56 protein-coding genes and 1 tRNA gene (2 of these 57 only partly in view) are annotated in these 57,671 nt (G+C 48.6%); 31 read left to right on the top strand and 26 right to left on the bottom strand.

Annotated elements, in window-relative coordinates; all coding sequences use genetic code 11:
• The 4 genes in view from OGV98_RS04860 to prmB are tightly spaced (at most 39 nt apart) and all read right to left on the bottom strand, a layout consistent with a single transcriptional unit that may run on beyond the window.
• A protein-coding gene (locus OGV98_RS04860) for a sulfite exporter TauE/SafE family protein (RefSeq protein ID WP_003028167.1) crosses the window boundary here: on the bottom strand, positions 1-679 show its 5' portion. It extends 131 nt beyond the left edge of the window; the window shows 679 of its 810 coding nt (coding positions 1-679); its start codon is at positions 677-679; its stop codon lies off the left edge, out of view.
• Complete coding sequence (gene mepA, locus OGV98_RS04855) at positions 679-1,503, bottom strand: penicillin-insensitive murein endopeptidase (RefSeq protein WP_048232455.1); 825 nt, start codon at positions 1,501-1,503, stop codon at positions 679-681. The genes OGV98_RS04860 and mepA overlap by 1 nt, the downstream gene beginning before the upstream one ends.
• 3 nt (positions 1,504-1,506) lie before the next feature.
• Complete coding sequence (gene aroC / locus OGV98_RS04850; protein ID WP_003028170.1) at positions 1,507-2,592, bottom strand: chorismate synthase; 1,086 nt, start codon at positions 2,590-2,592, stop codon at positions 1,507-1,509.
• Between the two features lie 39 nt (positions 2,593-2,631).
• Entirely contained in the window at positions 2,632-3,564 is a 933-nt protein-coding gene (gene prmB, locus OGV98_RS04845) for a 50S ribosomal protein L3 N(5)-glutamine methyltransferase (RefSeq protein ID WP_003028173.1), read from the bottom strand.
• Between the two features lie 166 nt (positions 3,565-3,730).
• Here prmB and smrB point away from each other — a divergent pair, with 166 nt between their 5' ends.
• Positions 3,731-4,282: an endonuclease SmrB gene (gene smrB, locus OGV98_RS04840; RefSeq protein WP_003839296.1), complete on the top strand. Its 552-nt coding sequence runs from the start codon at positions 3,731-3,733 to the stop codon at positions 4,280-4,282.
• An 80-nt stretch (positions 4,283-4,362) separates the two neighbouring features.
• Here smrB and sixA read toward each other — a convergent pair whose 3' ends face one another.
• The 4 genes from sixA to OGV98_RS04820 form a co-directional block, all read right to left on the bottom strand.
• Entirely contained in the window at positions 4,363-4,848 is a 486-nt protein-coding gene (gene sixA / locus OGV98_RS04835) for a phosphohistidine phosphatase SixA (RefSeq protein WP_003028179.1), read from the bottom strand.
• Between the two features lie 208 nt (positions 4,849-5,056).
• Positions 5,057-7,204, bottom strand: coding sequence for a fatty acid oxidation complex subunit alpha FadJ (fadJ, locus tag OGV98_RS04830; RefSeq protein WP_087878871.1), 2,148 nt, complete (start codon positions 7,202-7,204; stop codon positions 5,057-5,059).
• Positions 7,204-8,514 (bottom strand): acetyl-CoA C-acyltransferase FadI, encoded by a 1,311-nt coding sequence (gene fadI, locus OGV98_RS04825; RefSeq protein WP_016150715.1) that lies wholly within the window; start codon positions 8,512-8,514, stop codon positions 7,204-7,206. The genes fadJ and fadI overlap by 1 nt, the downstream gene beginning before the upstream one ends.
• A 177-nt stretch (positions 8,515-8,691) precedes the next feature.
• Positions 8,692-8,976: a YfcZ/YiiS family protein gene (locus OGV98_RS04820; protein ID WP_003834838.1), complete on the bottom strand. Its 285-nt coding sequence runs from the start codon at positions 8,974-8,976 to the stop codon at positions 8,692-8,694.
• A 371-nt stretch (positions 8,977-9,347) separates the two neighbouring features.
• Here OGV98_RS04820 and fadL point away from each other — a divergent pair, with 371 nt between their 5' ends.
• The gene (gene fadL, locus OGV98_RS04815) at positions 9,348-10,679 is read left to right on the top strand and encodes a long-chain fatty acid transporter FadL (protein ID WP_032941151.1); all 1,332 of its coding nucleotides are present in this window, start codon (positions 9,348-9,350) and stop codon (positions 10,677-10,679) included.
• Between the two features lie 59 nt (positions 10,680-10,738).
• Here the strand turns inward: fadL and mlaA are convergent, their stop codons facing one another.
• Entirely contained in the window at positions 10,739-11,494 is a 756-nt protein-coding gene (gene mlaA / locus OGV98_RS04810) for a phospholipid-binding lipoprotein MlaA (RefSeq protein ID WP_003028190.1), read from the bottom strand.
• 288 nt (positions 11,495-11,782) lie between these two features.
• Between mlaA and OGV98_RS04805 the strand changes: the two genes are divergently transcribed.
• Positions 11,783-12,724: a formate/nitrite transporter family protein gene (locus OGV98_RS04805; RefSeq protein ID WP_003839292.1), complete on the top strand. Its 942-nt coding sequence runs from the start codon at positions 11,783-11,785 to the stop codon at positions 12,722-12,724.
• Between the two features lie 75 nt (positions 12,725-12,799).
• Positions 12,800-12,874: transfer RNA gene (locus OGV98_RS04800), tRNA-Arg, on the top strand.
• Positions 12,875-12,897: 23 nt separating this feature from the next.
• Here OGV98_RS04800 and OGV98_RS04795 read toward each other — a convergent pair.
• Together OGV98_RS04795 and OGV98_RS04790 are read right to left on the bottom strand one after the other, a co-directional pair.
• Positions 12,898-13,527, bottom strand: coding sequence for an ECs1377 family protein (locus tag OGV98_RS04795; protein WP_003839291.1), 630 nt, complete (start codon positions 13,525-13,527; stop codon positions 12,898-12,900).
• Between the two features lie 174 nt (positions 13,528-13,701).
• Positions 13,702-15,600 carry a methyl-accepting chemotaxis protein gene (locus OGV98_RS04790; RefSeq protein ID WP_202581135.1) on the bottom strand — a complete coding sequence of 633 codons (1,899 nt, stop codon included), beginning with the start codon at positions 15,598-15,600 and terminating at the stop codon, positions 13,702-13,704.
• Positions 15,601-16,119: 519 nt separating this feature from the next.
• On the opposite strand from OGV98_RS04790, the gene OGV98_RS04785 reads away from it, so the two are divergent.
• From OGV98_RS04785 to OGV98_RS04760, 6 genes are all read left to right on the top strand, one after another.
• The gene (locus tag OGV98_RS04785; protein WP_003845055.1) at positions 16,120-16,374 is read left to right on the top strand and encodes a YdgH/BhsA/McbA family protein; all 255 of its coding nucleotides are present in this window, start codon (positions 16,120-16,122) and stop codon (positions 16,372-16,374) included.
• A 123-nt stretch (positions 16,375-16,497) separates the two neighbouring features.
• Positions 16,498-17,091 carry a Slp family lipoprotein gene (locus OGV98_RS04780; protein ID WP_202581134.1) on the top strand — a complete coding sequence of 198 codons (594 nt, stop codon included), beginning with the start codon at positions 16,498-16,500 and terminating at the stop codon, positions 17,089-17,091.
• A 530-nt stretch (positions 17,092-17,621) separates the two neighbouring features.
• Complete coding sequence (locus OGV98_RS04775; protein ID WP_003845053.1) at positions 17,622-18,152, top strand: helix-turn-helix transcriptional regulator; 531 nt, start codon at positions 17,622-17,624, stop codon at positions 18,150-18,152.
• 47 nt (positions 18,153-18,199) lie between these two features.
• Positions 18,200-18,589: a fluoride efflux transporter CrcB gene (gene crcB / locus OGV98_RS04770; protein ID WP_044714079.1), complete on the top strand. Its 390-nt coding sequence runs from the start codon at positions 18,200-18,202 to the stop codon at positions 18,587-18,589.
• Between the two features lie 36 nt (positions 18,590-18,625).
• On the top strand, positions 18,626-19,780 hold the full coding sequence (locus OGV98_RS04765) for an efflux RND transporter periplasmic adaptor subunit (protein WP_080975634.1): 1,155 nt from the start codon (positions 18,626-18,628) through the stop codon (positions 19,778-19,780).
• A 24-nt stretch (positions 19,781-19,804) separates the two neighbouring features.
• Positions 19,805-22,924 carry an efflux RND transporter permease subunit gene (locus OGV98_RS04760; protein ID WP_202581132.1) on the top strand — a complete coding sequence of 1,040 codons (3,120 nt, stop codon included), beginning with the start codon at positions 19,805-19,807 and terminating at the stop codon, positions 22,922-22,924.
• A gap of 216 nt (positions 22,925-23,140) precedes the next feature.
• On the opposite strand, the gene OGV98_RS04755 is transcribed toward OGV98_RS04760, so the two are convergent.
• Complete coding sequence (locus OGV98_RS04755) at positions 23,141-23,710, bottom strand: HdeD family acid-resistance protein (RefSeq protein ID WP_003845049.1); 570 nt, start codon at positions 23,708-23,710, stop codon at positions 23,141-23,143.
• 262 nt (positions 23,711-23,972) lie between these two features.
• Here OGV98_RS04755 and hdeA point away from each other — a divergent pair, with 262 nt between their 5' ends.
• From hdeA to OGV98_RS04695, 12 genes are all read left to right on the top strand, one after another.
• Positions 23,973-24,287, top strand: coding sequence for an acid-activated periplasmic chaperone HdeA (gene hdeA, locus OGV98_RS04750; RefSeq protein ID WP_057102354.1), 315 nt, complete (start codon positions 23,973-23,975; stop codon positions 24,285-24,287).
• A 109-nt stretch (positions 24,288-24,396) separates the two neighbouring features.
• Positions 24,397-24,687: an acid-activated periplasmic chaperone HdeB gene (hdeB, locus tag OGV98_RS04745; protein ID WP_003845047.1), complete on the top strand. Its 291-nt coding sequence runs from the start codon at positions 24,397-24,399 to the stop codon at positions 24,685-24,687.
• A 95-nt stretch (positions 24,688-24,782) separates the two neighbouring features.
• Positions 24,783-26,042 (top strand): ammonium transporter, encoded by a 1,260-nt coding sequence (locus OGV98_RS04740; RefSeq protein ID WP_202581131.1) that lies wholly within the window; start codon positions 24,783-24,785, stop codon positions 26,040-26,042.
• A gap of 3 nt (positions 26,043-26,045) precedes the next feature.
• Positions 26,046-26,348 carry an urease subunit gamma gene (locus tag OGV98_RS04735; protein ID WP_003845045.1) on the top strand — a complete coding sequence of 101 codons (303 nt, stop codon included), beginning with the start codon at positions 26,046-26,048 and terminating at the stop codon, positions 26,346-26,348.
• An 18-nt stretch (positions 26,349-26,366) separates the two neighbouring features.
• Positions 26,367-26,795: an urease subunit beta gene (locus tag OGV98_RS04730; RefSeq protein WP_202581130.1), complete on the top strand. Its 429-nt coding sequence runs from the start codon at positions 26,367-26,369 to the stop codon at positions 26,793-26,795.
• A gap of 9 nt (positions 26,796-26,804) precedes the next feature.
• Positions 26,805-28,523 (top strand): urease subunit alpha, encoded by a 1,719-nt coding sequence (locus tag OGV98_RS04725; RefSeq protein ID WP_003845042.1) that lies wholly within the window; start codon positions 26,805-26,807, stop codon positions 28,521-28,523.
• 13 nt (positions 28,524-28,536) lie between these two features.
• Positions 28,537-29,100: an urease accessory protein UreE gene (locus OGV98_RS04720; RefSeq protein ID WP_003845040.1), complete on the top strand. Its 564-nt coding sequence runs from the start codon at positions 28,537-28,539 to the stop codon at positions 29,098-29,100.
• A gap of 19 nt (positions 29,101-29,119) precedes the next feature.
• Positions 29,120-29,821 carry an urease accessory protein UreF gene (locus OGV98_RS04715; protein ID WP_032939218.1) on the top strand — a complete coding sequence of 234 codons (702 nt, stop codon included), beginning with the start codon at positions 29,120-29,122 and terminating at the stop codon, positions 29,819-29,821.
• Between the two features lie 12 nt (positions 29,822-29,833).
• On the top strand, positions 29,834-30,493 hold the full coding sequence (gene ureG / locus OGV98_RS04710) for an urease accessory protein UreG (protein WP_003845037.1): 660 nt from the start codon (positions 29,834-29,836) through the stop codon (positions 30,491-30,493).
• Positions 30,468-31,418 carry an urease accessory protein UreD gene (locus OGV98_RS04705; protein ID WP_049002840.1) on the top strand — a complete coding sequence of 317 codons (951 nt, stop codon included), beginning with the start codon at positions 30,468-30,470 and terminating at the stop codon, positions 31,416-31,418. Before ureG ends, OGV98_RS04705 begins: the two co-directional genes overlap by 26 nt.
• A gap of 32 nt (positions 31,419-31,450) precedes the next feature.
• A complete protein-coding gene (gene yut / locus OGV98_RS04700; RefSeq protein WP_080975650.1) occupies positions 31,451-32,443 on the top strand; it encodes an urea transporter in 993 nt (330 codons plus the stop codon).
• An 18-nt stretch (positions 32,444-32,461) separates the two neighbouring features.
• Positions 32,462-33,112, top strand: a complete 651-nt coding sequence (locus OGV98_RS04695) for an MgtC/SapB family protein (protein ID WP_003845032.1) — start codon at positions 32,462-32,464, stop codon at positions 33,110-33,112.
• Positions 33,113-33,303: 191 nt separating this feature from the next.
• Here OGV98_RS04695 and OGV98_RS23525 read toward each other — a convergent pair whose 3' ends face one another.
• A complete protein-coding gene (locus tag OGV98_RS23525; protein WP_044714095.1) occupies positions 33,304-33,834 on the bottom strand; it encodes a helix-turn-helix domain-containing protein in 531 nt (176 codons plus the stop codon).
• A 49-nt stretch (positions 33,835-33,883) separates the two neighbouring features.
• Here OGV98_RS23525 and OGV98_RS04690 point away from each other — a divergent pair, with 49 nt between their 5' ends.
• Both OGV98_RS04690 and OGV98_RS04685 read left to right on the top strand, forming a co-directional pair.
• A complete protein-coding gene (locus OGV98_RS04690; RefSeq protein ID WP_202581129.1) occupies positions 33,884-34,837 on the top strand; it encodes an AraC family transcriptional regulator in 954 nt (317 codons plus the stop codon).
• 112 nt (positions 34,838-34,949) lie between these two features.
• Positions 34,950-35,489: a DUF2058 domain-containing protein gene (locus OGV98_RS04685; protein ID WP_003839289.1), complete on the top strand. Its 540-nt coding sequence runs from the start codon at positions 34,950-34,952 to the stop codon at positions 35,487-35,489.
• 105 nt (positions 35,490-35,594) lie between these two features.
• On the opposite strand, the gene pgtA is transcribed toward OGV98_RS04685, so the two are convergent.
• The 3 genes from pgtA to pgtC are packed head-to-tail and all read right to left on the bottom strand — an operon-like array spanning position 35,595 to position 40,037.
• Entirely contained in the window at positions 35,595-36,842 is a 1,248-nt protein-coding gene (gene pgtA / locus OGV98_RS04680) for a two-component system response regulator PgtA (protein ID WP_003839279.1), read from the bottom strand.
• Positions 36,832-38,826 (bottom strand): two-component system sensor histidine kinase PgtB, encoded by a 1,995-nt coding sequence (gene pgtB, locus OGV98_RS04675; protein ID WP_170926233.1) that lies wholly within the window; start codon positions 38,824-38,826, stop codon positions 36,832-36,834. Before pgtB ends, pgtA begins: the two co-directional genes overlap by 11 nt.
• Positions 38,827-38,837: 11 nt before the next feature.
• Positions 38,838-40,037 carry a phosphoglycerate transport regulator PgtC gene (gene pgtC, locus OGV98_RS04670; protein WP_103790837.1) on the bottom strand — a complete coding sequence of 400 codons (1,200 nt, stop codon included), beginning with the start codon at positions 40,035-40,037 and terminating at the stop codon, positions 38,838-38,840.
• Between the two features lie 415 nt (positions 40,038-40,452).
• Between pgtC and pgtP the strand changes: the two genes are divergently transcribed.
• A complete protein-coding gene (pgtP, locus tag OGV98_RS04665) occupies positions 40,453-41,844 on the top strand; it encodes a phosphoglycerate transporter PgtP (protein ID WP_003839270.1) in 1,392 nt (463 codons plus the stop codon).
• A 106-nt stretch (positions 41,845-41,950) separates the two neighbouring features.
• On the opposite strand, the gene OGV98_RS04660 is transcribed toward pgtP, so the two are convergent.
• Positions 41,951-42,193, bottom strand: coding sequence for a YfdY family protein (locus OGV98_RS04660; RefSeq protein ID WP_003028231.1), 243 nt, complete (start codon positions 42,191-42,193; stop codon positions 41,951-41,953).
• Between the two features lie 440 nt (positions 42,194-42,633).
• Between OGV98_RS04660 and lpxP the strand changes: the two genes are divergently transcribed.
• Complete coding sequence (lpxP, locus tag OGV98_RS04655; protein ID WP_003845019.1) at positions 42,634-43,554, top strand: kdo(2)-lipid IV(A) palmitoleoyltransferase; 921 nt, start codon at positions 42,634-42,636, stop codon at positions 43,552-43,554.
• Positions 43,555-43,595: 41 nt separating this feature from the next.
• Here lpxP and OGV98_RS04650 read toward each other — a convergent pair whose 3' ends face one another.
• On the bottom strand, positions 43,596-44,213 hold the full coding sequence (locus OGV98_RS04650) for a lysozyme inhibitor LprI family protein (RefSeq protein ID WP_003839265.1): 618 nt from the start codon (positions 44,211-44,213) through the stop codon (positions 43,596-43,598).
• A gap of 343 nt (positions 44,214-44,556) precedes the next feature.
• Between OGV98_RS04650 and ypdK the strand changes: the two genes are divergently transcribed.
• Entirely contained in the window at positions 44,557-44,628 is a 72-nt protein-coding gene (ypdK, locus tag OGV98_RS04645) for a membrane protein YpdK (RefSeq protein WP_010723117.1), read from the top strand.
• 65 nt (positions 44,629-44,693) lie between these two features.
• Here ypdK and alaC read toward each other — a convergent pair whose 3' ends face one another.
• Positions 44,694-45,932 carry an alanine transaminase gene (alaC, locus tag OGV98_RS04640; RefSeq protein ID WP_008785386.1) on the bottom strand — a complete coding sequence of 413 codons (1,239 nt, stop codon included), beginning with the start codon at positions 45,930-45,932 and terminating at the stop codon, positions 44,694-44,696.
• A 387-nt stretch (positions 45,933-46,319) separates the two neighbouring features.
• Between alaC and OGV98_RS04635 the strand changes: the two genes are divergently transcribed.
• The 3 genes from OGV98_RS04635 to OGV98_RS04625 are packed head-to-tail and all read left to right on the top strand — an operon-like array spanning position 46,320 to position 49,645.
• Positions 46,320-48,017, top strand: a complete 1,698-nt coding sequence (locus OGV98_RS04635; protein ID WP_003028239.1) for a sensor histidine kinase — start codon at positions 46,320-46,322, stop codon at positions 48,015-48,017.
• Between the two features lie 14 nt (positions 48,018-48,031).
• Positions 48,032-48,766 (top strand): two-component system response regulator YpdB, encoded by a 735-nt coding sequence (gene ypdB, locus OGV98_RS04630; protein WP_032936528.1) that lies wholly within the window; start codon positions 48,032-48,034, stop codon positions 48,764-48,766.
• A gap of 15 nt (positions 48,767-48,781) precedes the next feature.
• Entirely contained in the window at positions 48,782-49,645 is an 864-nt protein-coding gene (locus tag OGV98_RS04625) for an AraC family transcriptional regulator (RefSeq protein ID WP_202581128.1), read from the top strand.
• Positions 49,646-49,682: 37 nt separating this feature from the next.
• Here the strand turns inward: OGV98_RS04625 and OGV98_RS04620 are convergent, their stop codons facing one another.
• Positions 49,683-50,051, bottom strand: coding sequence for a cupin domain-containing protein (locus tag OGV98_RS04620; RefSeq protein WP_258177860.1), 369 nt, complete (start codon positions 50,049-50,051; stop codon positions 49,683-49,685).
• Between the two features lie 169 nt (positions 50,052-50,220).
• On the opposite strand from OGV98_RS04620, the gene OGV98_RS04615 reads away from it, so the two are divergent.
• Positions 50,221-50,400, top strand: coding sequence for a hypothetical protein (locus tag OGV98_RS04615; protein ID WP_071524306.1), 180 nt, complete (start codon positions 50,221-50,223; stop codon positions 50,398-50,400).
• Between the two features lie 43 nt (positions 50,401-50,443).
• Here OGV98_RS04615 and ptsP read toward each other — a convergent pair whose 3' ends face one another.
• The 6 genes from ptsP to glk form a co-directional block, all read right to left on the bottom strand.
• The gene (ptsP, locus tag OGV98_RS04610; protein ID WP_202581127.1) at positions 50,444-52,939 is read right to left on the bottom strand and encodes a phosphoenolpyruvate--protein phosphotransferase; all 2,496 of its coding nucleotides are present in this window, start codon (positions 52,937-52,939) and stop codon (positions 50,444-50,446) included.
• 23 nt (positions 52,940-52,962) lie between these two features.
• On the bottom strand, positions 52,963-54,003 hold the full coding sequence (gene ypdE, locus OGV98_RS04605) for an aminopeptidase (protein WP_279279180.1): 1,041 nt from the start codon (positions 54,001-54,003) through the stop codon (positions 52,963-52,965).
• Positions 54,003-55,088, bottom strand: coding sequence for an aminopeptidase (ypdF, locus tag OGV98_RS04600; protein WP_044714117.1), 1,086 nt, complete (start codon positions 55,086-55,088; stop codon positions 54,003-54,005). The genes ypdE and ypdF overlap by 1 nt, the downstream gene beginning before the upstream one ends.
• A 17-nt stretch (positions 55,089-55,105) precedes the next feature.
• A complete protein-coding gene (locus OGV98_RS04595; RefSeq protein WP_003028252.1) occupies positions 55,106-56,353 on the bottom strand; it encodes a PTS fructose transporter subunit IIC in 1,248 nt (415 codons plus the stop codon).
• A gap of 20 nt (positions 56,354-56,373) precedes the next feature.
• On the bottom strand, positions 56,374-56,700 hold the full coding sequence (locus tag OGV98_RS04590; protein WP_003028254.1) for a PTS fructose transporter subunit IIB: 327 nt from the start codon (positions 56,698-56,700) through the stop codon (positions 56,374-56,376).
• Positions 56,701-56,890: 190 nt separating this feature from the next.
• A protein-coding gene (glk, locus tag OGV98_RS04585) for a glucokinase (protein ID WP_138828762.1) crosses the window boundary here: on the bottom strand, positions 56,891-57,671 show its 3' portion. The gene runs 185 nt beyond the window's last position; the window shows 781 of its 966 coding nt (coding positions 186-966); its start codon lies beyond the right edge, outside the window; it ends in the stop codon at positions 56,891-56,893.

Genomic DNA, 57,671 nt, shown 5'->3' with positions numbered 1-57,671 from the left:
AGCCCATCCGTGCGCCAATAAACTGGCCAATGAGCATCACAAAACCTGTCGCCCAAATCACTTTGCCGCCGAGGGCAAACAACAACAACCCACCGATATTCGATGTGGCATTTAATACTTTGGCGTGGGCCGTCGATTTCGCCAGGTTGTATCCGCACAGCATGACAAAGGCCAGCGCGTAGAACGACCCTGCCGCCGGACCAAAAAAGCCATCGTAAAAACCGACGCAGCCTCCCGCCACCAGCGCGAAAGGTAAACCGTGCAATCGACGCTGTCGGTCCTCTTCCCCCACTTTCGGCATCAACAGAAAGTAAAGGCCAATACAGATAACCAGAACCGGCAGGATCTGGCGCAGAACATCTGACTGCACGTGCTGAACCAATAGCGCCCCGCTCATTGATCCGACAAACGTCATGAAGATATTGAGCTTCTGATCCGCCAGATTAACCACGCCACGACGAATAAAATAGAGGGAGGAAGAGATAGATCCCCCGCAGGCTTGCAACTTATTGGTCGCCAGCGCTTGCGCTGGTGGCATCCCGGCCGCCATCAATGCCGGGATGGTGAGTAGACCACCGCCTCCGGCCAGAGAATCAATAAAACCTGCCAGCATCGCCACAAAAAACAGCACACCTAGCAGCAGTGGCGACACCATAAACAGAGAGGCAAAATGATCCATTAGAGTACATGCTCGTCCAGTAGCGCCTGGCAGGAAGGCGGCAACGGCGGCGGTGTCTTCTTCTCAGGCTTGGTGGTTCCAGGTTTTGGAGGTTCGAACCAGCTTTGCAGCTCTGCGCCACAGCCGTCACCCGGTGGCGGTAACGGTTGATCTTCGCACTCAAGGCTGTCGGCAGGGCAACGTAACCGCACGTGCATATGCGCACGATGCTGGAACCATGGCCGCACTTTACGCAACCAGTCCCTGTCGGTCCCTGCATCCAGACAAAGTTGTTGCTTAATCGCCGGATTCACGAAAATACGCGTTACTTCATTATCTTTTGCAGCCAGCCTTACCAGGCTAAAAATCTCCGGTTTCCACAGTGATGGCACAACACGTTTGCCGTCCTGTGAGACCAGATCTAACGCCTGCGGCCGCAGCAGTTGCGACTGGGTCCAGCGCGTTTTCGGCAGTTGCAGGAAAATATCCACATCCAGTCCCGTCTGGTGGCTGGCGTGACCGCCATTGAATCGCCCACCGGCCGGCATACCCATATCGCCGATTAACACCGTGCCTAGCCCCTGACTATTAGCCTGATTACTCAGACGCTGGATAAACCTCACCAGATCCGGATGGCCAAAGTAACGACGCTGATCGGTGCGCATCACCTGATAATGTTCTGACTGTACAGGCAGCGTATCTGCGCCAACAATACAGCCATTGGAAAACGCGCCGATAGACTGCGCGCTGCCCGCAACCGGATGGGTAATTTTCTGCCAGGGCGTCGCCGCCAGACAGGCGGTACTGGCAAACAGAGCCAGCGCCGCAAGTGCCGTTTTGTTCATCTCTTACCAGCGTGGAATATCGGTTTTCACGTCCGCATTTTGCGCCCGCTGACGCAGCAGGTGATCCATCAATACGATCGCCAGCATCGCCTCGGCGATCGGTACGGCGCGGATCCCAACGCACGGATCGTGACGACCTTTAGTGATCATTTCGACTTCTTCACCAAAGCGGTTAATGGTGCGCCCTGGAACGGTAATACTAGACGTCGGTTTCAGCGCCATATGAGCAATGATTTGTTGCCCGCTGCTGATCCCACCCAGAATGCCGCCCGCATGGTTACTCTGGAAACCTTCTTTGGTGATTTCATCTCGGTTCTGGCTACCACGCAGCGCAACAACGTCAAATCCGTCGCCAATCTCAACGCCCTTAACGGCGTTAATGCTCATCAGCGCATGGGCGATGTCGGCATCCAGGCGGTCGAATACAGGTTCGCCAAGACCCGCAGGCACACCGCTTGCAACAACGGTCACCTTCGCCCCGATGGAATCGCCCTCTTTCTTCAGCCCGCGCATCAGTTCGTCCAGCGCTTCGAGTTTATCCGGGTCCGGACAAAAGAACGGGTTAAGTTCCACCTGGGACCAGTCTTTGATCTCCAAAGGAATATCACCCATCTGCGTCAGGCAACCGCGAATCTCAACGCCGAACTTTTCCGCCAGATATTTTTTGGCAATCGCTCCGGCCGCCACGCGCATCGCTGTTTCACGTGCGGACGAACGCCCGCCACCACGGTAGTCGCGCAGGCCATATTTCTGCTCATAGGTATAGTCGGCGTGTCCTGGACGAAAAACGTCCTTAATCGCGCCGTAATCCTGTGAACGCTGATCGGTATTTTCGATCAGCAGGCCAATGCTGGTGCCAGTGGTAACGCCCTCGAACACCCCGGAGAGGATTTTCACCTGATCCGGCTCACGACGCTGCGTAGTGTAGCGCGATGTGCCTGGACGCCGTCTGTCGAGATCGTGCTGCAGGTCAGCTTCTGTCAGAGAAATGCCCGGCGGAACACCATCGACAATACAACCGAGCGCCAGCCCGTGTGATTCGCCGAAAGTGGTTACGCGAAAGAGTTGCCCAATTGTGTTTCCTGCCATCACGGCTCCGTTATGAGTGTTGTGTATGTGCGCGTGTAATTAGTCTTTATAAATGCTGAAGTGCTCACGAGCAGCAACTAACTGCTCTTTGGTCAGCATGAATACGCCGTCACCGCCGTTGTCGAACTCCAGCCAGGTGAACGGTACATCCGGATATTGCTCTATCAGATGTACCATGCTGTTTCCGACTTCACAAATCAGAATACCGTTATCTGACAGGTAGTCTGGGGCGTTCCCCAGAATGCGGCGGGTAAGTTTCAGCCCATCACTGCCGGACGCCAGACCCAGCTCAGGTTCGTGACGATATTCGTTTGGCAGATCGGACATATCTTCCGCATCGACATACGGCGGGTTGGTCACAATCAGGTCATACTGGACTTTCAGCAGATCGCGGAACAGATCGGAACGGATCGGCGTGACGTGATGGATCAGGCCGTGTTCTTCAATATTGTGTTCGGTCACCGCCAGCGCGTCAGTGGAGATATCCACCGCATCAACTTCGGCTTCCGGGAAGGCATACGCGCAGGCAATGGCAATACAACCGCTGCCGGTACACATATCGAGGATATGCTGCGGCTGCTCATTAATAAGGCCCGCAAAGCGGTTATTGATAAGCTCGCCAATCGGTGAACGCGGAACCAGCACGCGTTCATCAACATAAAACTCATGCCCGCAAAACCAGGCTTTGTTGGTCAGATAAGCAACCGGAATGCGCTCGTTGACGCGGCGAATCACGCGTTCAACAATACGATGACGCTCACTCGAGGTCAGACGCGCGGTACGCATGTCTTCCGGAATATCCAACGGCAAATAAAGTGACGGCAGCACCAGTTGTACGGCCTCGTCCCATGGGTTATCCGTGCCATGGCCATACCAGATGTTCGCCGCGCTAAAACGGCTGACCGCCCAACGCAACATGTCCTGAATGGTATGCAGTTCACTCACTGCTTCATCGACGAAAATTTTATCCACGTATTCCTCCAGGGCATGCTCGTATTAATTTCGGCGGCTAGTTTGCCACGAAGACGGCGATAAATCAGCATTCACACAGGGCCTGAGCGCGAAAATTGCGTTTTAAGCGATCGGATGCCCGCCGAGTCGGGTTAAACTAATGGAAAATAAAAGTTGAGACTCTCGAATGAAAAAGAAAACATCGCTCAGCGAGGAGGATCAGACGCTGTTTCGCCAGCTGATGACCGGCACGCGTAAAATTAAACAGGACACCATTGTTCACCGACCTCCACGTAAAAAAATTGCCGAGGTTCCGGTTAAAAGACTGCTACAGGAGCAGGCTGATGCCAGCCACTATTTCTCGGATGAGTTTCAGCCGCTGCTGAATACGGACGGCCCGGTAAGATACTTGCGTGCCGACGTCAGCCATTTCGAACTGAAGAAAATGCGCCGTGGCGATTACTCTCCGGAGCTGTTTCTCGATCTGCATGGGCTGACCCAGCAGCAGGCCAAACAAGAGTTAGGCGCGCTGATTGCCGCCTGTCGTCGTGAGCATGTATTTTGCGCCTGCGTGATGCATGGCCACGGAAAACATATTTTGAAACAGCAAACGCCGCTTTGGCTGGCCCAGCATCCGCACGTGATGGCTTTTCATCAGGCACCGAAAGAGTACGGTGGCGACGCCGCGCTGCTGGTGCTAATTGAAGTAGAAGAGTGGCTACCGCCCGAACTTCCGTGATGCAGAAAAACAGAAAGAGCCGCGTTTGCGGCTCTTTGCATTTTCGGATGACGGCTGCGCCTTATCCGATACCAACCTTTTTAAATCGCTTTTGCCATTTTCAGGTTACACGGGCTCATCTGCCAGTTAAAAGTTCCCTTCCCGCTCTCATCAAGCGTTACGCTGGCAATCGCTGATGTGGTAAACATCGGCGGTGTTTCACCTGGGCAAAGCTCAGACACCAGATACCCCACTAAAGGCAAGTGAGAGATAACCAGTGCCGTGGCGATACCTTCATTGGCCAGAGCCTGTAAATAGGCACTGACCAGACCGACATCGCCGCAAGGAGTCAACTCCGGCAAAACATCCACACCGGTTGGCAGGTTCATACACTCCCCCACCACATCCAGCGTTTGTTCGGCTCGCAGGAACGGGCTCACCAGAACACGTTCGATATCCACTTTTTGACCTTTCAGCCAGTTCGCCATCAGGCGAGATTCGTCACAACCACAGGAGGTTAAGGGACGAACCGAATCACTGGCGGCATCGAGGGCCGCGTCGCCGTGACGCATGATAAAAACTTGCATATTGCACCGCTTTTGTTAACCAGAATCACCAATACCTTTATTCACAGCCCCTATTGGCTGTGATAACGATATGGTGGCCGGCATTGTGCCTTATCCATTCACCGAATGAAACGCTGTTTTTTACCTCAACGGCGTAAGTATAGTCAATCTCTGTTTACATTTTGAGCGCGAGCCATACATTCAGTGCGGATTCATCCTACGTTTGACCTCATGAATTCAGGTCAGTTTCCCCAATATTCCAGAATTTTTCACTGTGTGCCGCCATCTGCAATAACTGTTCACACGGCGCAAACCGCGAGCCGTATTGCGTGGTCAGCCGTTGCAGAGTCGCAACCACATCTCCCGCGCCGAGTGAATCCATATACCGGAACGGGCCGCCGAGGAATGGCGGAAAACCAATACCAAATACAGCGCCGATGTCGCCATCACGTGCGCTACGGACTATCTTCTCGTCGAAACAACGAGCAGCTTCATTGAGCATTAACATGACGCACCGCTCTGCTACCTGCGCAGCGGTAAGTCGGCCCTGACCCTGAACGCCAATAAGCGTATAAATTGCAGGGTCGACCTGTTTTTTGCTTTTACGCCCTTTCACACCATAAAGATAGAAACCCCGACCATTTTTTCTACCTTTGCGATCGTCATTCAAAATTGAAGCAACAACATTTGCAGGCGCGCTAAAACGTTCTCCATATGCAGCCTCAAGCACTGGTATAATTTTAGTGCCCGTATCAATTCCGACCTCATCCAAAAGTTGGATTGGCCCAACTGGAAAACCAAACTTAACCAGCGCGGCGTCTATGGTTTCGACCCGCTCGCCCTCGGTCAACATACGAATCGCTTCGTTAATATAAGGCGCTAAAATGCGGTTAACGTAAAAGCCGGCCTTATCTCTGACCACTATCGGCGTTTTGCCCTGTTTTTTCGCTAACTTAACGGTAGTTGCAATCGTCTGCTCGGAGGTCGTGGCATGTGGGATCACTTCGACCAACGGCATTTTTTCCACCGGACTAAAAAAGTGTAAACCAATCACTTGTTCAGGCCTGGTAGCATTCGCAGCAATATCGCCAATGGGCAAAGATGAGGTATTAGAAGCAAAAACGGTATGAGGTGCGCAATTTTGCTCAACTTCTGCCACCATCCGTTGTTTTAGCGACAGATCTTCAAACACGGCTTCAATAATCAAATCGCGATGCGCAAAGCCACGGTAGTCGATCGATCCCGAAATCAGCGCCAGTTGTTTATCGCGTTCGCTGGCTTTGATATGACGGCGGCGAACCTTCGTTTCAAGCTGATCCCAGCTATACTTCAGCGCATGATTGATTCCCTTAGCATTTATATCTTTGATGCGCACAGGCAAGCCGCCTTTACAGGCCGTCACATAAGCAATACCGCCCCCCATCAGACCGCCGCCCAAAATGCCAACGCTGTCCAGCGGACCGGGCTTCGCATCGCTTCCCGGATCCTTTTTCACGTCGGTGTTGGCAAAAAAGATGTGCCGTAGCGCCTGAGACTGGGATGTCATCGCCAGCTCACCAAACGCGCGGGCCTCTGCGTCGTAACCACTACTGCTGCCTTGCGCTAGCCCGGTTTCGATGACCTCAAGTATACGTTCTGTTGCAGGGTAGTTACCTTGCGTTTTTTGCGCCGTCTTTTTACTGGCCATACGGAACAACAGTGCCCGCCCCAGCGGCCCCGCCAACACTCGCTCTCTTACGGGCAGTGTTCGTTGCGCAGAACTGTCCTTTTTAGCCAGTTCAACGGCCGCTTCCAGCAAAATGGAATGCGGTACAACTTCATCCACTAAACCAACTTTCAGCGCCTGTTTTGCGCGTAATTGTTTTCCGGTGAGGATCATATCCAGTGCGGTACTGACGCCAATCAGGCGCGGCAGCCGCTGCGTACCACCGGAGCCGGGCAACAAGCCAAGTTGTACTTCCGGTAAACCCAGTACGGTTTTAGCATCATCGGTACAAATACGGTTGTGGCACGCCAGCGCCATCTCCAGGCCACCGCCGAGGCATGCACCATGAATCGCGGCGATAACCGGGATCGGTAAAGCATTAATTTCCGCCATCATCTGCTGCCCCTGACGGGCCAGCGTTTCGGCTTCCTGCGCGCTGCGACAGCTACCAATCATGTTGATATCCGCCCCGGCAATGAAGTTATCGGGTTTAGCCGAAATAAACACCACACCACGCAATGCTTTGTTATCGCGGATTTGTTTCAGAATGGCCCGCACCTGAGAAGCAAACTCTGCTTTCAGGGTGTTCATTTTCTCTCCGGGCACATCAATGGTGACAACAGCAACGTTATCCAGACGTACGTTTAGTGTAAAAGCCGATGTCATTTCCATTATTCCGCCTCCAGAACCATTGCCGCACCCAGACCACCAGCTGCACAGGCTGTCACTAAACCAAAACCGCCGCCACGACGACGCAGCTCATGGAGGGTTTGAGTGATCATGCGCGCACCGGTGGCAGCAAAGGGGTGTCCATAGGCAATCGATCCGCCCAGCACGTTAAATTTACTGTCATCAACCTCGCCAGTGGCATGCCTCCTGCCCAGCACGTCGCGGGCAAAACGTTCGCTACCCAACAGCTGAAGATTCGCCAGCGTTTGCGCGGCAAAGGCTTCATGCATATCGATCAGGGTTAAATCTGCCATCGTCAGACCGGCTCTCTCCAGGGCAAGCGGTGTTGACCACGCCGGTCCCAGCAGCATGTCCTGCCAGACATCGATGGCGGTAAAAGCAAAACTACGCAAGTACCCCAGCGGCACCAGCCCCAACTCTTTCGCACGCGACTCCGTCATCATGATCACGGCGGCTGCGCCGTCCGTTAGCGGGGTACTGTTTGCCGCGGTGACGGTGCCGTGCTTGCGGTCAAACGCCGGACGTAGTTTGGCGTAATCGGCCAGCGTAGAGTTACCGCGAATGTTGTTATCTTCTGAAAAAGGATCTTTAAATGGTGGCGCGTAGGTAGTCATTACCTCATCAGCCAGCTTTCCTTCAGCCCATGCCTGAGCGGCACGCTGATGAGAGCGGTGCGCCAGAGCATCCTGCTGCTCTCGGGTAATACCATAGGTTTTGGCCATTTGCTCAGCCGTATCCCCCATACGCAAACCGGTGGAATACTCGGCGACGGCCGGCGGCACAGGCATCAGGTCACGTAAGCGCAATCGGGAAAAGAGTTTAAGGCGTTGACCGGTTGTCCGGGCCTTATTGACATCCACCAGCACCCGCGCCAGCTTTTTACTAACGCCAATAGGCAAGACTGACGAGGAGTCCGCACCACCCGCAATTCCAGCACGAATAGACCCCGCCATCAGGCTTTCCGCGACATTCGCCACCGCCTGGAAACTGGTCGCGCAGGCCCTGCTCACGCTGTATGCATCGGTATGTACATTCATACCGGTTCCCAGCACAATTTCACGAGCAATATTTGGTGCTTCAGGCATTTGCACCACCTGGCCAAAAACCAGTTGCTCGATCACATCGGCAGGAATTTCGCTGCGCGCCAGCAGCTCACCGACGACCATCTTTCCTAAATCAACGGCGGGAATGCCATGAAACGCGGTAGCCTGACGAGCAAATGGCGTACGCAATCCACTTACAATGGCAATACGGTCGCCCTGGCGGGTAACCAGCGGTAAAGCCTGACTCATAACACTCCCCTGTAAAAAAATAAAATAAGTGGTCTGACCTGATCATAGTCTTAACCAATTTTTTACATTTAGCCAAGCGGGGAGAAAAGAAAGTGGGAGCTAAGACACAGTGAATAATCACTGACAGTTACGAAAAAGCCCTTGCTATCAGATAGCAAGGGCTTTTGCAGAGGGGGATTAACGCAGGCCCAGCTGGAAAATCAGCGTTTCAGCTTCACAGGCAAAAACAAAGTCGATATCCAGACGCACACCTTCTGACTCTTCAGTAAAGGTCGAAGTGATTTGGCAAGGCTCAGATTCCACGCCACGTGCCTTTTCAGTCAGAGCGGCCAGTGTTTCTTCTGCCTCTGCGCGATTCGCGAACACACGGCTGTAGGACGCGGTGCAATCGGAGTTGTCCATGATGGTGCCAACATCCATACAGCAGCAAACCGGGGTTTCATCAGCACTGCATTTACTCATTGTAGATTTCCTCTGTATTCGCACCTGAGGTGCCAGATAAACGATGGGGATATTTTACGCTCCCATTATTCGCCTCTCCAGTCGTTAATTGTACGAAATGCGATAAGTGACCGAAATCACACTTAAAAATGATCTAAAACAAAAATCGCCCAAACAGGTGAGTGCGCACCTCCGCAATTTTGCCAGCTGGATCGCGTTTCTCTGATCAAATTTGAAAATATTTATAAACATACTTGCAACATTCCAGCTGGTCCGACCTATACTCACGCCACTGGTCTGATTTCTAAGTCGTACCTCAGACCCTACACTTCGCGCTCCTGTTACGGTATGTAACATTGTTTGTATAAAAATAAATCTATGAGGTTATGGTCATGAGCCAGAAAACCCTGTTTACAAAGTCTGCTCTCGCAGTCGCAGTGGCAATTATCTCCACACAGGCCTGGTCTGCAGGCTTTCAGTTAAACGAATTTTCTTCCTCTGGCCTTGGCCGGGCATATTCGGGTGAAGGCGCAATTGCGGATGATGCAGGAAACGCCAGTCGTAACCCGGCACTGATTATGATGTTCGATCGCCCTACTTTTTCTGCGGGTGCAATTTTCGTTGACCCGGATGTAGATATTTCCGGTCGCTCGCGTATTGGCAATGACGCCAGCCAGGATAATATCGCCCCAACAGCCTGGATACCGAACGTGCATTTTGTTGCTCCGATTAACGATCAGTTTGGTTGGGGGGCCTCAGTCACCTCTAACTACGGCTTGGCTACGGAGTTTAACAATAATTACACAGCAGGCTCGATGGGCGGAAAAACCGATTTGGAAACGCTCAATTTAAACCTGAGCGGTGCTTATCGCCTGAACAATCATTTTAGCTTCGGTCTCGGTTTAAACGCCATCTATGCCAAAGCGAAGCTTGAACGCTATGCAGGCGATTTACCACAGCAGATCGTTGCAGGCTCCGGGGGTAGAATTCCTCCATCACTGGCTGCGCAATATCCGGCAGATACACAGATTGCGCGCTTGAAAGGTGACGAATGGGGCTTCGGTTGGAATGCTGGTCTTCTTTATGAAGTAGACAAAGATAACCGCTACGGTTTCACCTACCGTTCTGAAGTAAAAATTGACTTCAACGGTGATTACCGCAGCAATCTGCCATCAATGGATCGTATTCCTGCGCAGTTGCGTCCAGTGTTCGCCAGCCTGCCAGCAGGAACCAACGGCAGTACGATCGATGGTTCACTTGATCTGAACCTGCCGGAAATGTGGGAGTTTTCAGGTTATAACCGCGTTGCACCACAGTGGGCGGTTCACTACAGCATGGCTTATACCAGCTGGAGTCAGTTCCAGGAGCTGAAAGCAAAAGGCAACAACGGCCAAACCTTGTTCTATAAAGAAGAAGGCTTCAAAGACTCCTATCGCATCGCGCTCGGTACTACTTATTACTATGATGATACCTGGACGTTCCGTACCGGTATCGCCTTTGATGATAGCCCGGTTCCGGCAAACCGTCGTTCCATCTCTATTCCGGATCAGGACCGCTTCTGGCTGAGCGCGGGCACAACCTACGCCTTTAATAAGGATGCCTCGTTGGATGTTGGCATCTCTTATATGCACGGTCAGAAAGTGAAGTTCGAAGAAGGCCCATACTCCTTTGAATCTGAAGGGAAAGCCTGGTTGTACGGTATGAACTTGAACTACGCATTCTGATTATCTTCAGACGTAAAAAAGGTGAGCTTTTTAGCTCACCTTTTTATTTGCCCAATTCCTTACTCAGAATCGATCTCTTTTAAATCGTCCTGAATGTCTTTCGCGTTCGGGTTTTCTTCTGGTTTGAGTTTCCCACCGTTCGCAATAAAGTCATGACGCTGGAAGTAAGCTTCACGCACCATAATGTAAGGATCGGAAGACTGACGCAGCAGACCGTCAGAGTCGAGCAATTGCGCGCGAGTTTCAATCCCTTCAACCGTCCATTTGCCTATCGACAACGGCCAGGTCAGCCAGGACAGTACCGGATACAGGGTATCGACCATATCGCCGCCGTCATCACGCAGTGTGAAACTACCGTAGAACGGAAGCTGCATATACGGCCCGTAACCCACGTCATAGTGGCCTAACGTACTGCCAAAGCGGTGTGGTTCAACGCGTTGCAACTTCGGATTAGCCATACCTGCCACATCGATAAAGCCGCCCATACCTAACAGGGTATTCAGGAAGAAACGAGTAAAGTGCACCATCCCCTGATAAGGATCGCCTTGCAGGAAATAGTTGACCATGACGGCCGGTTCTTCAAGGTTCCCCGTAAAGTTGCTTAAACCATTACGCGCCGGCTGCGGAACATAATCACGCCAGGCCACTGCTACCGGTCGAACAACATAGGGATCCAACACGTTAAAGTTGAAGTTGTACATGGTACGGTTGAACCCTTCAAATGGGTCCGAACGCCCCTGCTGTTCAGTACCGGAGCTCGCACACCCCACCAAAAGTGTGGTTCCCAGCGCAAGCGCCGACAGGCGAAGCTTCATAAGTATCTCCCTGTGTTTTATGGCTATCGCTGATTGCCATCCATGACGGAACGATGACGTATCCGCCTGTTTAGATGTGAGCGATTGTAACAGCACGTCAAATGATGTCTATATACCCTGTCTTACTGATTTGATCATAGCCTGGTAATACGCACTCCGCGGCGGTTCTATTCTAACTAACCCGATAAAAACAAACGTTACCATTTTTGCTATCTCAGACTTTCTCCCGCTGATTTTCAGAGAAAAGCCGCTACGCTTTAGCAATACGTGCTTATTCAGGATTCGGCCATGAATGACATCAAGAAAGATAAGATTGATCGACATAGCGACGAACTCGAAGTGGAAAGCGATGAAAAACTAACAGGGAAAAAGATAGAGCTTGATGAGGACAGACTCCCCTCCCGCGCCATGGCGATCCATGAACATATTCGCCAGGATGGGGAGAAAGAGATGGAGCGCGACGCAATGGCCCTGCTGTGGTCAGCCATCGCAGCCGGACTGTCGATGGGTGCCTCGCTACTGGCTAAAGGGATTTTTCACGTACAGCTGGAAGGTGTGCCAGGGGGATTTTTACTCGAGAACCTCGGTTATACCTTCGGCTTTATTATTGTCATTATGGCCCGCCAACAACTCTTTACCGAAAATACCGTCACCGCCGTACTGCCGGTGATGCAAAACCCTACCCTCGGCAATTTTGGCCTGTTGATGCGCCTGTGGAGCGTGGTACTGCTGGGTAATATTATTGGTACCGGGGTTGCAGCATGGGCGTTTGAACATATGCCGATTTTTGATGAAGAGACCCGCGATGCTTTCGTCAAAATTGGCATGGATGTGATGAAAAACTCTCCTGTGGAGATGTTTTCCAACGCCATCATTTCTGGCTGGTTAATTGCCACGATGGTGTGGATGTTCCCCGCCGCCGGAGCGGCAAAAATTGTGGTCATTATTCTGATGACCTGGCTGATTGCGTTAGGCGATACCACGCATATCGTCGTTGGCTCGGTGGAAATTCTCTATCTGGTCTTTAATGGCACGCTGCACTGGAGTGATTTTTTCTGGCCCTTTGCGCTACCAACGCTCGCCGGGAATATCTGTGGCGGAACGTTTATTTTCGCGCTGATGAGCCATGCGCAGATCCGCAATGATATGAGCAACAAACGCAAGGAAGAAGCCCGGTTACAAGCAAAGCGTGATGAGCAAACGCAGAAAAACCAGAAAAAACAGGCCTGAATGGTGACTGTTTGAGCAGTCGGGCGGCCTGAGACTTACCGTTGTGAGTAAAAAACGCTATACTCGTGCCGCTTCGTCCCCTTAGTTAAATGGATATAACGAGCCCCTCCTAAGGGCTAGTTGCAGGTTCGATTCCTGCAGGGGACACCATATATACTTCTCATGTTCATCCATTAATTAGCCAGGCGATAAAACGGCACATTCCTCACTGTTGCAGTAAGATTGTCGGACACCATTGTCTGCTTTGTAGCTATCCGCATCCCTGCTTTTCTCAGCCTCAACACATCAGCGGCAATACGCTGGCTGCCAAACCAGAAAAGCCCATCCAGCGCAGTGACATCAAGGCCCGATTCAAGTGCCAGCTTCAGACGTTCGCGTGGTGCTTTTACTGTTTTAGCAATCTGCTGATATGGCGCTTCGCTTGAACCTGCAGGACTAATGCGCCGGATTCGATGCGACAGGCGGTACTGAAATTCATCCGGTATCCCACCGAGACTCGCTTTCAGGCTGTAAACACAACCAAAGCGTTTGCCGTTAAAGATGACGTTTTTCTGACTAAGCTGCAGCTCTTCACGCACGCTGGCAATCAGTTGCGGAGTACGGAGTAATAACAGGCGGAAAGGCAACTCAAAACTGGTCACGTAGTCCACATTCAATAAAGCAATACGCAGACGCTCTTGCGGTCCCGCCTTCAATTCGCGACATTCAGTAATAACATCAGCCCACTGGCCGGTAAGGCGGGAACTCTCAGTCGCCTCAGTAAAGCTGTATTTTTCAGTCTCATAATCAATACGTTCAGTCACACGGAATTCCCTTCTGGCCACATCTCGGTATCGGTTGTTCACTTTACCAGCGACAAGATTGCTATGTCAGGAATCTTTGCTTAACCCACCCAATATTTGCTTCATACCATCACACTAAGATGACGACAACTGACCGATCCGGCGCGTTTACCGGATCGGTACAGCGGCGTCATGTCAGACAACAAAACGATTGACCAGCCCCTTCATGGTGACCGACAGATTGTCCAGCCGCTGGCTGTCGCTCGCGGCCTGAGAAACCAGCGCCGCATTTTGCTGCGTAACCTGCTCCATCGGTCGCAGAGCCTGGTTTATCTGGGTTACCCCTTGCGACTGTTCTGTCGCCACGCGCGCGATATCCGCAATATATTGCTTCATACTGGTGGTATTGTCCGATGCCGCTTCCAGCGCGGTAGCTGATGCCGTGACCCGCTCAACGCCCTCACTAATTTTAACCATGTTCTGCGCAACCAGCTCGCGGATCTGGTTAGCTTCTTTGGCGCAACGCTGCGAAAGATTCCGCACTTCACTGGCCACAACCGCAAACCCCCTGCCCATCTCTCCTGCCCGCGCAGCTTCCACTGCCGCATTCAGCGCCAGTAAGTTAGTCTGAAACGAGATATCATCAATTGAGGTCACAATATTCGATATTTTCTCACTGGAAGCGCGAATATCCCCCATACTCTGGTTCGCCGCAGTGGCAACGTTACTGGCCTGTCGGACCTCTTTTTCCAACCTGATTGTCAGATGCTCCGCTTCGCGGGCATTATCCGCTGTTTGCGTAATCGCAGTTGATAGCTGCTCCATACTGGCCACGGCTTGTACTATTGATGCAGCCTGTTCATCTGTACGTTGAGCCAAATCCTGATTTCCCACCGTAATACTGCTGCTGGCATCGGACAAAACCACGGCGCCTTGTTTAATCTCCTGTACGATATGCTGAATACTTTCCAGCATCGTGTTATAGGCACGATTAAGTGAGGAAAGCTCATCTTTACCCGGCGTCGCCAGACGTTGAGTCAGATCGCCATTCATCCCCGCAATCTTGCGCAGCGTGTCGCTGAATTGGCGATGCATATTGATTGCGATGGCTCCAGCGAAGGTCAATGATGCCAGTAGCGCTAACAAGCTGACGACCATATATATTTGCCAGTTTTTTCGTGCATCCTGCGCGAGTTTTTCTGCATTCGCCAACAGAAGATTCGCCGTCACATTTTCTATCTGCCGCATCACTTCAATACGCTGAGTTTGTACTTTGAACCAGGTAGTAGGATCGACACCAAATCCACCGTTCTCGACATGATTAAACGCGGTTTCACGAAATGAGAGGGCTTTTGACGCTTCTGCAGATTGTAAGCGATTTTTCAACATGGCCGCCTGTTCAGGCGAGCTCAGGCGCAACGATTGTGCCAGCCAGACGTTCTGTTTACTGACGACATCACTGAGCTGATGTAACTGTCCGTCGGCGAAATGACCGGAGGAAAAGATATTTGATAACAGTGCCCGTTCAATACCCGCTTGTTCTTTCAAATTCAGCAGATTGTAGTAGGCGGCAAATGCGTTTGCCATTTCGCCAGAATCCGTCAACTGCCCCAACTTGCCGACAAAACTCAGCACATCAGCAATGACGTTGGTGTAAAACTTAACCACATCTGCGGCCGGAAGCCCCAACTGCGTGACATTTTCCCGGATGGTGGCGAGCGAAAGAATGTTTTTCTTAAACGCAGCGACAGAGGTAGCAACATCCCCTTCCGGTAATGCAGTATCGGACAACGAGCGCACGAATACCTCGATCTCGCGATCGGTCAAAGCCCGCTGCGCGTTTAACTCATCTTTGAACGTAGTCCCTGCAGCCCCCAGAAATCCGACACTCATTCCCCGTTCTTTTTGCAGTTCATGCACCACATTTCCGGCACTGCGTGCGAGCGCTGTCAGTTGGGCAATATTCTCCATCTGCCGTTCTGTCTCAATACGCGCCAATATTCCTGAACCTGCAAACCAACACAACGCCAGCAATAGGGGTTGTAGCGCGATTATTAACTTCATTTTCATCGGCATTCGATAAACCCACCACATGCCACTTCCCTCCATTAACCATATTTTCACCATGGTTATCGGCATCAAACAGCCTCTCTTTAAAATCCCCCATGAGACAAGTGATTGTTTTTAGGCCTAATATTCACCAACATACCTCTATTGGGCTATATTACTCAGAATTAATGTTTGCCCAACCACAGTAATTCAAACTTATATTTCATCTTTCTGAATAATATAGATTATTATTTTATTCTTGTTGCGCGTTTATCCGTTCGATACAGGCACAGATATCCGGTTTATCTCGTGTTCCCTTAACCAATGATCAAAAGAGCAGTAATTTAATTGATGCAATACACAATACACTTTGCAAAGTGCTATTATCATTCTGCATTAAGATTATTATATTAAATATTCAACTAGAGAAAAACACATTCAAATCAAATAATTATTAGCATAATGAATTACTACTGGTAAATCCGAACAACATTTATATTGAATTAAAAAATAAGTTATCTAACATAATTATTGCTTATCACTAATCTATAAGAGAATAAACTTATGAAAAAAATCAGTATTATTGCATTGTTAGGTTCAACATTAGCATTTTCAGCATATGCCGCTGAACAAATCTCACCAGAGCAAGCCAGCAAATATACAAAAATAGGAGAACTTAGCGTAACTGAAGACGGCTTTACAATGACAGATGACGGGCTCAGCAAAAAGGTGGATGAAAAGGGTGGCAAATACTATGTAATTACCTCAATTGAAGGGCAATCGGAACACAAAACGATCAATGCTGATATTTATAAATAAACCATAATAGAAATAAATCATTACCAATCTGCACCGCCATGATTACTTGACCCTCCCTAAACAGGAGAGTCAAGTAATTGCATGTAATTATTGTTTTTCGTTGAATATATTTAAGGAGATAATATGCCCAGAATTTATATCTCTGGAAAACTGACGTATATCGCCTTCTCCGCGATGACACTCTTGCTATCAGGTTGTGCCTCCATTCCTTCATCAATTAAAGGTAATGGCCAACCAGACCTGCAGAAAGATTTTCTAAAACTGAAGCAAACTCCCAATCTCTATGTAGGACAGCAAGCGCGACTGGGTGGACTGGTTATCAATGTCGTTAACCAACCGCATGAAACGTTGCTCGAAATAGCGGTACTACCGCTTAATTATAATGCGAAACCAGAAATCGGGACACCATATCAAGGACGATTATTAGCCCGGAGTTCAATTTTTCTCGACCCTGTTAATTTCCGCAATCACTACGTTACCGTTTTGGGTAACCTGACCGGGAGCCGTTCTGGTCGGGTCGGTAATTCCAGTTACCCATTTGTTACAATGAATATTCTTGGGTATCAGGTATGGCAGGAAGAAACACGTATTATGCCAGCACCGGGTTTTGATTACGGTATTGGACCCGTTTGGCCTGCCGACTGGAATGGTATGATGTATCCTGGCTGGGGATGGTACGATCCGCCGCTGCAAGTGGAAAAGACGCTATCTCCTTAAGTTTCGGTACCTCCCCCTTCATAACCTCGTCTCCATTCAATGCCTGGATGGCCCACGTTTCCGGGCATTATCAGTAATCATCCGTTAATTATCTTGTTAAAGATGAATAAAAAAAGCTGGCGAATCCATCGCCAGCAAAAGTCTGTAAAGGAGTCTCGAGTTTGTCACCAATACAAGTGACATAGTAATCCTAATACTCTGGCAGATACACAACAAGTTACTCTTATATAAATTAATCCTGGATAAGATAAAACATAATATCTCATAGTAATACCTAAGGAGTATTTGTAATACCAGGATTATTCTTATACTAAAAACAAAAAACCATATATTTTGCAGGATTAAGAATTTTACTTAGGATTATTATATAGGTACATCTCTGGATAAATTATAAAAATAGATTATGTTTATATTATTATCTAAGCATAACACGGGATAATTACCCCTACATATCAAACTCGATCACCAATGTTAAAACTCTGTTTTCTACAAACATTATAACTAGACATCTGCACCAAAGGAGCATTTTTATGATTTTCATTATCACAAAGGATTTTTTCCTTTTCCAGGGTGTTTTTAACCTACAGGAAAAGGAAAAAACCATCAAAATCAATCAACTTTCAGACATTAACTTTAATGATCTTGATCACAATGTAAAAATCATTATTGACACTTATCATAATAATATTATTGATGAAATTACGGTCAAGCTACTCAATGACATCAATGTTGAAAGGATCATCATCCTGGCCCCCTTTCACATTAGCAAATTAAAAAGCCAGTCGCCTTTACTGTTCGTAAGCAGAAAAGAGCAGATATTAAATTTACTCTCCCTCATCATAGATGAAAAAATTTCATATCAAAAACCTAACGTGGCACTCTCGCACAACCAACTTAAACTTGTCAACTCCATAATTAACCAACATAACATACATGAAATTACGCAGTCCCTGAACATTTCAGAGCAAACAATGCGCATTCAAAAATTTAATATCATGCTCAAGCTAAAACTTAGAAGAATAAGCGATCTTGTTACCTTGAAGATATCACCTTATTTTTAGCATACAAGTGATTGACATTCAAAACATCCATTAGAAAAGAAGGTTTTATGCTCGCATCTTTAATTGCCATTATGGTTGGTGGTGGTGTCGGTAGTGCTTTACGTTGGGGAATTTCCCAGCGATTGAATGCACTATTCCCTTTATTACCCCCCGGAACGCTCGTTGCAAATATAATTGCCGGATTCATTATTGGATTTGCTACAGTTTTTTTTACCCGACTAACATCATTTTCTCCGGCAGTGAAGCTGATGGTCACCACAGGGCTATGTGGTGGTTTATCGACATTTTCTACTTTTTCAGAGGAGGTATTTTCGCATTTGCAAAACGAAGATTACATTTGGGCCGGTACTGAAATCGCGGTTCACGTGCTGTTCTCCTTACTCGCCGTGTATACCGGCTTCTTAATTGCGTCATTTATTATCTATTGGTACCGATGAACCGTAAACCTTCGTAACTTATATGTGAGGGATATAATGCAGATAAAAAGAAAATTTGCGGTAATTGGCCTGGTTAATATTCTATTCGTTGTGGGGTGTGATGATAGTAAGAATGCCCCACCACATACCGTGATACCGGATGTCGGTATTATTACGCTTAAAGAAGAATCCGTGAATATCACCAGTAAATTACCCGGGCGAATTGTACCTTATGAAGTTGCTGAGATACGCCCGCAGGTTGGGGGGATTATTCTCAGCCGTCAGTTTAAAGAAGGCAGCACGGTTAATGCCGGAGAACCGCTGTACCAGATTGACCCTGCCCCTTTACTGGTAGAACTGGATCGGGCGAAGGGAAGTCTGGCTAAGGCTCAATCAGCAGCAGATAACAGCCGCTTAACGTTGAATCGTTTTACGTCATTGCTTAAATCACATTATGTCAGCCAACAAGACTACGACGAGGCCCAGACTAACGCGAAGGAAGCGCAGGCAAACCTGCAAGTGGCGAAAGCGGCGGTTGAAAGCGCCAGAATCAACCTGAACTATGCCAGCGTCACCTCGCCGCTGAGTGGATTAAGCGGCAAGTCAACTGTCACCATCGGCGCACTTGTCACCGCCAATCAGGGGCAAGCACTGGTCACAGTTCAACGTCTTGATCCTATATACGTGGATGTTACCCAGTCCGCCAATGATTTTCTCCGGCTAAAAACAGACATGGAGCAAGGCATAATAGAGCAAAGCCAGGGCCAGGCAACGGCCATATTAGAGTTTGATAACGGTAAGCAATATGCTCACACAGGGAAATTGCAGTTTTCCGACCTCACAGTGGATGAAACAACGGGGTCTGTTACGCTCAGAGCAATTTTTCCTAATCCAGATAACACGCTATTACCTGGCATGTACGTCACTGCCGTGCTCAGTGAGGGTATCCAGCGCAATGTATTGTTGGTTCCACAAGAAGCGGTAACTCGCAATGCCAGCGGCAAAGCAACAACGCTTATTCTTGATCCGGAAAACATTGTCCAGTCGCGTGAAATTATTGCCACTAAAGCAATAGGAGATAAGTGGCTGGTGACTTCCGGTTTGCACCCTGGCGATAGGGTCATTATTTCTGGGCTCCAACAGATTCGGCCTGGCATTAAAGCTCATGCTCTCCCCTCCCCTTTAGATTCAAATCCCCCTTTACCTCAGTAAGGCCGGGTAACAGGAGTTTTTTCTATGGCTAATTTTTTTATTGAGCGCCCGGTCTTCGCCTGGGTTCTTGCTATTATCATGATGCTAAGCGGCGTCATTGCTATTACTCAGTTGCCCATTGCTCAATACCCCAACATTGCCCCACCGGCGGTAACTATCAGCGCATCATACCCAGGAGCCGATGCACAGACTGTACAAAACTCGGTGACGCAGATTATTGAACAGAATATGAATGGTCTGGATGGATTAATGTATATGTCCTCAACCAGCGACGCCTCTGGCAATGCCACCCTGACCCTCACGTTCGAGTCGGGGACCAACCCTGATATCGCTCAGGTACAGGTGCAGAATAAATTACAGTTGGCGATCCCGTCATTACCGCAGCAAGTACAACAGCAAGGTATTAGTGTTGATAAAGCCAGCAGCAATATTTTACTGGTTGCCGCATTTATTTCAGAGGATGGGGCGCTTAACCAGTACGATATTGCCGACTATGTTGCGTCCAATATCAAAGATCCGCTTAGCAGAATCGCAGGGGTGGGCAGCATTCAACTATTTGGTTCACAGCATGCCATGCGAATTTGGCTTGATCCGGTCAAACTCAACCAATATCAGCTTGTCCCTCAGGATGTCATTCAGAAAGTCAAAATACAGAATAATCAAATATCGGGAGGACAGTTAGGTGGTGCACCTCAGGCAAATAACCAGCAGTTGAATGCTTCAATTATCGTCCAGACCCGATTACAAAACACACAGGAGTTTGGAAATATTCTACTGAAAGTTCAACAAGATGGCTCACACGTTACATTGAACGACGTTGCTCACATTGAACTGGGTGCTGAAAGTTATGGCACTGTAGCAAAATACAACGGGAACCCTGCAGCAGGGATTGCGATTAAGTTGGCCACAGGTGCCAATGCCCTGGATACCGCAAAGTTAGTCAAAGAAGAAATAGCCCGACTTTCGCCCTGGTTCCCGCCAGGTCTCAAAACCGTCTATCCCTATGACACCACGCCCTTCATTAAGATATCCATACAAGAAGTCGTTAAAACGCTGGTTGAGGCCATTGTTTTAGTTTTCATTGTTATGTATTTATTCTTACAAAATTTTCGGGCAACACTTATTCCAACAATAGCAGTCCCGGTTGTCATATTAGGCACATTTGCCGTTCTCTCCGTTGCTGGCTTTACCATCAATACTCTGACAATGTTTGGCCTTGTCCTGGCCATTGGTCTGCTCGTTGATGATGCTATTGTGGTGGTGGAAAATGTTGAGCGCGTGATTGCAGAAGAGCACCTTTCGCCCAAAGAGGCTACGCATAAATCAATGTCACAAATACAAGGGGCGCTGGTGGGGATTGTGCTGGTCCTGTCGGCTGTATTTGTACCGATGGCGTTACTGGGCGGTTCAACCGGAGAGATATACCGGCAATTCTCGGTAACGATTGTCGCCGCCATGGCGCTTTCTTTATTAACCGCATTATCGTTAACGCCCGCATTATGTGCCACGCTGCTCAAACCAGCGCATCATGATACCTCCCATTCTGCACCTCGTTTTTTCACACTGTTTAACCAGCACTTTGAGCGTTTTACCCAGCATTACAGCGACAGTACGCGCAAGATTCTGCGAGTCACTTCTCGATATATGATTCTGTATTTACTGATCATTATTGCCATGGTGCTACTGTTTCTACGCATTCCGACCTCATTTTTACCTGAGGAGGATCAGGGCGTTTTGCTGACCATGGCCCAGTTGCCACCGGGTGCTACGCTGGTGAAAACTAATAAAGTACTTGAAGACGTCAGCCACTATTACCTGACGCAAGAAAAAAGTAATGTGGAATCAGTCTTTACTGTCAGCGGTTTTGGATTTAGCGGGCAAGGTCAGAACAACGGGTTGGCCTTTGTAAGCCTGAAACCCTGGTCTGAACGCACGGCAAGTGCCGATGGTATTAATGCGATCATTCAACGTGCCACCAGTGGTCTGGCTACAATAAATCAGGCTATTGTTTATCCCTTCAATTTACCCGCCGTCCCGGAACTTGGCACGGCCTCAGGTTTTGATCTGGAACTTATAGATAAAGCCAATCTGGGTCACCAAAAGCTCACTCAGGCAAGAAATCAGCTCCTCGGAATGGCAAAACAGCATCCCGAACAGGTGGTCGGCGTTCGCCCCAATGGACTGGAAGATACGCCCATGTTTCGGGTGCATGTCAATGCGGCAAAAGCAGAATCTATGGGCGTATCTCTCAACGATATAAACCAGACGATCTCAACCGCGTTTGGTAGCAGCTACGTTAATGACTTCCTGGATAATGGACGCGTCAAAAAGGTCTTCGTACAGGCAGCCATTCCTTATCGCATGCTTCCGGAAAGTATTGATAGCTGGTATGTCCGTAACGCTTCTGGGGACATGGTACCGTTTAGCGCATTTGCCTATACAGATTGGACTTATGGTTCACCGCGTCTTGAACGCTATAACGGCTCTCCTTCAATGGAGATTCTTGGCGAAGCCGCACCGGGAAAAAGCACCGGAGATGCAATGGCATTTATGGTCTCACTCATCGAAAAACTGCCTGCTGGCATCGGATATGACTGGACAGGAATGTCGTATCAGGAGCGTTTATCCACAGACCAGGCCCCTATGCTGTACCTTATTTCAATCATCGTTGTTTTTCTGTGTCTGGCAGCGCTCTATGAAAGCTGGTCAATTCCCTTTGCCGTAATGCTGGTTGTTCCACTTGGCGTAGTTGGCGCCTTATCAGCGACCTGGTTGCGTGGGTTATCCAACGATGTCTACTTTCAGGTTGGTCTACTGACAACAATTGGGTTATCGGCTAAAAACGCGATTTTGATTGTAGAATTTGCCGTTGAAATTATGCAAAAACAGGGTAAAAGCGATATTGAAGCGACATTAGACGCAGCCAGAATGCGCTTAAGACCGATTCTGATGACCTCTTTGGCATTCATTCTTGGTGTGCTTCCATTAGTCATTAGCAACGGCGCGGGTTCAGGTGCACAAAACGCAGTAGGCACAGGCGTGATGGGCGGAATGATTGCCGCAACGGTCCTGGCGATATTCTTTGTTCCCGTATTTTTTATTGTTGTACATCGTTTTTTTACAAAAATAGTGATAAGAAAATAAACAATGTTAGTTAGGATTTATTTATTAAATAATACGTACTGGAGGTTTTGCAACATATCGTAAGAGTGTTTACGATAATATCGGTATCAGTGCAGACTGATCCCCTGAGAAAACATTTGGTATGCTTTCGATTTTAACTGCCCGCAAGGGCAGTTTTTTTTAATGTAATGACTCCGCTATCGGGGCCAGATAATAGTAACAACTAACTACTTAGTTTCAGGTTTTACGAAACTGATTAGCAATATATGCGCAACTAATACCACTCAGCATAAGCTCAATTCCCGTCACCATTGACACCATATAAATTGATGCCTGCGGAGTGGCAGTAATAAAACACCATGCAATAAAGAGATCCAATATACCTATAACACCCTGTAACCATACCTTTTTCTCTTTTCTGTGCTTAAAAAAGTTAGTCAGTCGGATAATTCCACCTAAACAAAATAGACATGCCAAAAAAGTTGCGATAGCAAAAACACCCAATTCAGGTGCAGTAATAAAAAAATACCCCATCAAAAAATATGCAATACTGACGACTACCCCAGAAACAACTGGCCAAAAATTATGCACCCTGTTTTTAAACATACCCACTGCTAACGCTACACCACTGCACATCAAAATCCCACCGACAATGATACTGAGCACGCCTCCAGACACATAAGGGAAAAGGATAAAAAGCACCCCACCCAAGAACATCAGGCATGCCAAGAACTTAAGAAACCGCCGCTGTTTGACCAGCACATCATCGTCAAGCTTAGATAGAATATCTCGTGTTACATTTAACATTTGCTTCTCCTGTTAGTCAGAGTACTACTGACAACATTAATTTATTCTAAATATCATCAATAAATACTACGTCATTAATAATATAGTCCGATGATTTCTTCTTAAACGCCTTACAACTATCTAATAACAAAAGAGAATATTGGACATATTAAAAACCCCATTCAATTCAAAATATGACATCCACGCTGTTCCAGGATATATATTTAATGTCGCAATCAGACTTTTCACCCATAGATATTAATTGATACACGAGGTACGTTAGATGAATAAAACATTAAGCATGATCGTTGGCTCCCTACTCATGATCCCTGCTCTGGGTCAGGCGGCAGAAAATCACAAACCCGTCAGTCAATGGACGTGTGAAGATTTTCTTGCCACAGATACCACATTCCAACCCACAGTGGTTGGCTTTGCCGAGGCGTTGAATAAAAAGGACAAACCAGAAGACGCGGTACTGGATGTTAAAGGGGTTGAAACAGTGACCCCTGCACTGGTGCAGGCATGTATGCAGGATAAAAAAGCCAATTTTAAGAAAAAAGCTGACAGTGAGTGGGACAAAATCAAAAAAGATCTGTAATTAAACCAACACCAGTAATTTTTTTATTGATATCACTGAAGCGAGAACTGTACCCCAACAGTTCCCGCTTCAGTAAATTAATTGTACTAAAGACACTATGAGGTTATATATGAAACGCGTACTTATCACACTTACTCCCCTGTTATCCTTATTTATGCTAAACGTCCCTGTTACGCATGCGGCAGACAACAGTCCTGATAAAATGACCTGTCAGGAGTTTATCAATCTGAATCCTAAGGCCATGCTTCCAGTTGCATGGTGGATGCTCAATGAAGAAACGGTTTATAAGGGTGGTGATTCTGTTTCTCTGAATGAAACAGACCTTACCAGCATCCCGCAAGTCATTGAATATTGCAAACGCAACCCACAATCAAAATTATATTCATTCAAAGACAAGTAATTATCCATTAATAAATTAAGTAGTAATTTATCTTTCGTATGAAAAATAGCCAAGTTACATCTTTTTATAAACCTTAAGCAAGGGGCACAGGGTATATGGGAATATTACCTGTACAATTACAAATACTGGATCCAGCGAATACAGCATTTATGCTGTTATGCACCAGTCTGGTCATGTTAATGACACCGGGACTCGCTTTTTTTTACGGGGGGTTAGTCCAGCGTAAAGGCATACTCACCATTATGTTTCAGAGTTTTGTCTCTATGAGCTGGGTAGCCATATTATGGTTTGCTGTGGGTTATTCCCTGGCCTTCGGTCCCAGCCTCAATGGCATTATTGGCAATCCGCTTCACTATGCGTTTTTACAAAATATCAATGCGAACACGCTGTTCACCGGTAATGACGCAGGGATCCCAATCCTGGTACATTTCGTCTACCAGATGATGTTCGCCATTATCACTCCGGCCCTTATTACTGGCGCTTTTGTCGGACGGGTAAAATTCAAGGCGTACCTGATTTTTATTACCCTTTGGACATTATTCGTTTACTGCCCGTTTGTGCATATGGTCTGGAGCCCGCAGGGCGTGATGGCTAAATGGGGAGTAGTTGATTTTGCCGGTGGTATTGTTGTCCACGCGACAGCAGGATTCGCTGCGCTTGCTTCCGCTTTATACGTCGGGCGTCGAGTCATTCAACCCGATGGTAGCCACAACATTCCTTATATTGCTCTGGGGGCGGGATTACTGTGGTTTGGCTGGTATGGGTTTAACGCAGGCTCTGAATTACAGGTTAACACAATTACTGTTTCTGCATTTGTCACCACCGACATTGCAGCTGCTTTTGCCGGTGCGACATGGCTACTCATTGAGAAAATGCATACCGGTAAACCAAAGTTTGTTGGCTTTCTGACAGGAGCTGTCGCAGGCCTTGCCACCATAACCCCTGCTGCGGGGTATGTTTCAATTCAATCAGCCGCATTAATTGGCATTATTGCCGGTTTTGTCTGCTACTACTGCGCACTGTTCGTTAAAAAGTATGTTGATGATGCACTGGACGTTTTTGGCGTACATGGTATGGGAGGAATTACAGGCTCAATCCTGCTTGGTGTTTTCGCATCACAGGCATGGAATAGCAAAGGACCTTCAGGTTTGCTGGAAGGTGGTGGCATTTTGCAAGTTGCAAAACAACTCGCCGCTGTGCTTATTACCAGCATATGGTCTTTTATCTTTACCCTTCTAATCTTGTGGATAATTAACAAATTCACCCCAGTGCGAATTTCGACCAATGACGCCCGCCAATCTCCTGATTATTCAGCGTTTGGCGAAGATGCCTATACCCTTTCAGGTAAGGAGTAATTTATGAAACTTAGCCCCAGAGAAATAGAGAAAATCATGATTTACTCACTTGCCAGCGTGGCGCAAAGTCGGAAAGAAAAAGGAATTAAGTTAAATTATCCGGAAGCCGTTTCTATTATTGCGTCAACTGCCATGGAAAGTGCCAGAGAAGGAAATGATCTGGAAACCGTCATGAATAAATCAAGAGATGTTTTGACTAAAGACGACGTTATGGAAGGCGTCGCTGACCTTATCCCACAAATACAGGTTGAGGCTATTTTTACCGATGGCAGCAGACTGGTAACCGTGCACGACCCTATTCGTTAAGAGCGGGAGAAATAGACTATGTCGCAGAACAAAGAAGCAGAAAATGTACCCTATGGTGGCTACGTTCTGGGAGCCTCCCCTATTTCATTTAATACCGAGAAACCTGTAACCAAAGTACGTGTCAAGAATACAGGGGATCGACCGGTCCAGGTAGGATCACATTTTCATTTCTTTGAAGTTAATAAAGAACTGGAGTTTGATCGCGAAAGCGCACTGGGTAAACGCTTAAATATTACCGCCACAACAGCCATTCGCTTTGAACCCGGTGATGAGATAGAAATAGAACTTATCCCCTATAGCGGTAATAACGATATTTTTGGTTTTAATAACCTTGTCGACATGACCGGTGAACAGTTCGCTGAAGTGATCAACGATCCCATGAAGTTAAAATCACTCATTGATAACGCCCGGCAAGCCGGTTTCAAAATGCCTACTAATCCTAGCTGAGGACCTATTATGCCAACAATATCCAGAAAGGAATATGCCAGCCTGTTTGGTCCAACGATCGGTGATAAAATTCGTTTAGGTGAAACTGATTTATATATTGAAATCGAACAAGATCTACGCGGTTATGGTGACGAATCGGTTTATGGCGGCGGAAAATCATTACGCGATGGTATGGGTGCTAATAATCAGTGTTCCCGCGACCAGGGCGTTCTCGATCTAGTTATTACCAATGTCACGATAGTTGATGCCAAACTAGGGGTTATTAAAGCAGATGTTGGTATTAAGGATGGATTGATATCGGGCATTGGTAAAAGCGGCAACCCAGCAATTATGTCTGGCGTCACGCCAGGGATGACGGTCGGGCTTAGTACCGACGCTATTTCTGGTGAACACTTGATTCTGACTGCGGCAGGTATCGACTCTCATATTCATCTGATCTCCCCTCAGCAAGCATATGCCGCATTGTCTAACGGTATCACCACCTTCTTCGGTGGAGGAATTGGGCCCACTGATGGTACAAATGGTACCACTGTGACCGCTGGACCAAAGAATATGCGTGCCATGCTACGTGCATGGGAAGGTATTCCAGTCAACATTGGCCTACTGGGCAAAGGCAATGCCTACAGTAAAGCTCCCCTCCAGGAGCAAATTATTGCCGGTGCCGTTGGGCTGAAAGTGCATGAGGACTGGGGTGCCACGCCAAACTCGCTCCGCCACGCACTTCGCACCGCCGATGATATGGATATTCAGGTCTCCGTACATACTGACAGCCTCAATGAAGCCGGATATGTTGAAAATACGATTGCGGCCTTTGAAGGACGGACAATTCACACCTTTCATACAGAAGGCGCTGGCGGTGGTCATGCTCCGGATATTATTAAGGTCGCCAGCCAACCAAACGTTCTGCCAAGTTCGACCAATCCAACGTTACCTTTTGGTATTAACAGCCAGGCAGAACTGTTCGATATGATTATGGTGTGCCACAACCTGAATCCTAACGTTGCTGCCGATGTTTCATTTGCAGAAAGCCGCGTTCGTCCTGAAACGATTGCAGCAGAAAACATTCTGCATGATATGGGTGTTATATCCATGTTCTCCAGCGATTCTCAGGCAATGGGTCGCGTAGGAGAAAACTGGCTGCGTCTGGTGCAAACTGCGCATGCGATGAAAGTCGCTCGCGGGAAATTACCGGAAGACAATCCGAATAACGACAATTTCCGTGTTCTTCGATACGTTGCCAAAATTACGATCAACCCTGCCATTACACAAGGTGTTAGCCATATTCTTGGTTCTGTTGAAGTGGGTAAGATGGCTGACCTTGTACTCTGGGAACCTCAATTTTTTGGGGCCAAGCCGAAACTTATTATTAAAGGGGGGATGATTAACTGGTCCTTAATGGGTGATCCTAACGCTTCTCTGCCAACTCCTCAGCCCGTCTTCTATCGCCCTATGTTTGGTGCTATGGGAAAAACGTTGCAGGATACCTGCATTACCTTCGTATCACAGGCTGCCCTTGAGGATGGTGTTAAAGAAAAAGCCGGGCTTGAGAGACAGGTGGTTGCAGTTAATAACTGTCGTAGCATTAGCAAACATGACCTTATCAGAAACAATGCAACCCCACACATTGATGTGAACCCAGAAACATTTGCCGTAAAGGTTGATGGTGTGCATGCAACCTGCCAGCCCATTCAAACTGCTGTTATGAATCAAAAATATTTCTTTGGTTAAAAGGAAAGCTGTTATGTATTTAATCGAAAAAACCCTCGGAAATATAAATTCCCGTGGCGAGCTTGATCTCTCCGCTGAAGGAATTAAACACGATGTACTGGTTCTTGAACAATGGGAAGCACAGAAAAGCCGTTGCCGGAAAAAAAGTCAATTCGGCTACGATATCGGTTTATCGCTGGACCGTCATATCCGCCTAAATGATGGTGATATTCTTTTATATGATAAAGCCAACCGATATTTACTTACGGTAAAAATACAGCTACGGCGCGTAATGGTTGTCGATCTTGGATTATTTGGCGTAGAAAAAATCACTGACCTTCTCACCCGAGCGTTTGAACTAGGTCACGCTTTAGGAAATCAGCACTGGAAAGCCGTCATAAAAGGATACTGTGTTTTTATTCCTATTGTTGTAGCCGACAAAATGTTGGCTTCAGTCATGAAATCTCATGGTTACATTGAAGGGCAATACTATTTTACGGAAGGTGAAAAAGTCATCCCGCTCTTAACACCGTCTGAATCCCGACTTCTTTTTGGTGGCACAGAAGAAGCGCATACGCATGTACACATTGACCACTAACGTAATAAGGTTGCCAATCATGTCAGAGAGCTCACATAGGTTACTTAATATCGCTCGGATACTACAATTTGGCGATTCAGTCCTTCCTGTCGGGGCATTTACTTTTTCCTGTGGAGTTGAATCTGCCATATCTTGCGGCATTGTCTACAATCGGCAAACCCTGAAGCAGTATGTCTGTACCGCCCTATTGCAGGCCGCAAAGTGCGATGCTGTCGCGCAAATACAAACCATGCGCGCCTGCCGCAGTAACAGGTTAAATGAGCTTATCTCAATTGATAATGATTTGATCAGTAGAAAATTATCTCCAGAACCCAGACTGATGACCCAAAGAATGGGAAAAAAATTAACTGAACTTTCAGCCGCTATTTACCCTGATCCGGTATTTAACTGGTGGCTCGAGCAAATTCGCCAGGGAACGGTTGTTGGCACCTACCCTGTTTCCCATGGGCTACTCATGAGCCATTTAGATCTTGATGAAGATGCGATGCTGGCCATGCATTTTTATGGCGTAGCAATGACCATTCTCAGTGCCGCGCAAAGACTGATGCGGATCACACATCTGGATAGCCAAAAAATTCTGGCCGAAGTCACGTCACTTTTTCCTGATTACGCTGAAATGGCGCTCAACACCCGACCGGAAGAAATGTCTTCTTTTTCACCGATGATCGACATTCTGGCAGCTGTTCATGTCGATGCCCATGTACGTTTGTTTATGAATTAACTGAGGTTAGAAATGAAAAAAATTACTCGAATTGGCATTGGTGGTCCCGTGGGTTCAGGAAAAACGGCCATTATTGAAGTTATTACTCCCGTTCTTATTCGTCGCGGATATAAACCTCTGATTGTGACTAATGATGTGGTCACTACGGAGGATGCAAAGCAGGTCAAAAGAACACTGAAAGGAATATTAGAAGAAGAAAAAATCATTGGCGTTGAAACAGGGGCATGTCCACACACAGCAGTGCGCGAAGATCCCAGTATGAATATTGCGGCCGTGGAAGAAATGGAAGATAAATTCCCGGATAGCGATTTAATCATGATTGAAAGCGGTGGAGATAACCTTACCCTCACTTTCAGTCCTGCATTAGCTGACTTTTATATCTATGTTATTGACGTCGCTGAAGGTGAAAAGATTCCACGTAAAAATGGTCCAGGCCTGGTACAGGCCGATATATTAATCATCAATAAAATTGATTTAGCGCCCTATGTAGGTGCCAGTCTGGAGGTAATGGAAGCGGATACCCGTTATGTCAGAAATAATCGTCCTTATATTTTAACTAACTGTAAAACAGGTGAAGGCATTGAACAACTGGTGGATATGATTGAGCGCGATTTTTTATTTGGTCACACTATTGAAGGAAAACAAGATGACTCATCCACAGAATATAAATGACGAGGTAGAGAAGACCCGGAAACGTTGGGACAAGCAAATCCCAAAAGAGTATCGTCAGGAGCCAGAGCAAATGCCCAGTGGGGCAATCGGTAAAGATGGTTTTTTGTACCTGGGTTTCACGCGTTCCGGGAGAAAAAGCATTCTTCATCGTATGGAAAAGCGCACACCATTATTTGCGCAAAAGGCATTGTATCATGACGAGGCACTGCCTGATCTTCCCTGCGTGACCGTGATATCGACTTCAGGCTGTGTTCTGCAGGGAGATCGCATGGTGTTATCCATTAATGTGGGTGAAAATGCTTTCGCCAGCGTCAACACACAATCAGCAACCAAAGTACATTCGATGGATAAAAACTATGGCGCGCAAATTCAATTTATCCAACTTAACGAGAATTCCTATCTGGAATACCTACCCGATCCTTTAATCCTGCATCGCAATGCAAGATTTGTTAACGATACCGTTATTGATTATAAAAGAAACGCAACACTTATTTATTCAGAAGTTATTATACCGGGACGTCGTTATCATCATGAAAACGAGCTTAATGGTTTTGATTATTATTCCTCAACTGTATCTGCAAAAGATGAGTCGGGGAATATCCTTTTCAAGGAACAAATTGTGCTAAGCCCCAAGGAGCATCCCATGACAGAAATTGGGGTTATTGGAAGTTTTCAAATTATCGGCACTATTTTTATATTAACCCCAGTAGAAAATATTGCATCCATTCTGTCGACCTTCAAAGCTCATTACGGCAAAGATTGCTGCTATGGGATGTCAACACTCCCTGCGGAATCGGGTCTTATATTCAAGATATTAGCTAATGACAGTAGTATTATAAAAAAACATATTCGTACCGTGTGGGCCACGACCAGAAAAGTCGTTCTGAATGCAGAATTACCGGCCCCCTTTATCTGGAAAAAATAATCATCGCCCCTACTTTACCCTGGTAAATAATGATGACAACACATCCAATCCCAGTATTATGGAAGAATAATATTGATAAGCACTACATTCTCAAAATCATTGATATATCACTACGTGGTTGTGCCCAGGTAATGTTTCAAAACAACCCCTTCACAGGGGTATTGTTTTTTATTGCTATATTTATCGCTGCTTATAGCAATAATAATCCTTTGGCTGCATGGGGATGTGTAATTGGAACTGTCCTTGCTTCAATAACAGGAGCCATAACTCATGATGTAAAAGGTTGGCGGGACGGCCTCTATAGCTATAATGGCTGTCTGGTAGGCATTGCTATTCCGGTATTTATCACTGCAACGCCGTTAATGTGGTTCTGCCTGATCGTTGGTAGTGTCGTGTCAGTTATTGCTACGGTGTGTATTGCCGATATATTAAAAACGTGGAAAATAGCTGCATTAACAGCGCCGTTTGTGCTAACAACTTGGGTAATTCTACTGGCCAGCTACGCCTTTCATGAAATCTATGGTTCGGGTTTGCCCTTACCAGAGCTGCCCCAACATTATATCCCGACAACTCCAAGCAGTTACTCGTTTAGCTTTTTTATTGACGGCACCCTGCATGGGATATCACAGGTATTTTTGTTTCCTGGGATCCTTGCAAGTTTATTCTTCATTGCAGGTCTGGCCGTAGAATCTGTTGTATGCGCCTGCTATGCCGTCGTCGGTTCTCTAATCGCGACACTGCTTGCTTATTATCTGGGTGCTAATGCTCATGACATTTCTTCAGGGTTGTATGCCTTTAGTGCCGTTCTGACATCAGTTGCTTTGGGCACCGTATTTAATCAACCTGGTTGGCGAGTATTTATTTATACTATCTCAGGGATCATTTTTACAGTTTTTATTCAGGCCGCCATGAATGTGCTTTTAATGCCTTTTGGTATACCAACATTAACCATGCCATTTGTTATTTCATCATGGTTATTCCTGGTACCAAATAAAGAATTTATGCCCGAGCATCGTCATTCCTGAATCAATGAGAGAATCATCATGACTGAAGAATTTCTTTTCCGACTTATATTAGCCAGTCTGCTCGGTGGCGTAATTGGTCTGGAGCGTCAAATTCGCGCTAAAGAAGCAGGTGTACGCACACATATCTTGATTGGTATTGGTAGTGCTATGTTCATGATAGTTTCTAAATACGGTTTCTATGATGTTATTGAACATACCCATATAGGATTAGATCCCAGCAGAATCGCAGCTCAGGTTGTCACTGGCGTGGGATTTCTCGGTGCAGGAAATATTCTGGTACAAAAACAAACCATCAAAGGATTAACAACAGCCGCGGATGTGTGGGTCACCGCGGCAATAGGCCTGGTTATCGGCAGTGGAATGTATGAAGTTGGCATCATAGGTACGATTATGGCGCTCATCGTGCTGGAGTTGTTCCGTCAGCTTACCTACCGCTTTTTAAATCGCCATCTGCATCTACGTATGCGAATTGCAGCCGGGACTACGCAGGTTGTTCTGGCCTGGATTACTGAACAGGGATATCGCATCCAATTGCGTTCACTGGCTAATGATACATCCGATTGTCATGTTCTCACGGCAAACGTTGAGTATACGGACGCAACCTCAGTGAATCAGATACTTTCTTCACTTAAAGAAAACCCTGCAATTAAAGAGGTTTCTGTGGCATAACACTATTCACATGTTAATTATATTATGTGCGATAGTTATCTTATTTATCATTGGTTGTTTTTACATTTAAAATAGGATTTAACTATTATATTAGGAGATACATGCTTTGAAAGCTGTGTTATACAATACGTGCTTTCCCCTGCACTTTAACAACTTAATCCTGGTCTTTAAAAATGACCTGCGGTGTTTTTTCACAATAGATAACATGAAATCTTATGCCGTACTAAATCACTCATTTTTCTGAGTTTAAGCAGTAACATTATATTATACTTATGGCAATGATAGGTCTTCAATGTGATATGCATTTGCTCAGCAATTGAAGAACATGATCTTTGCTGCAGAATATAGGTAAGAATCTGGTGCTGTCGTCGAGAAAGCGATAATTCCGGAGTAATAGCATAATTTTCATTGCAATTTAGCAAAGAAATGAAGCTACTCAGCGAAACGTTTCGATTTACAAAAAAAACGGGGGTATCACCGAAGCAACGTTTGATTCTAAACGGTGAGAGTATATAAATTTTTGAGGGCTTAATTTTCTCCAATTGATACGCTAAACGAGTATGGAAAATATTGTTATTCAATGTATCAATGATCACTTTCGCATTGTGATTTTCTACAGCACATAGCTCATGTACGTGCTGAACATGAACGATCACATCATTCTTAAAAAGATGATAAATAGCCTGTAACAACATAATATCTTTAGTAAATATCAGAAACACTATCCTCTCCTGTTATGCGCATCTTAGTTAACAAATCTTATAATCACCAATGGCAACTATCTATACACCATCGTTTCAAAATCAGTCTATTAATGACAATATTGGGGAAAATATGAATACTGCAGGCTGGCTACTAAAGGGAGGAGAAGCGAAAACATCCGTCTTCCACCTCGGTAGGTATTGTAGCGAATGGAAAGCATCAACATACTCCTATGGTGAACCGAGTTTTCATATCGTCCTGAGTGGGGAGTGCTGGCTGGATTTGTTTAACCAAAAGCCACGTATTAAGCTGGAAAAGGGAGATATCCTCTTCTTTTTTAATAACTTCCCTTTTTTTCTGGCCTCATCTCCTGATATAAACCTTGATGATTTACCCCGCAAACAGATGAGTAAAATTGAAGACTCATCTTCAGAATCCACCGATCTACTTTGTGGTTTCATTCAACCCAGAACAATCGCCAGCCAATTGCTATTTGCCTTACTTCCGGACATTTTTGTGATCAAACAAAAAGACGACGTCAGCAATAAAATACACTCTCTCTTTGAGTTACTACTGACTGAAGTAAACGCATCTGCCGATGAAAACAATTGCATTATTGCACAGCTGACCGATGCTATATTGCATTATGTCATTAGCGAATCTTCTTCCTTATATGATATTGACGTAAATCTCTTGAATGCCGCAAATGATGAAGCCTTAGCCAAATTAATCATTGCGATAATAGACAACCCACAATATTCATGGTCACTGGATGATATGGCTCGCTTCACCTATATGTCGCGCTCGACATTTATTCGCCGTATATTGAAAGCGACAAGCTACACACCGAATCTGGTATTAAGTAAATTAAGGATTTATGTCTCATTAAACCTGCTTAGAAGAGGTATAAAAAATGAGGATATTTACAGCAGAGTCGGATATGAATCATTATCTGGATTCTATCAGGCATTTAAGCGCGTTATGGGTACCGCGCCTGGAGGCCATCTCTCATCTTGCAAATAAACTACCCATGGGGTAAATCCCTGGTCTATCTGGAGAACGCTTCCACATTCTGGCATCCCGCCGAACGTTAAGGTTATAATCCTTACAACAATTTTTTGGATTAGAAGCGACAATGACAAAACTTACCCTACAAGAACAGATGCTTAAAGCGGGTCTGGTCAGCAGCAAAAAAATGGCGAAAGTGCAGAGAACGGCGAAAAAATCGCGCGTTCAGGCTCGTGAAGCCAGAGAAGCGGTTGAAGAGAATAAAAAAGCGCAGATCGAGCGTGATAAGCAACTCAGCGAACAACAGAAGCAGGCCACGTTGTCTAAAGAGTATAAAGCGCAGATCAAGCAACTAATTGAAATGAATAAAATCACCATTACCCGTGGCGATATTGGTTACAACTTTACTGACAATAATCTGATCAAAAAAGTCTATGTTGATAAGGTGACTCAGTCTCAGTTGATCAAGGGCCGTCTGGCTATTGCCCGTCTGACGGCTGAAAGTGGTAGCGAGAGCGAATACGCCATCATTCCGGCAGTCGTCGCCGACAAGATTGCCCAGCGCGATGCAAGCTATATCGTGCTTAATTGCGAACTGAGCCAGGAAGCTAAGGATGAAGACGATCCGTATGCTGATTTTGTCATTCCTGATGATCTGATGTGGTAAGCAAAATCTCTCAATAATCACCCGGAATTTCGTCACATATTTCGGTGAACGCTCACGCTGCCACCGAAATACTGTCAACGTCTCTTCATCCCCACATTCCGCCTGCTAAAACTTATAGTGTTCTTTGCTCAGTCCGTATTTTCTCATGCGTAAATAGAGTTTTTTACGCGGGATTTGTAAATACTCCGCGACTTCATTAATACGCCCCTGATGGATATTTAGCGCTTCAGTAATGATCTGCCGCTCGTACTCGTCGACCCGACGATCGAGCGGTGTCGGTTGAGGCAAATGCAGTTGCGGATTCGCGGTTTCAGCCAGTGGCAATAGCCCAACGGCAAAAAGCTCGGCGGCATTGGCCAGTTCCCGAACATTGCTTAACCACACGCGACGCCGCATACCTTTTAGTAATTCCCCGTCAATCTCAGGCACAGGATGGTTCAGACGCAGACAGGCTTTCTGCAGATAATGGCGAAACAGCGGTTCAACATCATCCGGGCGCTGAGACAACGGCTGGCAACCAATTTGCGTCATCGCAAAACAGTAATAGAGTTCGGCCACAATCTGGTTGGTTGCCGCCAGTTCCACCAACGAAGTGGCGCCAATGCCAATTAGGCGAAACGGACGTCGCTCCTGGCTTTGCAAATGCACCAGATGGTGCTGCTGTTCACGCGTCAGGCACTCAATATGGCTCAGAACCAGCGTTCCCCCTTGCGCCTGGGCAATAAGGTCATTGAGTTGTTCCGAGTTCCCGGGTGTCAGTTCACCGCGAATAAACGCGCCTTCAGCGCTGCGCCCAAGTTGATGTAAATAACGGGCCCCGGTCATACGCCCGGTTCCCGGCTCGCCATAAAACCAGACGGCAATATCCGTTTCCGCCAGTTGCCGTAAACGCTGGCGATACTGATTAACCCAGTCACTGTAGCCGACCAGTTCAACTTGTAGCTTTTGCTGGCAATAGTGACGACGTGCAATCACAGATTTTCTCTGACGCAACGCATCCTCTACCAACACCAGCAGTTTGCCAGGATCAACCGGTTTTTGCAGAAAGTCCCACGCCCCTTTCTTCACCGCGTCCACCGCCATCGGAACATCGCCATGCCCGGTGATCAACAGGATCGGAAGCTGATTGTCATCCTGATGAAACAACGTCATCAGGTCGATTCCATTACAGCCAGGCATACACACATCGCTCAGGACAATCCCTGGCCAGTCGGCCTGCAACCAATTTCGGGCATCAAAAGGGTTACTGCATGCGAATACATGATATCCCTCCTGTTCAAGCAACAGGGTGTAAGCGTCGAGAACATCGGCATCATCATCAATAAGCAGAACAGAATATTCATCACTCAACATCGTTTACATCCGTCAGATTAAATTGCAGAACGACGCAGGCATTGCGCCCCGGGGTTGACGCCAGGCGCAGTTCGCCGTTCATTTGCATCATTAACGATACACAAATCGATAAGCCAATACCGAGGCCAACATCCTTACTGGTGGTAAACGGTTTTAACAGTGATGGTAATAATGCCCCAGGCCAGCCGGGGCCGTTATCGCTGATAAATACGCACAACCGGCTGCCTTCGGCCTGCCAGTGAACATCTATTTTCGCCGCTACCGGACAGGCATCCAGCGCATTTGCCAGGACGTTTACCAGCACCTGCTGAATACGCACTTCATCACCAGCCACCCACACGCTCCGATCTGGGAGCGTCAGCGTACCCTGCTGTGGCTTATGCCGCATGGACAACAGTTCCCAGGCAGCATTGAACGTTTGTCGGAGATCGACCGGATGCAGAGGCGTACCTGGCTCGGCCCGGCGCGCAAACTGACGCAGCGAACGGATAATGGCATCAATGCGAGTAATCAGTCCCTCCGCTTTGGTTAATGTGCTTCTGGCCTGAGCGGATTGCCCCTGTTCAATTGCCCTCCCCGCCGTAAACAGGTACATCGACAGCGCATTCAGCGGTTGATTAATCTCGTGCGCCAGCGTGGTCATAGTCTGGCCGACCACCGCCAGTTTTGCGGTTTGGATCAGCTCATCCTGCGTTGCGCGAAGATCGGATTCAATCTCTTTGCGCTCGGTCACTTCCTGCTCCAGCTGATTTTTTTGCGCGCTCAACTGGCCCAGAGTATGGCGCAGCAAGCCTGCGATACGCCCCAGTTCATCGCGTCCATATACCGGGATAGTGGCATCCGTTCTGCCAAGACCAATTTGCACCACGGCCTGGTTGAGCGCAGTAAAACGTTTCACCAGACGCGAACGAATGAAAAAGTGATTAAGCCCCCAGGCGAGAAGTAGCGCCAGCAGCGTCGCCAGCAGGATAAGTCCACCGCTGACACGAACAATTTGTTCCAGCCGTTGGTTAAACGTCTGCATTTGCTGATGGCTGCTCCCCAGTTGCGCTTCAAGCAGTGTTCGAAAGCGCCCAAGTGTGGCCTCTCTGGCATGGCTGGCATCAACGAGCGCTTTTTGCGCTGCGACATAATCTCGCATGGTATCGGGCATTTTATTTTTCATCATCCCGATTTCCAGCAGCTCATCGATAGTTTGTCGCAGGGTGATAGTGCTGGGCCAGTCATCAAGGGTACGGATATTTTCATCCGCCGTTTTCTTCAGATTTTCCAGGTAGCGGATGTGATTCTCCACCAGCATTCCGTCGTCGCTACCCGATTTCAGTTCATTAAGCCTGTCGCGTAAATCATCAACGATCTGGTTTTCAATTCTTGCCAGGGTGTAAACCTGCTGCTGCTCGTTTTGCACCTCTCGGGCACGTTTGAGATACAGCGCCGCATCACCATTTTTGGCCTCGATTTGATCCAGCAACGTCCCCTGCTGCCAGGTAAAATCCTGCACCAGTGAATTCAGCTCAGTAGTAAAATCATCATGTAGCCAATCAATGCGCGCGGAAAGTTCGCTCACTTTTTCGCGTACAAGGAACATGTTGTAGAGCACCCGATCCAGTTCCGCCATCAGCGCCCGGCTGTCTTGCAAAATCACCGCCAGTTGCTGCTGTTCTGCTGGTTGCAATCCCCTGCTCAGCACTTCGATTTTATCCAGATGCGAGATTATCTGATTGCGCAGTTGCAGCCTTACCGTCGTATTGGGAGCCAGCAGGAATTCATTAAGCTGGTCCACAACCAGGTTGAGATTCCCTTCAATCAAAAAAGCGGAATGCACGCGCGGGAAGTAATCATCAAGCGAATAGCGTATCTGCGAGCTCTGCTCATGCCAGGAGTACAAACTGACGCAGCTTACGCTCAACGTCAGTAATGCACCCGTCAGAAAGGCTCCTCGCAGACTGCTGCTGATGCTGAGCTGACGCAGACGGTGCAGTATCGATCCACCTTTCATTTTAATTCTTCCAGTTTTGATATCGCCTGACGCTGATTTTTAAGAAACCAGAGCTGCCACTCCATCATCTGCTGTTCGGCAACGCTTTTATTATCAAACTGCGCAAGCCAGGCTTCATCTTCACTACTTTTGGCATCTATCGGAACGCTGGTCAGTAAGGCTCTGATTTCGGGTAGCGGGCGTTTCAGGCGAGCTTCCGCACTGTATAGCGCCCGCCATGCATCCTTTAGTTGCGCAAGACGAAAACTGATGGCGGTATCAAACATCCGCTGCACCAACTGTTGCCGCTTAAGGATCAGCCGATAATTAAGCGCAGGCTGGTTCATTAAAATAGCCTGCTGAGCAGCGCGGGGATTATCAGATGCGAGCTGCGTTACCGGGTATTTCCCCGTATTCGCATCCGCAAGGATCCGCTGTCCCTCCGGGCTTAACAAATAGCGGATAAAACGACGCGCTTCATTGGGATGCTGGCTGTTATTGAGAACAGCAACATAGGTTGGCGATACCGCCGAGCGTGGAAAATAGGTAAACGCCAGGTGAGGATCGTTAAGCAACAAGTTGGCATAATTATCAATGACCGGCCCCGCAACGCCAAGGCCGCTCTTAATTTTGTCGGCTACGCCAAAACTGCGTGATGAAATCGTCACCAAATTTCCAGCACTCGCCAGTAATGTCGCCCAGCCCTCTTCCCACCCTTTTTGCTGTAGCAACGACTCAACCATCAGATGGTTGGTATCGGAACGCGACGGGCTACTCATTAACAAAGCGTTCTGATATTTAGGATGCGTTAAATCCCCCCAGTCAGCAGGAGGCGACAAATGACGCGCCGCCAGCGCAGAACGGTTAATCAATAGGCCAAAACCAGATATCGCAACAGCCACGGAGGTAGAACGAATCGAGTCCGGCACCAGCCGCTGGCTTTCCGGCAGCACATTATCGAAGGGCGCCAGCTTCTGATGCTCCTGAAGATGCTGCAACAGCATGGGCGACGAGGTCAAAATCAAATCGACGTTCTCCGCATTGGCAGTATCAAGCAGTTGTTCCAGTGAACTGCTGGTCCGGTTTAATGTGCGAATCATCACCGACCCCGGTTCCGTCTGCCAACGCTGAATAATCCAGGCCGTTGCCCCCGGTGAAAAGGTTGTTGCCATTACCAGCTCTTTACCCTGCGCCAGACAACTCACCGACAGCGACATAAAACAGAGCGAGATCGCCCAACAACGGCCCCGGTCCAAAAGTCTGTTTGTGATCCCGTTCATAAATACCAACATGTGCAAAAAATAATATTGAGACAAAACTTACCCGTTTATCACTGCCAGAGTGAAGAATAAGGTTATTCGTAGAATAACCAAACGGAAAGTGACGGCATCGGTAAAGAATACCCGAAAATGCAGCCTGAATTTGTTAATATCCGCACACGCCGATGATAAAAACGTCCGTAAAAGAATAGAATTGAAAATCCATTATTTAAAAAGAGTCAAAATCAGCCACGCAATCCACAAATTGTGTCAATAGTGACTCATTTCATCAACTTGAGTTTCTCTGCCGTCTATTTCACTCTTCACTGCGAAAAATCCTGATATTCACATCAATATAAATTTAGGTGATGATATGTTATCAATATTTAAAGCAGGGCCAGCGGCAAATAAAGTCCCGGCGGAGAAAGTCCAGGAAACGTATGGCCGATACCGCATTCAGGCATTACTCAGCGTATTTCTTGGCTATCTTGCGTACTATATTGTGCGCAATAACTTCACGCTCTCAACACCGTACCTGAAGGAACATCTGGATCTCAGTGCCACACAAATTGGTCTACTCAGCAGCTGCATGCTTATTGCTTATGGGATCAGTAAAGGCATTATGAGCAGCCTGGCAGACAAGGCCAGCCCTAAGGTCTTTATGGCATGCGGCCTGATTCTGTGCGCCATTGTAAACGTCGGTTTAGGATTCAGTACCGGATTCTGGATTTTTGCCGCTCTGGTCGTTTTCAATGGTTTGTTCCAGGGTATGGGCGTTGGCCCTTCATTTATTACCATTGCCAACTGGTTTCCGCGTAAAGAACGTGGACGCGTTGGCGCATTCTGGAATATCTCTCACAATGTTGGCGGTGGTATTGTTGCCCCGATCGTGGGTGCCGCCTTTGCCATTTTGGGGAGCGAGCACTGGCAAAGTGCCAGCTATATTGTTCCGGCCGGTGTGGCCGTCCTGTTCGCTTTTATTGTGCTAATGCTGGGGAAAGGTTCACCACGCCAGGAAGGCTTACCGGCTCTGGAACAAATGATGCCGGAAGAAAAAGTCGTATTAAATTCCCGACACACTGTCCAGGCGCCAGAAAATATGAGTGCCTTCCAGATCTTCTGCACCTATGTGCTGCGTAATAAGAATGCCTGGTATGTTTCACTGGTAGATGTCTTCGTCTATATGGTGCGTTTTGGCATGATTAGCTGGTTGCCAATTTATTTATTAACCGAAAAACATTTCTCGAAAGAGCAAATGAGCATCGCTTTTCTGTTTTTTGAATGGGCAGCAATCCCTTCCACATTACTGGCGGGTTGGCTTACCGATAAACTGTTTAAAGGCCGTCGCATGCCGCTGGCCATGATTTGTATGGCGCTGATTTTCGTCTGTTTGATCGGCTACTGGAAAAGTGAATCCCTGCTGATGGTCACTATTTTTGCCGCCATTGTGGGTTGCCTGATCTATGTTCCACAGTTCCTCGCTTCTGTTCAGACGATGGAAATCGTCCCCAGCTTCGCAGTGGGGTCAGCGGTAGGTTTACGCGGATTTATGAGCTACATTTTTGGCGCGTCGCTGGGAACCAGCCTGTTTGGCGTAATGGTCGACAAAATGGGATGGCATGGCGGATTCTATCTGTTGATGGGTGGGATTGTCTGCTGCATCCTGTTTTGCTACCTCTCTCATCGTGGCGCGCTGGAGCTCGAACAGCAGCGAAAAAATGCTCAGCAAGAGGAAGCCTCACTCCAGTTGGCGGATGCCCGGTAATTCATTTCGCTCTCACAAAAAAGTGCCAGCGATGCTGGCACTTCAATAACTCAGATAAATAAAAAAGCTCAACGTGATAATTTATTGCTAAACGTAACATTCCAAATTATTGCTTACCGTAACCCACCATAAAGCGAATAATTAAACCGCAAGCAGGAGCAAGAAACAGGAATAACCCGGTTACCATTTCGTTACCATTGGTCAATCGCATAGTAAAAAAGTAAATTAATGCCGTAAGGATGGCCATGCCGAGAAAAGCGCTGATTGACGCCGCAGCGCCCATAACCTGCCAGATATAGCAACTGACGCACAAAATGCTCAGAGCGAGAAAGATCCAGAAATAGAGCATAGCGATACCTCCTGTTTGCCGTAAACTTAACGTAAGTCCTTACACTCCCTTAACTTTATATTCTAAGACAATTCCTATCCTCGTGCAATTTCAGCAACATCTTAGTTACAAAAATCCTTCACCTGCATACTATTACTCTCTCGGGCAGACATTTATTTAATCTGCATAAAAACAACGGATTATATATAGGTTAATTTTTGTTCTTAATCGCCTTAAAAACATTTACGAATCTTGAGTAATTATTTCTGGCTGACATTAATTTTCGGGTGTACATTGTGCGTCCGATCATTCATGCCCCCTCGTGGTTTTGTCCTGACTCAGTTTTACACTCTTTACAGGAACCAATGTCGTTCATGGCGGCCTAACGATCAGTAAAGAGAGTAAAGCGAAAGACAAAGAATCTTCGCGATACATCTATTTCGTATCAACAACAGGTGCTTATGTTCCCCCAATGTAAATTTTCACGCGCGTTTTTGCATCCGCGCTACTGGCTCACGTGGTTTGGTGTTGGAGTGCTCTGGTTACTGGTACAGCTTCCCTATCCCGTATTGTGTTTTCTTGGTACCCGTACAGGAACGCTGGCTCGTCCATTTTTAAAACGCCGTGAATCTATTGCACGTAAAAATCTCGAACTCTGTTTCCCAAATTTGTCGCAGGAAGAAAGAGACAAACTGGTCGATGAGAATTTCCGTTCACTCGGCATGGGGCTACTTGAAACAGGTATGGCCTGGTTCTGGCCGGACCGTCGGGTGCGTAAATGGTTTGATGTAGAAGGACTGGACAACCTGAAACGCGCCCAGTTGCAAAATCGTGGTGTGATGGTTGTAGGTGTACACTTTATGTCGCTCGAGTTGGGTGGCCGCGTAATGGGACTTTGTCAGCCAATGATGGCGACCTATCGCCCGCACAACAATAAGTTGATGGAGTGGATCCAAACCCGCGGTCGTATGCGCTCCAACAAGGCGATGATCGGCAGAAATAATCTGCGTGGTATCGTCGGCGCTCTGAAAAAAGGAGAAGCCGTATGGTTTGCCCCCGATCAGGACTACGGTCGTAAAGGAAGCTCATTTGCCCCCTTCTTTGCCGTCAAAGATGTGGCAACCACCAACGGTACCTACGTGCTGTCGCGTTTGTCGGGTGCAGCGATGCTGACCGTAACCATGGTGAGAAAAGCAGATAACTCTGGTTATCGCCTGTTCATCACGCCTGAAATGGAAGGTTACCCGGCTGATGAGTGCCAGGCAGCGGCCTATATGAATAAAATTATCGAAAAAGAGATCATGCGCGCCCCCGAGCAGTATCTCTGGATCCACCGTCGCTTCAAAACGCGCCCGATGGGTGAAGCCTCGTTATATATCTGAAAAGAAAGGCCGCAAGGCCTTTCTTTTTTTCTACGGCTGAATTACTTCACGCCCCATTTATTGTGGAGTTCAGTCATTCGTTCGCTGTAGCTTCGGGCAATGCAGGCTGGCTCATCATCCTTCTCCTTCCAGCACTCGTTGCGTCCTTTGATCCAACCGCGCTGCTCTGCTTTTAACATCGGATCATTCTTCGATTTAGCCAGTGCCTGTTTAAAAATTTCGTTCAATTTCAGATCCATTGCAGAGAGCGATGGGCTCTGGCAAATAATATCTTCCGCACTTCCCTTTTGAACAGCAGAGCAGGAGTAAGACGGACCTGCGTTAGTCGATTTTTTCGCTGGAGAATAATCAATATTATCCTCCGGCAGGCAAACCCCGTGCTTACGATTAGGTCCAGTCCAGGATACGTCCGGATTTCCGTCATCTTTGCGGGAGATAGAAACGGTATTTTTACCACTTGTCGCCTCCCAATAGTTTTCATTGAAAGCCTTCACCGTCGCCTTCCCGCCATCAATCCAGACATTGCCTTTACCATCACTATTCACACCACCAATACTTGCGCAGCTGAAATTGAACGCCAGCGGCGAGGCCGCCATCGACGTCAACGGCGTAAGAGCGAGTGCTAACATCATTAACCTGGTCATTTTTAACCTTTTCATTATTAAATTCCGCGAAAAATTAACCGCATTAACATCATGGCGATATGAGAACTATCCGAGTAAGCATTCCGTCGCTCAATAGCAATTTATTACCGAAAGAAATTAAACTGTCGCCGAATCACGACACTTGTAAGTTATTAAAATTAAATAAAAAAATGCCTCTTGTCTCACCTCATTTTTAGGCGTACATTAGCGCCGTCTGGAGCATTAAAGCTCAGAATTCTGAGGTGATGCAGTCAAGTAAACGAGGGGAATTCTCCATTTCGTTTATGCGTGCATCAGCTCTCTGTCAGGTAAGCATATGTTCATTTAGACATACCCAAGGTATGCGGAGAGATGAAAAGTGAAATATTTCTTTATGGGCATTTCTTTTATGGTCATCGTTTGGGCCGGTACTTTCGCCCTGATGATCTAAATTAAAAGACGCAGCAAAAAACAGGAGCCATCAGGCTCCTGTTTGCGTTTTGGGGGAACATTCGGTCAGTCGGTACTTTCAGAAGTCGATTTTGCACTGGTCGGTAACAGGCCATCTGCACGGAACATTGCTTTGATACCGCGAATAGCCTGGCGGGTACGGTCACGGTTTTCAATCAACGCAAAACGCACATGCGTATCACCATAATCACCAAACCCAATCCCCGGCGAAACGCATACCTTCGCTTCGTTCAGCAGTTTCTTGGCAAACTCAAGTGACCCCATCCCGGCGTATTGCTCTGGAATTTTCGCCCAAACGTACATCGAGGCCTTGGGCATCTCGACCATCCAGCCAGCTTCATGCAGCCCTTTGACCAGCACATCACGACGACGTTTATACTGCTCTGCAATATCTCGCACGCACTGCTGATCGCCTTCCAGCGCGGCGATGGCCGCAACCTGTAACGGTGTAAAGGTTCCGTAATCGTGATAGCTCTTAATTCGCGCCAGCGCGTTCACCAGCGTTTTATTGCCCACCATAAAACCGATACGCCAGCCCGCCATGTTGTAGCTTTTCGACAGAGTGAAAAATTCAACTGCGACATCGCGAGCGCCCGGTACCTGCATAATCGATGGCGCTTTCCAGCCGTCATAAACAATATCAGCGTAGGCCAGGTCGTGAACCACCAGCACGTCATAGCGTTTAGCCAGAGCCACAACTTTTTCGAAGAACTCCAGCTCGACGCATTGTGCCGTCGGGTTCGACGGGAAACCTAAGATCATCATCTTCGGTTTCGGATAGCTTTCGCGAATCGCGCGCTCCAGTTCATTAAAGAAATCGACGCCTTCGACCAGCGGCACAGATCGTACCTGCGCGCCGGCAATCACCGCGCCATAAATATGGATGGGATAACTTGGGTTAGGTACGAGGACCGTATCACCGTGATCGAGCGTTGCCAGCATCAGGTGCGCAAGTCCCTCTTTGGAACCGATGGTCACAATGGCTTCGGATTCAGGATCGATCTCAACGTCATAGCGTTCCTGGTACCAGCGGGAAATCGCCCGACGCAGACGCGGAATACCGCGAGAGGTGGAATAACCGTGCGTATCCGGGCGCTGCGCCACGGTACACAGTTTTTCAACAATGTGAGGAGGCGTGGCCCCATCCGGGTTCCCCATGCTGAAGTCGATAATATCTTCGCCGCGCCGACGCGCAGCCATCTTCAGTTCAGCCGTGATGTTAAAAACGTACGGGGGAAGGCGATCAATACGCGTAAAGCGACGTTCAGGGCGGGAGTCAGCCATAATATCCTCAGATTAACGTTAGCGCCCGGACCGTCCGAGCGACGCTGCCACGATGGTGGCACGTTTAGAAAATAGCCTGAATAATTTCCTTCTGTCGAGAGGCAAAACAAAATATTTTTTCCTGACAAAAAAGAGGAACAACATAGTAAAATGAGGAAATATTCATTTTCACAACCCGCTTAAAATTACCATCATTTAACATTTTGTTGTTAAATACCTTACCTTGAATGCAGCGCTGACAGGACAGGTATTGTAAATACAACAATCATGCAACAATCCCCTTTTAATGTTATGGTTTTTCCTCATTAGGCACAGGCTGCGTGGGTGCTGGTCATCCTAGCCCAGGTTACCTATCATAGAGGTTTAACCCTTGCGCAAGAGTCACCCGTGCACGAAATATTCAATATGCTGCTGGCGGTATTTGACCGGGCAGCACTGATGCTGTTCTGTCTGTTTTTCCTGATTCGTATCCGCCTGTTCCGCGAACTGTTGCACAAATCAGCCCACTCCCCAAAAGAGCTGCTCGCCGTTACCGCGATTTTCTCAATGTTTGCCCTGTTCAGTACCTGGTCCGGCGTACCGGTTGAAGGCTCACTGGTTAACGTGCGTATTATCGCGGTCATGTCAGGGGGGATTCTGTTTGGTCCGTGGGTCGGTATCATTACGGGCCTCATCGCGGGTACCCACCGCTATCTGATCGACATCGGCGGCGTCACCGCCCTGCCCTGTTTTATCACCAGTATTCTGGCAGGCTGTATTGCCGGGTGGATCAACCGTAAGATCCCTAAAGCGCAGCACTGGCGAGCGGGCATTTTAGGCGGAATGCTGTGCGAATCCCTGACCATGATCCTCGTCGTCGTCTGGGCCCCCTCTACCGCACTGGGACTGGATATTGTCTCAAAAATCGGTATCCCCATGATTCTGGGCAGCGTCTGCATTGGCTTTATCGTCATGCTGGTGCAAAGCGTGGAGGGCGAGAAAGAGGCCAGCGCTGCAAAACAGGCCAAGCTGGCGCTGGATATCGCCAACAAAACGCTGCCGCTCTTTCGCCAGGTCAACAGCGAGTCATTACGTCAGGTATGCGAAATTATTCGCCATGACATCCATGCGGACGCCGTCGCAATTACCAATACCCAGCACGTTCTGGCCTACGTTGGCGTGGGGGAACTTAACTACCGTGATAACGATGATTTCGTCAGTCCTACCACGCAGCAGGCGATCAATTACGGAAAAATCATCATTAAAAACAATGATGAAGCGCATCGCACACCGGAAATACACTCCATGCTGGTGATCCCGCTGTGGGAGAAAGGTGTTGTCACCGGTACGCTAAAAATCTACTACTGTCACGCCCACCAGATAACCTCCTCGCTGCAGGAAATGGCTATTGGCCTGTCGCAAATTATCTCGACTCAGCTTGAAGTTTCCCGGGCGGAACAGCTACGCGAAATGGCAAATAAGGCAGAGCTACGCGCACTACAAAGTAAAATAAATCCTCATTTCCTGTTTAACGCCCTGAACGCAATTTCGTCGTCGGTGCGACTTAACCCGGACACCGCACGCCAGCTCATTTTTAATTTGTCGCGTTATCTTCGCTACAATATCGAATTAAAAGACGATGAGCAGATCGACATCAAAAAAGAGCTGTATCAAATCAAGGATTACATCGCCATCGAACAAGCGCGTTTTGGCGACAAACTAACGGTTATTTATGATATCGATGAAGAGGTAAGCTGTTATATCCCCAGCCTGCTGATTCAGCCGCTGGTAGAAAACGCTATCGTCCATGGGATTCAGCCCTGCAAAGGGAAAGGCGTGGTTACCATCAGCGTGGCGGAGTGTGGTAACCGGGTTCGTATTGCTGTGCGGGATACGGGCCACGGTATCGATCCAAAAGTGATTGAACGGGTCGAATCCAATGAAATGCCGGGCAATAAAATTGGTCTGTTGAATGTGCACCATCGCGTTAAGCTGCTCTACGGTGAGGGATTACATATCCGCCGTCTGGAGCCAGGCACTGAGATTGCCTTTTATGTACCGAATCAGCATTCGCCCGCAGCCGCACCGGCCACATTGTTGCTTTAACCAGGAGTGAAGTCGTGAAAGTCATCATTGTTGAAGATGAATTCCTGGCCCAACAGGAACTGAGCTGGCTGATAAAAGAGCACAGCCAGATGGAGATTGTCGGCACGTTTGACGATGGTCTGGACGTGCTGAAATATCTCCAGCACAACCGCGTTGACGCCATTTTTCTGGATATTAATATTCCCTCGCTGGACGGCGTATTGCTGGCACAAAATATCAGCCAGTTCGCGCATAAACCCTTTATTGTGTTTATTACCGCGTGGAAAGAGCACGCCGTTGAAGCCTTCGAACTGGAAGCTTTTGACTACATTCTGAAGCCGTACCAGGAATCACGCATTGTCAGCATGCTGCAAAAGCTGGAAGCCGCCTGGCAACAGCAGCAAACGGGAACTTCGCCCGCCAGTCCGGTGGCCCGCGAAAACGATACGATCAACCTGATCAAAGATGAGCGGATCATCGTGACCCCGATCAACGACATCTACTACGCAGAAGCCCATGAAAAGATGACGTTTGTCTACACCCGGCGCGAATCGTACGTGATGCCGATGAACATCACCGAATTTTGCAGCAAACTGCCGGCTTCGCATTTCTTCCGCTGCCACCGCTCGTTCTGCGTGAATCTGAATAAAATCCGCGAGATCGAACCCTGGTTTAACAATACCTATATTTTGCGCTTAAAAGATCTGGAATTTGAAATCCCGGTTAGTCGGAGTAAAGTGAAAGAGTTCAGACAGTTAATGCACTTATAGCGCAGAGAAAGAGCGATGAAAGAGCCAGGCCTTCCCGCAGACCAACAGTTTTTCGCCGATCTGTTCAGTGGCCTGGTGTTAAACCCACAGCGTCTGGGGCACGTGTGGTTCGCAACCCAGCCCACCACGTTACCGACCGGCAGTTTATGTATTGATCTTCCGCGCCTTGATATCGTGCTACGTGGGGAATACAGCAACCAACTGCAAAAACAGCAGCATAACCTGGCAGAAGGCGACATGCTGTTTATCCCGGCGAAAGCGGCCAATCTGCCCGGCGGCGACAAACCCGTGATGCTGCTGAGCCTGGTTTTTTCTCCGGCATGGCTGGGACTCTCTTTTTACGATAATCGAACCGCATCGCTGCTTCGTCCGGTACGCCGTATTGAGTTACCCCATCCACAGCGCGGCGAAGGCGAGGCGATGCTCACCGCATTAACGCATTTAAGCCGCTCTCCTCAGGCCCAGGATATCATTCAGCCGTTGGTGCTTAGTCTGCTGCATCTGTGTCGTAGCGTGGTGAATACCCGCCCAGACACTGAGCGCCCACGCGCTGAATTTCTCTATCATAGTATGTGTAATTGGATACGAGATAACTATGCCCAGCCGCTGACTCGCGAAAGCGTGGCGCAGTTTTTTAATATCACACCCAATCACCTGTCAAAAGTGTTTGCCCAGCACGGCACTATGGGGTTCGTCGAGTATCTGCGGTGGGTAAGAATGGCGAAGGCGCGCATTATCTTGCAGAAATACCATCTGTCGATTAGCGAAGTCGCACAGCGGTGTGGATACCATGACAGTGATTATTTCTGCCGCCTGTTCCGGCGTCAGTTTGGCCTGACGCCGGGAGAGTACGGCGCGCGTTTTCAGTCAGCGCGTTGATTATGTCAACACCTGCCAGGGCCGCCGCATCTTTGCTTTATGGTGAGTCGTTACAGCCGATGCCTGTGTGTTTAGCCCAATTGACCATTCCCTGGAAATCAACAATCACCACGGATTCATCGCCAACCACCCAGGCATCATGGCCTGGAGGAATGCGCGACAGCTCACCGGGCTTACAATCAAATTCGCTGCCATCATCCATTTTTACCCGCAGCACACCGGAAACGTGGTACTGAAAATGAGGGGCTTCGCAACTCTTCGTTCCAGCGATAGGTTGAACTGACGTAGACCACCGCCAGCCTGGCTCCAGGACAGCACGGCCGACGATTGCACCTCCCACATCGAGAAGCTCCAGTCGCCCGTGAGGGAACTCACGAACTTCGTCTGGAAGACCAAATGACTTCACTTCTGCTTTGTCCATTGCGCACCTCCTTAGGTTGATTACGCGCATGGCCGCTCTTAAATTATATCAGCAGCGGTCATTTATTGTACGATTCGTAATCTCAGCCAGGATCGTTGTAAAATAACGGCCTTTAGCTAAACCCTGCAGGCTTACTCAATAAAGTGAATATACGATGAAGAACAGACGTGCACTCTCCCTGATGTGTTTTCAGATGCTGGAATCAGGTGCGGATCGTCGGACCGTGAAAAGAGCCCTGACCTCCCGTCGTGTTAAAGGTCGCCAGGCGGTAGTTCTGCTCTGCAAGCAAGAGATGACGCTGTTGAGGGCCGGGAAACTACCGTTCTCTGATTGATAATTTCCCTTTCTGACCCGCTTATCCACTCTTGCTGTCAAACTTAAAACGTCAGTTCTGCCTCCAGCAGCGCAAGAATGCTCTCAGCATTTTCAGCGGCAAACAACGACTGGCGGAACTGCTTGTTCACCAGCTTGCGCGCCAGCTGCGAGAAGACCTTCACGTGGTTTATGCCTTCATCGGCACCCAGCGTCAGCATGATCACCAGTTCCACATCACCCATATCAGACTGCCAGTCAACGGGCTGCAGAAGCCGGGCAATGCTGATGCTGGAATGGCGGATCCACTGGGATTTCGTGTGCGGAATAGCCACGCCGAAGCCGACGGCGGTGGTGACGATCTCTTCGCGCTGCCAGACATCCTCTTCCAGTTCAAACGGATGTTCAGTCCGTCCATTAACGCCAAGATTGCCGCACAGGAACTGGATCACCTGCTCTTTGTTACTCAGAGATTCGCCGACAAAGATGTTCTCCAGCGCCAGCAGCGGACGCACATCTTTCTGCGGTGCAAACTGGTTTAGCAGATCTTCTATCTCCTGAGCGCTACGGCATTCGCAGGCCTGCATGGCGAGCTCACGACATGCCCGACCGTCCAGTTGACGAAGCTGGCTTTTTACCGCCGGAATACGTGGGCTGCTCATGCTCAGCTCGTCCAGCCCGAGGCCCAGAAGCAGCGGTAAATAACGTCCTTCACCGCCCAGTTCGCCGCAAATACCCACCCATTTACCGCGTTCGTGCGCCACGCGAACAATCTGCTGTAACATGCGCAGGAACGACGGCGTAATCGGGTTGTACAGCTGCGAAACGCGCGGGTTATTGCGATCAACGGCGTACAAATACTGGGTCATGTCATTTGAGCCAATACTGAAGAAATCCACCTCATCACAGAAATGGTCGATGATGTAACACACCGAAGGGACTTCAACCATAATCCCCAATGAGATTGTCGGAGCATGACGTAAGCCGTCCGCTTTCAGCGCCACCAACGCTTTTTGCAGTTCGCTTTTTACCCATAAAATCTGGTCGAGGCTGTGCACCATCGGGATCATCAGTTGCGCATTGCCGAAGGACGCCGCCCGTAAAATCGCGCGCAATTGAGTGCGAAAAAGCCCGGCAAACTCCGGATAAATCCGCACCGCGCGATAGCCCAGGAACGGATTCTCTTCCTGCGGAATATTAAGATAGCGGATGTTCTTATCGCCGCCGATATCCATGGTGCGAAAGATAACCGGCTTGTCGCCCGCGGCCAGTAAGACCTGCTGGTAGGCTTCAAACTGTTCCTGCTCATCAGGTGCGCTGTCGCGGTCCATAAACAGCATTTCAGTACGAAACAGCCCAATCCCTTCCGCACCATTGGCAAACGCTCCCGGCGCTTCCAGCGCGGTACCGATATTCGCTGCAACGTCAATACGCTGATGATCTTTGGTCAACGCAGGCTGGGCGGCATCAAGCGCCTGCCGCCGCTGGCATTCATCGGCCAGCTTCTGCGCAATCGCGTAATAGCCGCGAACGGCATCGTCTGGATTGATGGCTAATACCCCACATCGGGCATCCAGTACCGCATGCTGCCCGGAATACCGGTTAAAGGCCGCTAGCGGCAAGCCGCTAAGTACCGGAATAGCTGACGCACGGGCAAGGATCAGGGTATGCGAAGTGCGCCCCGTTTTCTCCAGGATCATGCCAGACAGATGCTGCAAATCGAGGCTTAAAAACTGGCTGGGCGTCAGATCCTCAGCAACCAGAATCGTCGGTTTATTCAGCACCAGCGCATTACGCGGTCGTCTTTCAGGCCAGGTGATGTGCAGCAACTGTTCGCTGATATCACGGATATCACTGACGCGTTCGCGCAGGTAATCACTACCGGAGGCCGACAGCTTGTCGCACACCAGCTCCATATTGGCAACAATTGCCGCCCCTAGCCCCAGATGTTGCTCCAGCATTAAGCGGCGAATATTCCCGGCAAACTCGTCATCCTGAATCAGAGACAGATGCGCGCTAAGGATGGTTTTACTCTCGCCGTCGCGCTCGCGCAGCTGCTGATTGAGCTGTTCGGCAAGCGTCGCCAGACTATGCTCCAGCCGGGTATTGTCTTCCGCACTCGCCGCAATCGCACGATAACTTTCCAGGTTATCACTCTGCCAAAGCGTGAGCGTACCTGCTCCCACGCCCCCTGCCAGCACGCTGCCGTACAGCAGGTCCGGGTTGAGGCGAATCAGCGAACGCGGCAACGGGTGCGCCGCCAGTTCCGCCGGGGTCGGCTGAACGCTATCGCTGTCAATAAACCGGTGCTGCAGGTACTCCTCCAGCGCTCGCCGGGCCTGTTCTTCATCGCGACCAGTAATGGACAGGCTGCAACTGTCGTTAAACAGCGTTCCGGTACCTATCAGCGCCAGCGAGCTTTTCGCATCCGCCCGCGCATTCTGGCGATGATTAATAAATATCACCTCACTTTGCCACTGGCAGCACTGTTCTTTCAGCTCCCACGCCGGACGTGCATGCAGACCATTGGGTAACGGGCAAAGAAATTGAATCGTTAGCATAACAACTCCTGATTAGCGCGAAATCAGCACCTGAAATCCGTCAGATGAGCCACGGTTTCGCACGTAAGATGTGAAATAAGAGCCGACAACAGCTGCTGCGTCTGGATGATGTCCCGGCAGTCGGCAATCGACGCCGCGCAATGTCCATACCGTGTGGCGGGTCCCATGACAACCGTTGGGATCCCTGTACCGCTTACGTGCACCGCCCCGCCGTCGGTGCCGCCGTTACTGAACATATCGAGCTGCAGGGAAATACCCGCGTCAGCGGCCACGCTTTCAACCCACACCGTCAGCTTTGGCGGTGCAATCAGCGATTTATCGCTCAGCACCAGCATCGGACCTTTGCCGAGCTGCCGATGGTTGGCCACACTGTAATCAAAGTTTTTGGCCCAGCAGGCGGTATCCAGCACAAATGCCACATCCGGTGCGACAACGCGTGCAGCCGTTTGTCCTCCGCGCAGTCCCACTTCTTCACTGGAACTGGCCACCAGCCAGACCTCGCAAGGAAGTATGGCGTTATGCCATTCACGCAGTAGCGCCACCAGCAAATAACATCCAAGACGGTCATCAAAGGCTTTGCCCATGATTCGCTGGTGCGGCAAGACCTGAAAGGTTGTGTCGAATGTGACGCGATCGCCGGGGCTTACGCCGGCCTGGAGTACCTCATCATAAGATCGCGCGCCAATATCTACCCGCAGCGTATTGACCTCATTACCGCAGCGCTCTCCGTCGAGCAGACCGGGAATTTTGCTCTCTTCACGGGTGGTGATCCGCACCGGCTGCAGTTGTCTGGCCGCCATACGCACATTTCCCACCGGTAATACATCGATCGCCCCTTCGCTGGAAATACTACGCACGATAAATCCCACTTCATCCATATGCGCGCAGATCATCACCTTCGGACCGGTTGATTCATTGAGACGGATCAGCACCGATCCCAGACCATCGAAGCGCACCTCTTTATTAAGACGATCCGCCTCCTCAAGCAGGATCTGCCGCACTTCCTGTTCTGACGAGGCGATCGCGTCCGCCTCGCTCAGCGCCTTTAGTAACGATAAATCCATTACGCCTCTCCCGTGTGTAGCAATGTTTTCGCCATGGTATAGAGCACCTCGCCGCCGTCAGGCGTAACCAGCACAACATCTTCAATACGCACACCCCCCTGCCCCGGCAGATAAATACCCGGCTCAACGGTGAGCAGCATGCCAGCGACCAGAGGTGTTGTGTCATCGGAGGAAAAACGTGGGTTTTCATGCACTTCAATACCGATAGCATGTCCGGTGTTGTGACCAAACCCATCACCATAGCCCGCCAGGGTAATGACCCGCCTGGCTGCGGCGTCTACCTCATTGCATCGCACACCTGGTCGAATTGCCGCCACCGCGGCACGCTGCGCCGCAAGGACAATCTGGTACACGGCAAACAGCGCGCTTTCTTCCGCTGGCTGGTTCGCATCGGGGATGCGAAAGGTTCGCGTCATATCCGAACAATAACCCTGATACAGCGCGCCAAAATCCAGCGTGATGAACTCACCCGCCTCAACACGTTTGTCGCTGGCTTTGCCGTGTGGCAGCGCACCGCGCCAGCCGCTGGCGACAATGGTGTCAAAAGAAGCTTTATCTGCGCCGAGCGTGCGCATAAACCACTCCAGTTCAGCGGCAATTTCGCGCTCACTGAGACCGGGTTGAATAAAGCGTCGTATATGTTCCGCGCTGAGGTCAGCTATCCGGCAGGCTTCGCGGATGCAGGCTATTTCCTGCGCCGTTTTCACCTGCCGGAGCACATCCGGTACGGCGCTCACCAGTCGGGCGCGCAGTTTTTCCGACCACGCGTTCGCCGTTTCCCAGCTTACTTGCTCACCTTCGAATCCCACCGTCTGCAGCTTTTCGTGTGCAATAATGTGATTCACCTGCGAATACAGCGTCTGCGTTCCATCGAGCCGATGGATCTGATAGCCCTGAGTACGCGTGGCAACATCGGTGTAGTAACGGGCATCAACCAGGATATGCGCACTTTCATGGCTGATAAACACAAACCCTGAACTGCTGGAGATCCCCATATGCGGCTGTTTGTTCTGCCGTGATGACAACAGCATCGCGTCGAGATGTTGCGCCGTTAACCAGTCGCGCAGTGAAGCAAGTAAGCTCATAGTTACAATCCTTTTAATCAGAGGCTTTCAATCAGCAACTTGCCTTTGCGATACATCAGATGGCGAAGGAACACCACCATCAGCGCCGTAATCACCGCGCCTAACAGGATCCCCGCCATATAGACGCCGAGGTTAGTCACCAGCGGCCACGCCCAGATAGCGGATTCCGGGAACCACTGCACGGCCCCCAGCCAGACGGCAGCCGTCGACCCGACAATGGCGCCAACCATATAAGAAGGAATTGCGGTGATGGGACTTTCCAGTGCAAACGGGATCGCCCCTTCGCTGATGCCCATAAATGCGAGGAACATTGCCGTTTTCCCCTGCGGGTAAAGCTGTGCGCTGAACAGGCGTTTGCCGGTTAAGCGACGGTCAATAAGCGTGGCCAGTCCGAGGCCAATCGGCGGAATGACAATCGCAATAGAGCGCGCGGTGACCGGCAGAACGTGATCGGTAGTAAAGCTGAAGGCGACAAAACCTGCGGCTTTATTAATCGGGCCGCCGAGGTCAATCGCCGTTGCCGCGGAAATCCCCATCGCGTACATCAGCGTGCCTTTCTCGCCAGCCGCCGTCAGCAAAGTACGGATCCCGCCGTTAATCCAGCCGCCAAACGGCGTTATCACGTAATACATCGCCAGCATGACGAAAATGGCGGAGAGAATGGGCAGTAAAAAGGTGGTTTTGAATGCCAGCAGGAAATCAGGCAGCTGGATTTTTTGGTTCATCCACTTCACCAGATACCCGGCGACAATCGAGATAATCAGCGCACCAATAAAGGTTGACGGAACCGGAGCACTGGTTACCCATTGCAGCGTTGATGGGTCAAAATTCAGTATCTGTGTCGGCTGAGTAGACATCAGCCCGCCGATGAACCCCGCCGGAAACGCCAGCTTGCCGCCTATGGAGTTGGCAACGAACGCGGCAAACATCGGAATAGCAAAACCAAACAGCACGCCGCCAAAAGATTGCGACAGCCAGGCAAACTTCAGTAATGAGAGATTAAAACCGGTAAATTTTCCGCTGTTCAGCGCATCCATGATGCCAGTGTCAGCAGGAATATCGAGCCAGCTATAGGCGATCAGTTGCGAGAAGGCGAGAATCACCCCGCCCATAATTAACGTCGGCACCATGCGTGAAATTCCCGACATCACATGTTGCGGAAGTTCACCCCAGAAGCTATTGCGGGAGGCCGGTGGATTTTTTATTGCCGCTGCCGCACCAGATGCGCCAGGCACAACGGTTGCACTGCGTTTTTTAATGGCCATACGTAATTCCCTGTCGATGATTATTGTTGTTCAGCGGCAACCATCTCTTCGATCTCTTTAATGATGCCGGCAGCATTTTTTATCGCGTCCTGTAGCGTAATTTCGTAAACATCACGCGACTCAAAACGCTCGTTATCTTCTGGAGTTACGGCAACTGAATGGATGATTAACGTCGCCTCAGCAATATCCTGCGCCGTCAGGCGATTTTGTATTCCGTCAGCGCCTTGGGTTTCGATTTTCACTTCATAACCGGCTTCAACCGCGGCTTCTTCCAGCGCCTGAGCCGCCATAAAGGTGTGAGCCAGCCCCATTGGGCACGCGCAGACGGCAATTAATTTTTTGCTCATAATCATTTCCTCGTAATAGTTAACGAGTGAAATTATGGTCCGAGGAAAGTAACAACCGTTATCAGACAAATAATGCTTTTACTGGACAAATAATCCAGCAATCAGGAAGTGTGACGAAGGTCGGAAAGGTGGGCGGCAGGCATAAAAAAACCGCGTGATTTACGCGGTTTTGCAGATTTCTGATGAAGAATTAAAGAATATGGCCCAGCGTCTGACGCAAATGCGCACCTGCGCCAAGTAGTCCAGGATTATCGTGCACAATCAGGTACACCGGAATATCCTGCACGTAGGCTTTAAAACGGCCTTTATCTTCAAAACCACCGCGGAAGCCTGAAGCCTTAAAGAAGTCGAGGAAGCGCGGTACGATACCACCAGCGATGTACACACCGCCAAACGTGCCCAGCGTTAACGCCAGATCGCCGCCAAAACGACCCATAATGACGCAGAACAGCGACAGCGCCCGACGACAGTCAATGCAGGAATCTTCCAGCGCCCGTGCGGTGATATCCTTCGGCTGCAGATTTTCCGGCAACCGCCCGTCTGATTTGACGATGGCGCGATACAGATTCACCAGCCCCGGACCGGACAGCACGCGTTCTGCGGAAACATGGCCAATTTCGGCGCGCAGGACTTCAAGGATAATTCCTTCTTCTTCGCTGTTAGGCGCAAAATCTACATGACCGCCTTCACCGGGCAGGCTCACCCAGCGTTTGTCCACGTGCACCAGATGCGCCACGCCGAGCCCGGTTCCTGCGCCATAGACGGCTATCGGTTTACCTTCAACAGGTTCCGCGCCACCAAACTGGATCAAATGCTCTTTTTTCAGCATCGGGATCGCCATCGACACGGCGGTGAAATCATTGATGATTTCCAGATGGCTAAAGCCCAGATTTTTTTTCATCTCAGCAATAGAGAATGCCCAGGTATGGTTGGTCATTGCCACCCAGTCGCCAGTAATCGGACAGGCAATG

The organism is Citrobacter sp. Cf136 (assembly GCF_030333815.1).
In the GTDB taxonomy this organism is placed as follows: domain Bacteria; phylum Pseudomonadota; class Gammaproteobacteria; order Enterobacterales; family Enterobacteriaceae; genus Citrobacter; species Citrobacter freundii.
This window is presented reverse-complemented; position numbering and strand designations above follow the sequence as displayed.

Bases quoted from the DNA above. Each gene is read 5' to 3' on its own strand.
- mepA (WP_048232455.1), bottom strand. From the start codon at position 1,503: ATGAACAAAACGGCACTTGCGGCGCTGGCTCTGTTTGCCAGTACCGCC.
- aroC (WP_003028170.1), bottom strand. From the start codon at position 2,592: ATGGCAGGAAACACAATTGGGCAACTCTTTCGCGTAACCACTTTCGGC.
- smrB (WP_003839296.1), top strand. From the start codon at position 3,731: ATGAAAAAGAAAACATCGCTCAGCGAGGAGGATCAGACGCTGTTTCGC.
- sixA (WP_003028179.1), bottom strand. From the start codon at position 4,848: ATGCAAGTTTTTATCATGCGTCACGGCGACGCGGCCCTCGATGCCGCC.
- fadJ (WP_087878871.1), bottom strand. From the start codon at position 7,204: ATGGAAATGACATCGGCTTTTACACTAAACGTACGTCTGGATAACGTT.
- fadI (WP_016150715.1), bottom strand. From the start codon at position 8,514: ATGAGTCAGGCTTTACCGCTGGTTACCCGCCAGGGCGACCGTATTGCC.
- OGV98_RS04820 (WP_003834838.1), bottom strand. From the start codon at position 8,976: ATGAGTAAATGCAGTGCTGATGAAACCCCGGTTTGCTGCTGTATGGAT.
- fadL (WP_032941151.1), top strand. From the start codon at position 9,348: ATGAGCCAGAAAACCCTGTTTACAAAGTCTGCTCTCGCAGTCGCAGTG.
- mlaA (WP_003028190.1), bottom strand. From the start codon at position 11,494: ATGAAGCTTCGCCTGTCGGCGCTTGCGCTGGGAACCACACTTTTGGTG.
- OGV98_RS04805 (WP_003839292.1), top strand. From the start codon at position 11,783: ATGAATGACATCAAGAAAGATAAGATTGATCGACATAGCGACGAACTC.
- OGV98_RS04790 (WP_202581135.1), bottom strand. From the start codon at position 15,600: ATGTGGTGGGTTTATCGAATGCCGATGAAAATGAAGTTAATAATCGCG.
- OGV98_RS04785 (WP_003845055.1), top strand. From the start codon at position 16,120: ATGAAAAAAATCAGTATTATTGCATTGTTAGGTTCAACATTAGCATTT.
- OGV98_RS04780 (WP_202581134.1), top strand. From the start codon at position 16,498: ATGCCCAGAATTTATATCTCTGGAAAACTGACGTATATCGCCTTCTCC.
- OGV98_RS04775 (WP_003845053.1), top strand. From the start codon at position 17,622: ATGATTTTCATTATCACAAAGGATTTTTTCCTTTTCCAGGGTGTTTTT.
- crcB (WP_044714079.1), top strand. From the start codon at position 18,200: ATGCTCGCATCTTTAATTGCCATTATGGTTGGTGGTGGTGTCGGTAGT.
- OGV98_RS04765 (WP_080975634.1), top strand. From the start codon at position 18,626: ATGCAGATAAAAAGAAAATTTGCGGTAATTGGCCTGGTTAATATTCTA.
- OGV98_RS04760 (WP_202581132.1), top strand. From the start codon at position 19,805: ATGGCTAATTTTTTTATTGAGCGCCCGGTCTTCGCCTGGGTTCTTGCT.
- OGV98_RS04755 (WP_003845049.1), bottom strand. From the start codon at position 23,710: ATGTTAAATGTAACACGAGATATTCTATCTAAGCTTGACGATGATGTG.
- hdeA (WP_057102354.1), top strand. From the start codon at position 23,973: ATGAATAAAACATTAAGCATGATCGTTGGCTCCCTACTCATGATCCCT.
- hdeB (WP_003845047.1), top strand. From the start codon at position 24,397: ATGAAACGCGTACTTATCACACTTACTCCCCTGTTATCCTTATTTATG.
- OGV98_RS04740 (WP_202581131.1), top strand. From the start codon at position 24,783: ATGGGAATATTACCTGTACAATTACAAATACTGGATCCAGCGAATACA.
- OGV98_RS04735 (WP_003845045.1), top strand. From the start codon at position 26,046: ATGAAACTTAGCCCCAGAGAAATAGAGAAAATCATGATTTACTCACTT.
- OGV98_RS04730 (WP_202581130.1), top strand. From the start codon at position 26,367: ATGTCGCAGAACAAAGAAGCAGAAAATGTACCCTATGGTGGCTACGTT.
- OGV98_RS04725 (WP_003845042.1), top strand. From the start codon at position 26,805: ATGCCAACAATATCCAGAAAGGAATATGCCAGCCTGTTTGGTCCAACG.
- OGV98_RS04720 (WP_003845040.1), top strand. From the start codon at position 28,537: ATGTATTTAATCGAAAAAACCCTCGGAAATATAAATTCCCGTGGCGAG.
- OGV98_RS04715 (WP_032939218.1), top strand. From the start codon at position 29,120: ATGTCAGAGAGCTCACATAGGTTACTTAATATCGCTCGGATACTACAA.
- ureG (WP_003845037.1), top strand. From the start codon at position 29,834: ATGAAAAAAATTACTCGAATTGGCATTGGTGGTCCCGTGGGTTCAGGA.
- OGV98_RS04705 (WP_049002840.1), top strand. From the start codon at position 30,468: ATGACTCATCCACAGAATATAAATGACGAGGTAGAGAAGACCCGGAAA.
- yut (WP_080975650.1), top strand. From the start codon at position 31,451: ATGACAACACATCCAATCCCAGTATTATGGAAGAATAATATTGATAAG.
- OGV98_RS04695 (WP_003845032.1), top strand. From the start codon at position 32,462: ATGACTGAAGAATTTCTTTTCCGACTTATATTAGCCAGTCTGCTCGGT.
- OGV98_RS04690 (WP_202581129.1), top strand. From the start codon at position 33,884: ATGGCAACTATCTATACACCATCGTTTCAAAATCAGTCTATTAATGAC.
- OGV98_RS04685 (WP_003839289.1), top strand. From the start codon at position 34,950: ATGACAAAACTTACCCTACAAGAACAGATGCTTAAAGCGGGTCTGGTC.
- pgtA (WP_003839279.1), bottom strand. From the start codon at position 36,842: ATGTTGAGTGATGAATATTCTGTTCTGCTTATTGATGATGATGCCGAT.
- pgtC (WP_103790837.1), bottom strand. From the start codon at position 40,037: ATGTCGCTGTCGGTGAGTTGTCTGGCGCAGGGTAAAGAGCTGGTAATG.
- pgtP (WP_003839270.1), top strand. From the start codon at position 40,453: ATGTTATCAATATTTAAAGCAGGGCCAGCGGCAAATAAAGTCCCGGCG.
- OGV98_RS04660 (WP_003028231.1), bottom strand. From the start codon at position 42,193: ATGCTCTATTTCTGGATCTTTCTCGCTCTGAGCATTTTGTGCGTCAGT.
- lpxP (WP_003845019.1), top strand. From the start codon at position 42,634: ATGTTCCCCCAATGTAAATTTTCACGCGCGTTTTTGCATCCGCGCTAC.
- OGV98_RS04650 (WP_003839265.1), bottom strand. From the start codon at position 44,213: ATGAAAAGGTTAAAAATGACCAGGTTAATGATGTTAGCACTCGCTCTT.
- alaC (WP_008785386.1), bottom strand. From the start codon at position 45,932: ATGGCTGACTCCCGCCCTGAACGTCGCTTTACGCGTATTGATCGCCTT.
- OGV98_RS04625 (WP_202581128.1), top strand. From the start codon at position 48,782: ATGAAAGAGCCAGGCCTTCCCGCAGACCAACAGTTTTTCGCCGATCTG.
- OGV98_RS04615 (WP_071524306.1), top strand. From the start codon at position 50,221: ATGAAGAACAGACGTGCACTCTCCCTGATGTGTTTTCAGATGCTGGAA.
- ptsP (WP_202581127.1), bottom strand. From the start codon at position 52,939: ATGCTAACGATTCAATTTCTTTGCCCGTTACCCAATGGTCTGCATGCA.
- ypdE (WP_279279180.1), bottom strand. From the start codon at position 54,003: ATGGATTTATCGTTACTAAAGGCGCTGAGCGAGGCGGACGCGATCGCC.
- ypdF (WP_044714117.1), bottom strand. From the start codon at position 55,088: ATGAGCTTACTTGCTTCACTGCGCGACTGGTTAACGGCGCAACATCTC.
- OGV98_RS04595 (WP_003028252.1), bottom strand. From the start codon at position 56,353: ATGGCCATTAAAAAACGCAGTGCAACCGTTGTGCCTGGCGCATCTGGT.
- OGV98_RS04590 (WP_003028254.1), bottom strand. From the start codon at position 56,700: ATGAGCAAAAAATTAATTGCCGTCTGCGCGTGCCCAATGGGGCTGGCT.